The sequence below is a fragment of the Hymenobacter metallilatus genome (assembly GCF_003944705.1).
Lineage (GTDB): Bacteria > Bacteroidota > Bacteroidia > Cytophagales > Hymenobacteraceae > Hymenobacter > Hymenobacter metallilatus.
The window spans coordinates 57,172-112,339 of record NZ_RWIS01000008.1 but is presented as its reverse complement, the minus strand read 5'-3'; the positions used below and the strand labels follow the sequence as shown (position 1 = coordinate 112,339).

Annotated in this window: 58 protein-coding genes (2 of these 58 running past the window's edge); 23 read left to right on the top strand and 35 right to left on the bottom strand. The window is 59.4% G+C overall.

What is annotated here, in order from left to right; genetic code table 11:
• Both EI290_RS13085 and EI290_RS13080 read right to left on the bottom strand, forming a co-directional pair.
• A protein-coding gene (locus tag EI290_RS13085; protein ID WP_125430981.1) for an SDR family oxidoreductase crosses the window boundary here: on the bottom strand, positions 1-83 show its start. Its footprint begins 766 nt before the window's first position; 83 of the gene's 849 nt are visible here — the first part of the coding sequence; the start codon lies at positions 81-83; its stop codon lies beyond the left edge, outside the window.
• Positions 84-476: 393 nt separating this feature from the next.
• Positions 477-1,379, bottom strand: a complete 903-nt coding sequence (locus tag EI290_RS13080) for a helix-turn-helix domain-containing protein (RefSeq protein WP_125430979.1) — start codon at positions 1,377-1,379, stop codon at positions 477-479.
• A gap of 139 nt (positions 1,380-1,518) precedes the next feature.
• Between EI290_RS13080 and EI290_RS13075 the strand changes: the two genes are divergently transcribed.
• Together EI290_RS13075 and EI290_RS13070 are read left to right on the top strand one after the other, a co-directional pair.
• Entirely contained in the window at positions 1,519-1,935 is a 417-nt protein-coding gene (locus tag EI290_RS13075; RefSeq protein ID WP_125430977.1) for a helix-turn-helix domain-containing protein, read from the top strand.
• A gap of 71 nt (positions 1,936-2,006) precedes the next feature.
• The gene (locus EI290_RS13070; protein WP_125430974.1) at positions 2,007-2,768 is read left to right on the top strand and encodes an SDR family NAD(P)-dependent oxidoreductase; all 762 of its coding nucleotides are present in this window, start codon (positions 2,007-2,009) and stop codon (positions 2,766-2,768) included.
• A 97-nt stretch (positions 2,769-2,865) separates the two neighbouring features.
• Here EI290_RS13070 and EI290_RS13065 read toward each other — a convergent pair whose 3' ends face one another.
• From EI290_RS13065 to EI290_RS13050, 4 genes are all read right to left on the bottom strand, one after another.
• Positions 2,866-3,336, bottom strand: coding sequence for a hypothetical protein (locus EI290_RS13065; protein WP_125430972.1), 471 nt, complete (start codon positions 3,334-3,336; stop codon positions 2,866-2,868).
• Positions 3,337-3,483: 147 nt separating this feature from the next.
• Positions 3,484-3,951, bottom strand: a complete 468-nt coding sequence (locus EI290_RS13060; RefSeq protein ID WP_246008946.1) for a hypothetical protein — start codon at positions 3,949-3,951, stop codon at positions 3,484-3,486.
• 107 nt (positions 3,952-4,058) lie between these two features.
• Positions 4,059-4,637, bottom strand: coding sequence for a 2'-5' RNA ligase family protein (locus EI290_RS13055; RefSeq protein ID WP_125430970.1), 579 nt, complete (start codon positions 4,635-4,637; stop codon positions 4,059-4,061).
• A 24-nt stretch (positions 4,638-4,661) separates the two neighbouring features.
• Positions 4,662-5,216 (bottom strand): DinB family protein, encoded by a 555-nt coding sequence (locus EI290_RS13050; RefSeq protein WP_125430968.1) that lies wholly within the window; start codon positions 5,214-5,216, stop codon positions 4,662-4,664.
• Between the two features lie 130 nt (positions 5,217-5,346).
• Between EI290_RS13050 and EI290_RS13045 the strand changes: the two genes are divergently transcribed.
• Complete coding sequence (locus EI290_RS13045) at positions 5,347-7,494, top strand: AsmA family protein (protein ID WP_125430966.1); 2,148 nt, start codon at positions 5,347-5,349, stop codon at positions 7,492-7,494.
• A 16-nt stretch (positions 7,495-7,510) separates the two neighbouring features.
• On the opposite strand, the gene EI290_RS13040 is transcribed toward EI290_RS13045, so the two are convergent.
• Positions 7,511-7,915 (bottom strand): hypothetical protein, encoded by a 405-nt coding sequence (locus EI290_RS13040; protein ID WP_125430964.1) that lies wholly within the window; start codon positions 7,913-7,915, stop codon positions 7,511-7,513.
• A 230-nt stretch (positions 7,916-8,145) separates the two neighbouring features.
• Here EI290_RS13040 and EI290_RS13035 point away from each other — a divergent pair, with 230 nt between their 5' ends.
• The 4 genes from EI290_RS13035 (at position 8,146) to EI290_RS13020 (ending at position 16,269) form a co-directional block, all read left to right on the top strand.
• Positions 8,146-9,777 carry an amidase gene (locus tag EI290_RS13035; protein WP_125430962.1) on the top strand — a complete coding sequence of 544 codons (1,632 nt, stop codon included), beginning with the start codon at positions 8,146-8,148 and terminating at the stop codon, positions 9,775-9,777.
• 377 nt (positions 9,778-10,154) lie between these two features.
• Entirely contained in the window at positions 10,155-12,620 is a 2,466-nt protein-coding gene (locus tag EI290_RS13030) for a carbohydrate-binding protein (protein ID WP_185816982.1), read from the top strand.
• A gap of 65 nt (positions 12,621-12,685) precedes the next feature.
• Positions 12,686-14,218, top strand: coding sequence for a glycosyl hydrolase (locus EI290_RS13025; RefSeq protein WP_125430958.1), 1,533 nt, complete (start codon positions 12,686-12,688; stop codon positions 14,216-14,218).
• A gap of 44 nt (positions 14,219-14,262) precedes the next feature.
• On the top strand, positions 14,263-16,269 hold the full coding sequence (locus EI290_RS13020; protein ID WP_125430956.1) for a carbohydrate-binding protein: 2,007 nt from the start codon (positions 14,263-14,265) through the stop codon (positions 16,267-16,269).
• A 97-nt stretch (positions 16,270-16,366) separates the two neighbouring features.
• Here EI290_RS13020 and EI290_RS13015 read toward each other — a convergent pair whose 3' ends face one another.
• Together EI290_RS13015 and EI290_RS13010 are read right to left on the bottom strand one after the other, a co-directional pair.
• Positions 16,367-16,600 (bottom strand): hypothetical protein, encoded by a 234-nt coding sequence (locus EI290_RS13015; RefSeq protein ID WP_125430954.1) that lies wholly within the window; start codon positions 16,598-16,600, stop codon positions 16,367-16,369.
• 86 nt (positions 16,601-16,686) lie between these two features.
• The gene (locus tag EI290_RS13010) at positions 16,687-17,229 is read right to left on the bottom strand and encodes a hypothetical protein (RefSeq protein WP_125430952.1); all 543 of its coding nucleotides are present in this window, start codon (positions 17,227-17,229) and stop codon (positions 16,687-16,689) included.
• 119 nt (positions 17,230-17,348) lie between these two features.
• On the opposite strand from EI290_RS13010, the gene EI290_RS13005 reads away from it, so the two are divergent.
• Positions 17,349-17,948 (top strand): Uma2 family endonuclease, encoded by a 600-nt coding sequence (locus tag EI290_RS13005; protein WP_125430950.1) that lies wholly within the window; start codon positions 17,349-17,351, stop codon positions 17,946-17,948.
• 8 nt (positions 17,949-17,956) lie between these two features.
• Here the strand turns inward: EI290_RS13005 and EI290_RS13000 are convergent, their stop codons facing one another.
• Positions 17,957-18,406: a hypothetical protein gene (locus EI290_RS13000; RefSeq protein ID WP_125430948.1), complete on the bottom strand. Its 450-nt coding sequence runs from the start codon at positions 18,404-18,406 to the stop codon at positions 17,957-17,959.
• 60 nt (positions 18,407-18,466) lie between these two features.
• Positions 18,467-18,787: a hypothetical protein gene (locus EI290_RS12995; protein ID WP_125430946.1), complete on the bottom strand. Its 321-nt coding sequence runs from the start codon at positions 18,785-18,787 to the stop codon at positions 18,467-18,469.
• A gap of 116 nt (positions 18,788-18,903) precedes the next feature.
• On the opposite strand from EI290_RS12995, the gene EI290_RS12990 reads away from it, so the two are divergent.
• Together EI290_RS12990 and katG are read left to right on the top strand one after the other, a co-directional pair.
• Positions 18,904-20,814, top strand: a complete 1,911-nt coding sequence (locus EI290_RS12990; protein ID WP_125430944.1) for an ABC-F family ATP-binding cassette domain-containing protein — start codon at positions 18,904-18,906, stop codon at positions 20,812-20,814.
• Between the two features lie 393 nt (positions 20,815-21,207).
• Positions 21,208-23,418, top strand: coding sequence for a catalase/peroxidase HPI (katG, locus tag EI290_RS12985; RefSeq protein ID WP_246008954.1), 2,211 nt, complete (start codon positions 21,208-21,210; stop codon positions 23,416-23,418).
• Between the two features lie 227 nt (positions 23,419-23,645).
• On the opposite strand, the gene EI290_RS12980 is transcribed toward katG, so the two are convergent.
• From EI290_RS12980 to EI290_RS12970, 3 genes are all read right to left on the bottom strand, one after another.
• Positions 23,646-24,095: a DUF5063 domain-containing protein gene (locus tag EI290_RS12980; protein WP_125430939.1), complete on the bottom strand. Its 450-nt coding sequence runs from the start codon at positions 24,093-24,095 to the stop codon at positions 23,646-23,648.
• A 161-nt stretch (positions 24,096-24,256) separates the two neighbouring features.
• A complete protein-coding gene (locus EI290_RS12975) occupies positions 24,257-24,646 on the bottom strand; it encodes a hypothetical protein (RefSeq protein WP_125430936.1) in 390 nt (129 codons plus the stop codon).
• Positions 24,647-24,773: 127 nt separating this feature from the next.
• A complete protein-coding gene (locus tag EI290_RS12970; RefSeq protein WP_125430933.1) occupies positions 24,774-24,935 on the bottom strand; it encodes a tyrosine-type recombinase/integrase in 162 nt (53 codons plus the stop codon).
• A gap of 64 nt (positions 24,936-24,999) precedes the next feature.
• Here EI290_RS12970 and EI290_RS12965 point away from each other — a divergent pair, with 64 nt between their 5' ends.
• Positions 25,000-26,340 (top strand): type IX secretion system plug protein, encoded by a 1,341-nt coding sequence (locus tag EI290_RS12965; RefSeq protein WP_125430930.1) that lies wholly within the window; start codon positions 25,000-25,002, stop codon positions 26,338-26,340.
• 67 nt (positions 26,341-26,407) lie between these two features.
• Here the strand turns inward: EI290_RS12965 and EI290_RS12960 are convergent, their stop codons facing one another.
• Positions 26,408-27,352, bottom strand: a complete 945-nt coding sequence (locus EI290_RS12960; RefSeq protein WP_125430927.1) for a hypothetical protein — start codon at positions 27,350-27,352, stop codon at positions 26,408-26,410.
• Positions 27,353-27,597: 245 nt separating this feature from the next.
• Between EI290_RS12960 and EI290_RS12955 the strand changes: the two genes are divergently transcribed.
• Positions 27,598-28,881: a cation:proton antiporter gene (locus EI290_RS12955; protein WP_125430924.1), complete on the top strand. Its 1,284-nt coding sequence runs from the start codon at positions 27,598-27,600 to the stop codon at positions 28,879-28,881.
• Positions 28,882-29,010: 129 nt separating this feature from the next.
• Complete coding sequence (locus EI290_RS12950; RefSeq protein ID WP_246008945.1) at positions 29,011-30,453, top strand: M48 family metalloprotease; 1,443 nt, start codon at positions 29,011-29,013, stop codon at positions 30,451-30,453.
• Between the two features lie 7 nt (positions 30,454-30,460).
• On the opposite strand, the gene EI290_RS12945 is transcribed toward EI290_RS12950, so the two are convergent.
• From EI290_RS12945 to EI290_RS12930, 4 genes are all read right to left on the bottom strand, one after another.
• Complete coding sequence (locus EI290_RS12945) at positions 30,461-31,078, bottom strand: hypothetical protein (protein ID WP_125430918.1); 618 nt, start codon at positions 31,076-31,078, stop codon at positions 30,461-30,463.
• Positions 31,079-31,158: 80 nt separating this feature from the next.
• Positions 31,159-31,368, bottom strand: coding sequence for an alkylphosphonate utilization protein (locus EI290_RS12940; RefSeq protein WP_125430915.1), 210 nt, complete (start codon positions 31,366-31,368; stop codon positions 31,159-31,161).
• Between the two features lie 124 nt (positions 31,369-31,492).
• A complete protein-coding gene (gene ychF / locus EI290_RS12935) occupies positions 31,493-32,590 on the bottom strand; it encodes a redox-regulated ATPase YchF (protein WP_125430912.1) in 1,098 nt (365 codons plus the stop codon).
• A 405-nt stretch (positions 32,591-32,995) separates the two neighbouring features.
• On the bottom strand, positions 32,996-33,337 hold the full coding sequence (locus EI290_RS12930; protein WP_125430909.1) for a DUF3276 family protein: 342 nt from the start codon (positions 33,335-33,337) through the stop codon (positions 32,996-32,998).
• A 394-nt stretch (positions 33,338-33,731) separates the two neighbouring features.
• Between EI290_RS12930 and EI290_RS12925 the strand changes: the two genes are divergently transcribed.
• Positions 33,732-34,655, top strand: coding sequence for a DUF58 domain-containing protein (locus tag EI290_RS12925; RefSeq protein WP_125430906.1), 924 nt, complete (start codon positions 33,732-33,734; stop codon positions 34,653-34,655).
• 60 nt (positions 34,656-34,715) lie between these two features.
• Positions 34,716-34,925 carry a hypothetical protein gene (locus tag EI290_RS22240; protein WP_148103636.1) on the top strand — a complete coding sequence of 70 codons (210 nt, stop codon included), beginning with the start codon at positions 34,716-34,718 and terminating at the stop codon, positions 34,923-34,925.
• A gap of 149 nt (positions 34,926-35,074) precedes the next feature.
• On the opposite strand, the gene EI290_RS12920 is transcribed toward EI290_RS22240, so the two are convergent.
• The 3 genes from EI290_RS12920 to EI290_RS12910 form a co-directional block, all read right to left on the bottom strand.
• Complete coding sequence (locus EI290_RS12920) at positions 35,075-35,713, bottom strand: DNA-3-methyladenine glycosylase family protein (protein WP_125430903.1); 639 nt, start codon at positions 35,711-35,713, stop codon at positions 35,075-35,077.
• Positions 35,714-35,737: 24 nt separating this feature from the next.
• Entirely contained in the window at positions 35,738-36,397 is a 660-nt protein-coding gene (locus EI290_RS12915; RefSeq protein WP_125430900.1) for a metallophosphoesterase, read from the bottom strand.
• Between the two features lie 102 nt (positions 36,398-36,499).
• Positions 36,500-37,528 (bottom strand): threonine aldolase family protein, encoded by a 1,029-nt coding sequence (locus EI290_RS12910; RefSeq protein WP_125430897.1) that lies wholly within the window; start codon positions 37,526-37,528, stop codon positions 36,500-36,502.
• A gap of 96 nt (positions 37,529-37,624) precedes the next feature.
• Here EI290_RS12910 and EI290_RS22460 point away from each other — a divergent pair, with 96 nt between their 5' ends.
• Positions 37,625-37,795: a hypothetical protein gene (locus tag EI290_RS22460; RefSeq protein WP_185816981.1), complete on the top strand. Its 171-nt coding sequence runs from the start codon at positions 37,625-37,627 to the stop codon at positions 37,793-37,795.
• Between the two features lie 131 nt (positions 37,796-37,926).
• Here EI290_RS22460 and EI290_RS12905 read toward each other — a convergent pair whose 3' ends face one another.
• Positions 37,927-38,421, bottom strand: a complete 495-nt coding sequence (locus EI290_RS12905) for a metallophosphoesterase family protein (RefSeq protein WP_125430894.1) — start codon at positions 38,419-38,421, stop codon at positions 37,927-37,929.
• A 247-nt stretch (positions 38,422-38,668) separates the two neighbouring features.
• On the opposite strand from EI290_RS12905, the gene EI290_RS12900 reads away from it, so the two are divergent.
• The gene (locus EI290_RS12900) at positions 38,669-39,370 is read left to right on the top strand and encodes an NUDIX hydrolase (protein ID WP_125430891.1); all 702 of its coding nucleotides are present in this window, start codon (positions 38,669-38,671) and stop codon (positions 39,368-39,370) included.
• 26 nt (positions 39,371-39,396) lie between these two features.
• Positions 39,397-39,879: a hypothetical protein gene (locus EI290_RS12895; protein ID WP_125430888.1), complete on the top strand. Its 483-nt coding sequence runs from the start codon at positions 39,397-39,399 to the stop codon at positions 39,877-39,879.
• Positions 39,880-39,954: 75 nt separating this feature from the next.
• Here the strand turns inward: EI290_RS12895 and coaD are convergent, their stop codons facing one another.
• From coaD to EI290_RS12875, 4 genes are all read right to left on the bottom strand, one after another.
• The gene (gene coaD, locus EI290_RS12890) at positions 39,955-40,446 is read right to left on the bottom strand and encodes a pantetheine-phosphate adenylyltransferase (RefSeq protein WP_125430885.1); all 492 of its coding nucleotides are present in this window, start codon (positions 40,444-40,446) and stop codon (positions 39,955-39,957) included.
• Positions 40,447-40,584: 138 nt separating this feature from the next.
• Positions 40,585-41,469 carry a DUF3822 family protein gene (locus EI290_RS12885; protein WP_125430882.1) on the bottom strand — a complete coding sequence of 295 codons (885 nt, stop codon included), beginning with the start codon at positions 41,467-41,469 and terminating at the stop codon, positions 40,585-40,587.
• 89 nt (positions 41,470-41,558) lie between these two features.
• Entirely contained in the window at positions 41,559-42,065 is a 507-nt protein-coding gene (locus EI290_RS12880; RefSeq protein ID WP_125430879.1) for an NUDIX domain-containing protein, read from the bottom strand.
• Between the two features lie 53 nt (positions 42,066-42,118).
• Complete coding sequence (locus EI290_RS12875) at positions 42,119-42,733, bottom strand: DUF4126 domain-containing protein (RefSeq protein ID WP_125430876.1); 615 nt, start codon at positions 42,731-42,733, stop codon at positions 42,119-42,121.
• Between the two features lie 79 nt (positions 42,734-42,812).
• Here EI290_RS12875 and EI290_RS12870 point away from each other — a divergent pair, with 79 nt between their 5' ends.
• The 4 genes from EI290_RS12870 (at position 42,813) to EI290_RS12855 (ending at position 47,812) form a co-directional block, all read left to right on the top strand.
• Complete coding sequence (locus EI290_RS12870) at positions 42,813-43,232, top strand: PaaI family thioesterase (RefSeq protein WP_125430873.1); 420 nt, start codon at positions 42,813-42,815, stop codon at positions 43,230-43,232.
• 88 nt (positions 43,233-43,320) lie between these two features.
• Positions 43,321-45,537 carry an ATP-binding protein gene (locus EI290_RS12865; RefSeq protein ID WP_185816980.1) on the top strand — a complete coding sequence of 739 codons (2,217 nt, stop codon included), beginning with the start codon at positions 43,321-43,323 and terminating at the stop codon, positions 45,535-45,537.
• A 49-nt stretch (positions 45,538-45,586) separates the two neighbouring features.
• Positions 45,587-47,011 carry an ATP-dependent DNA helicase gene (locus EI290_RS12860; protein WP_125430867.1) on the top strand — a complete coding sequence of 475 codons (1,425 nt, stop codon included), beginning with the start codon at positions 45,587-45,589 and terminating at the stop codon, positions 47,009-47,011.
• Between the two features lie 255 nt (positions 47,012-47,266).
• On the top strand, positions 47,267-47,812 hold the full coding sequence (locus tag EI290_RS12855) for a DUF1573 domain-containing protein (protein WP_125430864.1): 546 nt from the start codon (positions 47,267-47,269) through the stop codon (positions 47,810-47,812).
• Positions 47,813-47,892: 80 nt separating this feature from the next.
• Here the strand turns inward: EI290_RS12855 and EI290_RS12850 are convergent, their stop codons facing one another.
• The 5 genes from EI290_RS12850 to EI290_RS12830 all read right to left on the bottom strand — a co-directional run bounded on the left by EI290_RS12850 (position 47,893) and on the right by EI290_RS12830 (position 52,417).
• Complete coding sequence (locus tag EI290_RS12850) at positions 47,893-48,270, bottom strand: DUF423 domain-containing protein (RefSeq protein WP_125430861.1); 378 nt, start codon at positions 48,268-48,270, stop codon at positions 47,893-47,895.
• A gap of 183 nt (positions 48,271-48,453) precedes the next feature.
• Positions 48,454-49,122, bottom strand: coding sequence for a YggS family pyridoxal phosphate-dependent enzyme (locus EI290_RS12845; RefSeq protein ID WP_125430858.1), 669 nt, complete (start codon positions 49,120-49,122; stop codon positions 48,454-48,456).
• A gap of 231 nt (positions 49,123-49,353) precedes the next feature.
• Positions 49,354-50,397 (bottom strand): vWA domain-containing protein, encoded by a 1,044-nt coding sequence (locus tag EI290_RS12840; protein ID WP_246008944.1) that lies wholly within the window; start codon positions 50,395-50,397, stop codon positions 49,354-49,356.
• 183 nt (positions 50,398-50,580) lie between these two features.
• Positions 50,581-51,486, bottom strand: coding sequence for a hypothetical protein (locus tag EI290_RS12835; RefSeq protein ID WP_125430855.1), 906 nt, complete (start codon positions 51,484-51,486; stop codon positions 50,581-50,583).
• 31 nt (positions 51,487-51,517) lie between these two features.
• Positions 51,518-52,417, bottom strand: a complete 900-nt coding sequence (locus tag EI290_RS12830; RefSeq protein ID WP_125430852.1) for a DUF58 domain-containing protein — start codon at positions 52,415-52,417, stop codon at positions 51,518-51,520.
• A 37-nt stretch (positions 52,418-52,454) separates the two neighbouring features.
• On the opposite strand from EI290_RS12830, the gene EI290_RS12825 reads away from it, so the two are divergent.
• Positions 52,455-52,841 (top strand): DUF4296 domain-containing protein, encoded by a 387-nt coding sequence (locus EI290_RS12825; RefSeq protein ID WP_185816979.1) that lies wholly within the window; start codon positions 52,455-52,457, stop codon positions 52,839-52,841.
• Positions 52,842-52,942: 101 nt separating this feature from the next.
• Here EI290_RS12825 and EI290_RS12820 read toward each other — a convergent pair whose 3' ends face one another.
• The 3 genes from EI290_RS12820 to EI290_RS12810 form a co-directional block, all read right to left on the bottom strand.
• A complete protein-coding gene (locus EI290_RS12820) occupies positions 52,943-53,275 on the bottom strand; it encodes a tRNA-binding protein (RefSeq protein ID WP_125430846.1) in 333 nt (110 codons plus the stop codon).
• Positions 53,276-53,489: 214 nt separating this feature from the next.
• Positions 53,490-54,047 carry a DUF922 domain-containing protein gene (locus tag EI290_RS12815; RefSeq protein WP_125430843.1) on the bottom strand — a complete coding sequence of 186 codons (558 nt, stop codon included), beginning with the start codon at positions 54,045-54,047 and terminating at the stop codon, positions 53,490-53,492.
• 73 nt (positions 54,048-54,120) lie between these two features.
• Positions 54,121-55,168, bottom strand: the 3' portion of a protein-coding gene (locus EI290_RS12810) for an MATE family efflux transporter (protein WP_125430840.1). Its footprint extends 326 nt past the window's final position; 1,048 of the gene's 1,374 nt are visible here — the last part of the coding sequence; its start codon lies beyond the right edge, outside the window — the gene reads right to left on this strand; the stop codon is at positions 54,121-54,123.

Here is a 55,168-nt window from a genome sequence, read left to right as displayed (position 1 = left end):
CCGAGGGCCAGTAGATGCTTTACCAAGGTCAGGCCCAGGCCCCTGGAGGCGCCGGTCACAAACCAGATGTTGTGAGAAATCATTCAGTTGCTTGTTTTCGTGATACGTCAGCGAATCGCTCAGGGCGAGGCTTGCAAATTGATACAGCATAGGAAAGGCAGTGTGCAGTGAAGTGGCTAGGTAGGCAGACGCGCACTAGGCCGTTTTATTGCAGCCGGTGCCCAGAAAAACGAAATCATAACATACCCCTCCCCTCCACGCCGCATCCGGCCGCTGTTAGGGTGTGAGGCGGGCCGGGGCCCCAGCAGCGTTTCGCGTCGGCGGAGGTTGATTGAGGCAGGCACGGGCCGGCCGGATACGGCGCGGCACAGACCGGTTCAGGCAGTTGCTCATGAGTAGAGTGTTATGGTACACTGCAAAACTAGAGCAGGGCAGAGGCCAGCGGCTTACCTCATTCAAACGGATACTTGCGAAAATCAAACAGTACGCACGGCGGTAGGCGTAGTGCCCGCTCGCTTGCGGAAGAAGTTGGTGAAGTGGGCCGGTTCCTCGAACCCCAGGCAGTAGCTGATTTCTGCCACATTCCAGGTTGTGTGCCTGAGCAGGGCGTGGGCCTCCTGTACCAGCCGCTCGGCAATGAGCTGGGTGGTAGTTTTGCCAGTTACTTCCTTCAGGGCGCGGTTAAGGTGGTTAACATGCACGGCCAGCTGCCCGGCAAAGGCCTGGGCGCTGCGCAGGCGTACCTGCTGGCCCGGCGTTTCAATGGGGAACTGCCGCTCCAGCAGCTCCGTGAACAGCGAGGCAATGCGGGTGGCGGCGTTACTTTCCTGGTAGAGCGTGGTGGCTGGTTGCAGCTTCAGGGCGCTGTGTACCAACTCAAACACGTAGTTCCGCAGTAAGTCGTATTTGAATGCATAATCCGAATCCAGTTCGGCAGCCATCTTCTCAAACAGCTGGGTGGTACTGGCCAGCTGGGCATCGGTGAGCGAGTAGAGCGGCTGTCCGCCCGGCCTGAACATGGGTAGCTCCAAGGCCCCGGCTACCGGATGCCGCTGCAAAAAGGCCTCCGTGAAAATGCAGAAGTACCCCGATTGGTCGTCGTCCAGCGGCTCCCAGTGGTAGGGTACCAGCGGGTTGGCAAAGAGCAGAGCATTGCCCCGGATTTCCACAGTTTTATCGGCGAAGTGGTAGTTACTGCGGCCCCGCACCAGCGTAATTTTGTAGAAGTCTTTGCGGCTATAGGGCAGGTGGCAGGCATTCGGCCCCACAAAGTCATCGAGCCGGAATACGTTGAAATGCCCGATATCCTGGCGCAGGTTATCGGGCAGCCAATGAATTTTTTGGCGGTAGAACTCTTCAAGGGTAGTAGGCTGGGGCATGGCGAGCAATTACAAAAATCAAACTATTCAGCCTGCCAGATGGTTTTTTTCCGCGGTTAGTTACACACGTTTAACCGCGCTACTTAAATAATAGCCGTAAGTAATCGTCTAGTTGGTTGTCACCCTGCTTTCTGATACGATGCCTGTTCCCTTACCCAAGAAAATTCTGGCCCGCCAGCACGAAATAACGGCCGACTTTACCCGCCTCGTGCACGCCCACGTAGATGATTTAGTGGCCGGCCGGGCCACGGAGGCGCTGGAAATCCGGGATTTTGCCGGGCAGCTCTGCATTCATCCTACTCATCTCAGCAACACCCTCAAGCTCACCACCGGCGAGGCCCCCTGTGCCATTTATGAGCGTAAGCTGGTAGCCGTGTCCAAGCAGCTGCTCAGCAACCCCCGGCAGTCGGTGGCGGAAATAGCCGCCCAGCTCACCTACGACCCTTCCAACTTCACCAAGTTCTTCAAGCGCTTCGTGGGCATTACGCCCCGGCAGTACCGGGAGGAGCTGTGGGCTGGGCAGCGGGCCGAAACTTCGGAAACTGTCACCAGTTAATCTGAACTACTCACCAGAAAGGATAGGCGACCAGACAGGACCTTTGCTTCATCAGTTAACCCCTTGAAACTATGAGCACCACCAAAATAGCCCTGGTAACGGGCGGCAGCCGCGGCCTGGGCAAAAACATGGCCCAACACCTGGCCCAGAAAGGCCTGGACGTGATTCTGACCTACCATAGCAAGCAGGATGAGGCCGAGGCCGTAGTAGCCGAGCTACAGGCCCAGGGCCGCCGCGCCGCTGCCCTGCAGCTCGACGCTTCCAACATCGGCAGCTTCGATGGTTTCTTTGAGCAGGTAAACGCCACGCTAAGCAGCACCTTTGCCACCGACCGGTTCGACTTTCTCATCAACAACGCCGGCACGGGGCTGTATCAGCCTTATGACCAGGTAACGGAGCAGCAGTTCGATGACATGCTGAACATTCACTTCAAAGGCCCGTTCTTTCTGACCCAGAAGGCGCTGCCACTGCTGAACGATGGAGGCGGCATTATCAATATTTCGTCGGGCCTGACGCGCATTATCTACCCCAACTCCTCCGCCTACGCCAGCATGAAGGCGGCCATGGAAACCCTGACCAAGTACCAGGCCAAGGAGTTGGCCGGCCGCCGCATCCGCGTGAACATTGTAGCTCCCGGTGCCATCGAAACCGATTTTGGCGGAGGCCGCACCCGCGACAACAAGGAAATCAACGCCCACATTGCCAGCCTCACGGCCCTGGGCCGGGTGGGGCTACCCACCGACATCGGGCCGGTAGTGGCTTTCCTCTGCACCGATGAAGCCGGCTGGATTGATGCCCAGCGCCTTGAAGTATCGGGCGGCCAGGGTATTTAGCCTAGCCTGCATCCGCCGCAAACCAACAGCCCGGCCACTTCCTGCTTACGGAAGCGGCCGGGCTGTTGGCGGTTAGCAGCAGTAAAAGGTGGAGCAGTTAGTATACCTGCACATTGAAGTGAACTCCGCCGTACTGGCCCATGCGGGCATCAATGGGGTAGGTGCCGCGCCGGATCTTAATGGCACTTGCCCCCAGCGCATCGGTTTCGGGCTGGGCCACAAAAAACTCATCCGCGGGCCGGATGGTGATGGCGCGCACGTTGGCATCGAAGGGGGTAAGGAACTGCACATCGAGGCGCTGCTGCCGGAGTGTGAGCCGCACCCGGGGCGTGCGGATGGCCGGGCCGCTGGTGCGCTCCGTCATGTCCGGCGTGGCCGCCACGGCGCAGGCCCCGTCGCCCCACAGGCACTGCTCATATTTGGCAAAGCCCCGCATGTAGGAGTCGGTGCTGGGGTCCTGTTGCGCGGCGTCGCTGGATTGCTGCTGCACTACGGCGGGGCGGGTGGGAGCAACGGACTGCTCGCAACCCACGAGCAACAGCAGGCTAAAGGGGAGAAGTTTGTTCACGTGTGTAGATGGTAAGGTGGGAAAAGAACAGCGGCAATATAGCTATTTGTCCATGACTGCATCACGGAATAATAAAAAAAGGTCAGCTCGCGGGCTGACCTTTTCTGCAAGGCGGCTAAATGGCGTAATTGCCCCGCCTCAACCAAATTACACGTGAAAAAGCGGGCGTTCCGGATTCCATATTCCCCAGGGAATCATAACCAATACCAGAATTAATGCAATTAAAAACCAGGTAAATGCCTTCTTGTGCTTGAGCACCGGATCAGTGGCTTTCTTGGACAACGTGCGGCCTACCTGGGCGGCTACTACTGCCAGTAGCATACCGGTGAGGTGCTCTACGGCGAAGAAACGGCTGGTGGGGTCCTTCATTACAGCGCTGCCGGCGGTTTCAAACGCCTTAATGCCTACCGGACTAATGAAATACAGGATAATACCCAGCAGCAGCTGCAGGTGCATGGAGCCCACAAAAGCGGCTCCCATGCCGTTGTCGGCCCCGGCAAAAGGCTTGCGACCCTGCCAGCCCGTAAAGGCCCGGAAAATGGCAATCAAACCAAAAACCAGGACGAGCCAGCGCGTCCAGGAGTGAACCAACAGTACGGTTTGGTACAGGTACATGAGCAGAAACGGTGAAAGGGTGAAGTGGAAGGGGGTAAAGGTAGCAGGGGTGGCGCATTGTTGCCGGCCTTTGGTGTTGGGCTGGGCCGGCAGCGCCCACCCATGGCTTAGCCGGCTGCCTCAAACAAGGAGGGAATGGGCTCGTGCTTGTGGCCTTCAAAGGCAAAAATTTTCTCGGGAACGAACCGCTCTTCCTCCTGCCGCAGAATAGCCAGGTTGTTAATGGACAGCTTCAGGTTGAAGGTTTGCTGATTGAGGTACTGCATCACGGGGCCCAACAGCTCGGGAGTGGTATCGTGCAGAGCCAGCGAAATGTGCGGCAGCCAGCAGTCGGGGCCACTGAATTTGTCGGTGCGCAGGCAGAGCGGAGCGGTAGCCCGCAAAATGCGCCGGTGCAGATGGTTGAGCGCATCGGAGCGCAGCACCGGAATATAAATAACCGGGTTAGGCCCCGGAAACACGCCCAGCCCGGTGGTATGGGCCACGAAGGGCTGGGTGTGGCGGGCCACATCCCGGATAACCTGCTTAAGGGCCGACAGCTTCCGGACGCCGGCCAGCTGGTAGGTAATGTGCGGATCAGGCGTGGCCTGCACATCATCCAGCCCAAACTCGGATTCCAGGCTTTTGATGAGCCGATTAATCCGGTCCGCGTTCTGGGAGTTCAGAAGAGAGGTAATTGCAAGCATCGGACGTATAACTGAAAACACGCGCTAGTGGTTGGCCTGGGCCCGCATGTGTGCGTTGAAGACTTCGCTCTGGCCCCGGGCAATGCTCAGGGTTTGCCACTCGGCCCCGCGCCATTCCCGGGCCAGCTGCACAATCTGACCAACGTGGTACGCATAGTGAGCTACCTGCCGCTGCAAAGCCAGCAGGACCGTATGCGCCTCGCCCCGGATGTACACGGTCCGTAGCAGGTCGGCGGGGGCCAAGTGGTCGAGCACATCAAAGAGAATCTGCCAGGCTGCCTCCCACTGCGCCGGCAGCGCTGCCGCCGTGGCCGGCTGCTCAAACTCCTGGTCCCGCTGGCGGGTAGGCTTCTCGCCGTCGGAGGTCAGGAAATCGGTAAAGCGGGAGCGGAGGTTGCCCACCATGTGCTGCACCAGCACGGCAACGCTGTTGCTCTGGGCCGAGGGAGTTGCCAGCCACTGCGCCGGAGTGAGCTGAGCCAGTGCCCGGTCGGCCAGGGTTTTGTAGCTCCGGAACGTGTGGCTGATGGAAGCCAGCACAGCCGCGGCGGGGTCGTTGGAGGAGGGAGGCAGCAGCATAGACAGGAAGCAGTATGAGCAGGAACGACGGGGGCTAAGGTAGGAGTTACGGGCGTATTCTGCTTGGAAAGGTGGGCCACCGCAAACCGGCCAGACAACCCTTGGCGCCAGCTCTTGCGTAAGCGGTGCCGTGCCCTCAACTCCTTCTCCTACGCTTACTGCCACCCCGGCTCCGCGGCGCCGCTGGGTGCCCTGGCTGGCGGCAGGGGCAATGCTGCTGCTGCTGGTGTGGGGCGGCCTCACCTGGTGGCTCGACCCCTGGCTGCAGCGTACGGTGGAGCAACGGGTTCTGGAAGCCAGCCAGGGCCGCTACCACCTGCGCATCGGGCGGCTGCGCACGCATCTGTGGCCGCTGGGTGCCGAGGCGCAGGCCGTGCGGGTGCGCACGGTAGCGGCCGCCCCCGACTCGCAGCGCCTGCCCAGGGTGGAGCTGGCCGTGGGCCGGATTCGGATAGCAGGGGTAGGGTGGACCGCGCTGCTGCGCCGCTCCGAGGTAATTGTTGACAGCCTTGTGCTGGAGTCAGTGGCTGTGCAGCTGAGGGGCCTGCCTGCCGGAGCTGGCACCAAGCCTTTGCACAAGCAGCTGCCGGTTGCAGGACTACGCATTGGCTGGTTTGCAGTCCGGCACCTGCGGGGCAGCTACGGCTCCCCGGCCCGGCCATGGGCGCAGGTTGCCGATGCCTCGCTGGCGCTGCAGGATGTACGCCTGAGCGCTGCCGGAGCCGCCGACTCCGGCCGAATTGGCTACGCCCGGCAAGCAGTGGCCCGGGTCCGTGGCCTGCTGGCGCGGGTGCCAGGCCATACCGTCCGGCTCGTGGGGCTGGAGGCTTCCACGGTGAAGCGCCGGCTGCTGGTTGATTCGCTGCTTATCCGGCCCCTTCAGCCCATTACGGACCGGCGCAGCCCCACCGTACGAATTCACTTGGCCTTGCCCCGGCTGCTCCTCTCGGGGCTGGATGGTGCCCGGCTGGCGCACCGGCATTTTCAGGCCGATACCTTACGCATCCTCTCGCCGCAGCTAGCCCTCACGCTGCCCGCCCGGAAGCCGCCCAGCCTGCACGAGGTACTGCAGCCCTACCTGCGGGTCTGCCGACTGCAGGCTTTGTTGGTTGTTGATGGCAGAGTGCGCGTAGCTGGTACCGAGCTGGCTCCGGCAGTGGCAGGAGTGCGGCTGCAGGGAGCTTCCGTGCAGGTGCTGCCTTATGCCGGCCGCCCGCAAGGTATGTACTACGCCCGGCAGTGGAAGCTGCAGACCGGTCGGGTCACCGCCACGCTCAATGCCCCGTACTACCACCTTTCGTGGCAGGGCCTGCAGGCCGATTCCCGCCGCGGCCACCTGCGGCTGGCTCAGGTGCTGGTGGTGCCCACCCTGTCGGTGGTGGAGCTGGCCCGCCGCAAAGGCCATCAGGCTGCCCACGTATCGGCCCGGCTGCCGGAGCTGCTGCTAACCGGGCTCGACTTTCCGGCGGCCATAAACCAGGGGGAGCTAAAGGCCACAACCCTGCTCATCCGGAATGCCCGCGTCAGCACCCGCAGCGACGGCCGCTTCCCGATGAACCCCGCCATTTCCCGGGTTACACCGGAGGCGCTGGGCCGCCTGCCGTTCCGTTTCGCCCTCCAACGGCTCCAAATCAATCGGGCTACGCTCACTATGCTCTACCGGGCTCCGCGCCAGGCCCAACCCGGAACCATGCAGATTACCCGGTTTGGGGGTACGCTGCGCAACCTCAGCAATGACCCGGCCCGCATGAGTGCCGCGCACCCCCTTACCGGTGAGGCTACCGGGTGGCTGCAGGGGCAGTGCCGGGCCCGCCTCGAGCTTCGGGCCAACCTGCTGGATTCCCGTGGCTACCATACCATAAGCGGTACGTTTGGGGCGGCCCCCCTGGCCATTCTCAACTCCATGACGGTGCCAACCCGCGGCCTGAAGTTCCGGAGCGGCCAAATCCGGCAGATTCGCTTCCGGATGAGCCTGAACAAAACAGAGGCCCGGGGCACCATGTGGGGTGAGTATACCAGCTTGAACCTGCAGCGCCTAAACCGCCAAAACCAGCCCGGAGTGCTGCACCGCATCGAAACCACGCTTATCAACGGCCTGGTTATTCGGGATGATAATCCCCGGCGGCCGGGCGGTGCCGTGGTGCCCGGCCGCATCCGCTCCGACCGGGAGCGGCGTTATTCGGTGTTTTCGCTCTGGCGGCAGGGCCTGGTAAGCGGCCTGCTCACGAGTGCCGGCGTGCCCGGGGCTATTGCCAAAAAGCTCAGCGAAGCCGAGTAGCCTGCCGTGCTGTGGCTCATGTGCCAACCCGCTGCCGCCGCAGCCAGTTGTAGGCCGTAGCCAGGTCATCGAAGGAGGCCACGGTGGGATTCTCAATGTACTGCACGATGGCATCGGTGGATTTGCGCTCCGGAAATTCCGGAGCATAAATCCACGCCAAGTAGCGCAGGCCGGCCGCATACATTTCCTGCAGCCAGTTAAGGCTCCAGCTGGTGAGGTAAACGGTGGTGTGGGTGATGTTGGAGTTGTCGTTGAGAATTTTGGCAGCCGGACGCCGACGCATAACTTCCAGGATCAGCAGACAGGCCTGGCGCGAGGACTCCTGGTTGTGAAAGCCCTGCCAGTTCACGTACAGCCAGTGGTTGTCGTGGTCGTAGCTTATGGTCAGATTATCATTTTCCAGGATAAGTTCAAGTTGCATAACAGGCACTGGTAGGTAGGGTAGCGTACAATATGCGGTACGCAGGCGTTAGAGCAAGGAAATAAAAGACAAACGACGTCCCCAAACGCTGCATACTGAACAGGTAAATATACTACCATAACGCAATAGGGTGTAGGAACATGTATACGGGTATATGGGCAGATAAATACGCGGACAACTATAGGTTAGATACATTTCCCGATTACCTTACCAGCCTAAATCCGTACTCCATGAACCGCCGAATCTTCCTGCGCAATGGCTCCCTCGCCGGGCTTGCTCTTTCCACTGTTTCCCTAAGCGCCTGCTCTACCAGTCCCGAGAAGCCAGCTTCGGCCGGCGCAGCGGACACTACCGCTGCTGATGCCGCTTTTGAGCTGCACGAGGCTTCCGTGGCAGATTTGCAGGAGAAAATGAAAAGCGGCCAGCTCACGGCCCGCCGCATCACGGAGCTGTACCTGCAGCGCATTGAGCAGCTCGATAAAGCCGGCCCCCGGCTGAATGCCGTGCTGGAAACCAACCCCGACGCTCTTCAGCTGGCCGACCAACTGGACGAGGAGCGCAAAAACGGTAAGCTGCGTGGCCCCCTGCACGGCATTCCGGTGCTGGTGAAGGACAACGTTGATACGGCCGACCAGCAGCAAACCACTGCCGGCTCCCTGGCCCTGGCTGGGCACAAGGCCCGGCAGGATGCGTTTATTGTGCAGAAGCTGCGGGCGGCCGGGGCCATTGTGCTGGGCAAAACCAACCTGAGCGAATGGGCCAACTTCCGCTCCACGCGCAGCACCAGCGGCTGGAGCAGCCGCGGCGGCCAGACCAAAAACCCCTACATCCTCGACCGTACGCCCAGCGGCTCCAGCTCGGGCTCGGGCGCGGCGGCAGCGGCCAACCTCTGTGCCCTGGCCATTGGTACCGAAACCGACGGCTCCATTGTGTCGCCGGCCTCATGCTGCGGGCTGGTGGGTCTGAAGCCTACGGTGGGGTTGTGGAGCCGGGCGGGCATCATTCCCATATCGGCTACCCAGGATACGGCCGGCCCCATGACGCGCACCGTCCGCGACGCGGCTTTGCTGCTGGGTGCTTTGGCCGGCGAGGATGCCCAGGATGCCGTTACCAAGGAAAGCACCGGCAGGATTCAGGCTGATTACACGAAATTTCTGGATGCCAACGGGCTGAAAGGCAAACGCCTGGGCGTGGAAAAAAACCACCTGAAGGGCTCTTCTGATGCCATACCGCTGCTAAAAGCCGCGCTGGAAGTGCTCAAAGCCCAGGGTGCCACCGTAGTGGAGGTAGAGGTGGAAAAACAGACCGACCCGCTGGGCGAGGCCGAGTACGACGTGCTCCTTTACGAGTTCAAAGACGGCGTGAACAAGTACCTGGCCACGGCCGGCGCGAGCGTGAAAACCCTCACCGACGTCATCCGCTTCAACGTCGAAAACAAACCCAAGGCGATGCCCTTCTTCCAGCAGGAAATTCTGGAAACCTCCGACAAGCTGGAAGGGCTGAGCAGCTCCAAGTATCAGGAAGCCCTGCGCAAATCGCACGACGGGGCCAAAGCCGCCCTGGACAGTGTACTGCGCAAAGAAAAGCTGGATGGCATTGTGGCCATCACCAATGCCCCCGCCCGCTGCATTGACCTGATTAACGGCGACTCGGGCGGCGGGCCGGGCTTTTCCTCCCCGGCAGCCATGGCAGGCTACCCCCACATTACGGTACCCATGGGGCAGGTCCATGGCTTGCCGGTGGGCCTCTCGTTCGTGGGAGGAGCCTACCAGGAAGGTCCCTTGCTGGCATTGGCCTACGCTTACGAGCAGGCCTCGAAAAAGCGCGTAGCGCCGGAGTTCAAAGCGCCCTTTGTTGGGTAGCGCCCCAGGCTGACGGATAGCTAGGGCAAGCAGTTGCACCAAAGGCACTCCGCCGCTGGAGTGCCTTTGGTGTTTCTACACAGGTTGGAAATCGGGGAAGTTTTTGCTGGGTTTTGGTTGTTTTTTAAGTGCGCAGCCCGCTGCGGCCCCTGCCACCCCGAAAGCAGGACCGAAGAAAAGGGAAGGTGTTTTTGTGAGTGTGCTGTAAGCGTGTAGGAGGGATACAGGCGAGGGGTAGGGCCGCGGATGCAGCCTTGGAAATATGTGGGTAAGCCCGCTTATTTGGCATCCAGCCTCCTGATATGGAGCCTGGTACCGGCCCGAGTGGCTGCATCAGTTGTCCTGCTGAATACCCCACCACAACCATCCTACACGTCATGAAAAAACTCTATTCCTACGGGATGGGGGCCGCCCTGCTATTAAGCGGACTGGCTGCCCCGGCCCAGAACCGCCCTGCCGCCCCGGCCTTCAGCCTGGGCAGCCGCCAGGCACTGGTGCGCCAGCTGCAGGCCCAGGTAGCCGCCGACATAGCCCAGCGGGCCGTGCCTACAGTGGAGCTGCGCGTGGCCGCCAGCCAGATTTTCAGCGGCAAAGTCAACCACCGCCAGGACCTGGGCAAAACCGGAGCACTGCTGGCCGGCGAGATTCAGGGCGTGCCCAACTCCTCGTTCGTGCTGCGCATGGATGACCAGGGCGTGGAAGGTAATATCGTGCTGAAAAACACCCGCCAGGCCTACACCTACACCGCCGACCGGCAGGGCAATGTGGTGGTGCAGCAAGTGGATATTCATAAAGTTATCTGCCTCGACTACGATAAGCCAGCGGGCTACCAGGAGCCGGCCGGGGCGGGCACGGCGGCCAACCGCGCCGCCGTGGTTTCGCTGCAAAGCTACCCCGGCGCCCGGGGCTGCATTCTGCTGGATGTGGACGGCTACGCCCTGCCGGCCGGCACCGGCTGGAACAACGGTAACGCCTACAACGCCCCTTCCGCCAACATGACGGATGCCAACGTGCAGGCCATGTGGGAGCTGGTGAGCGAGGATTTCCGGCCCTTCCACGTCAACGTCACCACCGACGAAAACGTGTTCAATTCTTACCCCAAAAACATGCGTATGCGCTGCGTGGTGTCGCCGGGCAGTGGCAGCACCATTGCACCCGGCGCGGGTGGGGTAGCCTACCTCACGTCCTTCCGCTACAATGACGATACGCCCTGCTGGGTATTCATGTCGGACCCCAAGTCGGGCGGGGAAGCGGCTTCTCACGAGGTGGGCCATACCCTGGGCCTGAGCCACGACGGCCGCCTCAACCCCAAGGAAGAATACACCACCAACAGCAATAACCCCAACACTGTCTGGGCTCCCATCATGGGCGCAGGCTACTACAAGCCCGTTACGCACTGGAGCCGGGGTGAGTACAGCTCCGCCAGCCAAACCGAAGACGACCTGGTCATTATGGCGGGAGCTACTTACAACCTAGGCTACCGCGCCGATGACCACAGCAACGCGGTTTCCGGGGCTACGGCCCTGGCCCGCAACGGTAACAGCCTCTCGGGTGGGGGCCTCATTGAGCGTACCGCCGACCAGGATTATTTCTCGTTTAGTACCGGTGGGGGCACCGTGAACCTGAGCGTGAACACCGTGGGCCGCTACGGCAACCTCGATATAGTAGCGCGCCTCTTCACGGGCAGTGGCGGGCTTATCGGTACTTTCTATACTGGCGGAGGAGGCAACCTGAACGTGTCGTTATCGGCCAACCTTGGGGCGGGTACTTATTACCTTCAGATTGATGGTACCAGCTCCGGCAACCCGGCCACCGACGGCTACTCCGACTACGGCTCCCTGGGTTCCTTCAGTATTTCGGGCTCGGCTCCGGCCGGTGGCGCGGCGGGTGAGGCCACCGTGTACAAGGACTGCAACTACACGGGCACGGCCGTGCCCCTGCCCGTGGGCGACTATTCCCTGGCCGCCCTGCAAAGCCGGGGCATCCTCAACGACGACATTTCCTCCCTGCGCGTGAACAGCGGCTACGAGGTAGTGCTCTACGAAAACGATACTTACTCGGGGGCCTCCCTCACGGTGGGTAGTGCCGGCAACAGCTGCCTGGTAAACAATGCTTTAGGTGCCAGCAACTGGAACGACAAGACCACGTCCCTGCGCGTGCGGACCGCTGCGGCGGCCTTTAGCCGGCAGTTGGAAGCCGAAGCGGCCAACGTGAACAACGGCATGACGGTGGAAGCCTGCACCGATGCGGGCGGGGGCCAGAACATGGGCTACGTGGATGCCGGCGACTATCTGGTGTGGAACAACATCAACTTCCCCACCACCGGCACCTACACCATTGAGTACCGCGTAGCCAGCGGGGCCAGCGGGGGCACCATCTCCGCGGATCTGAACGCCGGTGCCATCCAGTTCGGCAATACGGCCATTCCGGCCACCGGGGGCTGGCAGAGCTGGACCACCGTGTCCAAAACCGTTACCCTCAATGCCGGGACCTATAATTTCGGCATCTATGCCCAGAGCGGGGGCTGGAACCTCAACTGGGTGCGCATTACCCGAGCCGGCGCCGCTCGCATGGCTACCGCGGAAGCTACGACCAAAGAACAGGCCGATGCTACCGATGCGGTGGAAGTGTACCCGAACCCGGTTACCGACCGACTGCTGCTGCGTGCTGCACATAGCCTGACCGGCAGCCAGTACCAGATTCTGGACAGCTGGGGCCGGACGGTGCTCAGTGGTGCCGGGGCTACGCACGGCATTGATGTATCGGGGCTGCAACCAGGCATGTATGTGCTACGGCTGCTGTCGGCCGGTAATAAGCCAGTTACACGCCGTTTCCAGAAGTAGTACTCGCAACTTCCGGCGGGTAGGGCCGGGGGCCTTACCCGCCGTATTTTTTATCAGGTCAGGTCATGATATTACGTAGCAGATTCCGGGGGAGCAGAGGATGGGTGCTGGGTGGGTTGCTGATACTGCTGGCCTGGGCCGCCGCGGCTACCGCGCAAACCAAAAGTGCCAAGCGTGGCCTGGCCTATGGTTACCACTCCGCTGCCGATATGCAAGTGCTAGCACCCGGCATTAGCTGGTGGTACAACTGGGCTTCCCAGCCCGATGCCGGCGCAGCCGGAGTATATACCAGCCTAGGCGTTGACTATGTGCCCATGCAGTGGGGCCGCAACCTGGGCAACGGCCCGGTAACGGCCAACCAGCTGGCAGCCAGTATTCCTAACAGTTCCCGGTATTTACTGGGTTTTAATGAGCCGAATTTCCTGAGCCAGGCCAACCTCACGCCGTCCCAGGCCGCTGCGCTGTGGCCGGTACTGGAAGACGTAGCCCGGCGCAAAAATCTGGCCCTGGTGTCGCCGGCTGTGAACTACTGCGGCAACTGCGTAACAGAGAATGGCGTGACCTATTATTCGCCCACGCAGTATCTTGATGCTTTCTTCGCCGCCTGTCCCAACTGCCGCGTCGACTACATTGCGGTGCATACCTACGTGTGCGAGGAGCGGTGGCTGCGCGAGAAAATTGCGGAGCTGAAGCGCTACAACAAGCCCATCTGGCTTACGGAGTTTGCCTGTGGCGACCTGCCCCCTAGCCAGATTACGCTGCCCCTGCAGCAGAAGTACCTGCTGGACGCCGTAAACTATCTGGAAAAAGAGCCGGCCATCTTCCGGTATGCCTGGTTTTCGGGCCGCAACGGCGAAATTCCCTTCATCAACCTGCTGGGTAACTCCGGTCAGCTCACGGCCCTGGGCCAGCAGTATGTGAGCCTGCCGCAAGGGTGGGAGGCGGGCCGCATCCGGCCGGTTGGCCTGACGGCCTCCTCGCAGGAAACCAATGCCACCAGTGCTACCGCCGCCGCTGATGAAAATATCAACACCCGCTGGGGCAGCGTATTTGCCGACCCCCAGTACCTGACGCTGGATTTCGGTAGCCTGCACAATATCAGTCGGGTGCAAGTAAGCTGGGAGGCAGCCTACGCCAAAGATTACCACCTGCAGACTTCCCCGGATGGCCTCACCTGGACCAACATCCAGACGGTGCTGAACAGTGACGGGGGCGTGGACAACCTAACCGGTTTGAGTGCCCGGGGCCGCTACCTACGTCTTTACGCTACCCGCCGGGCCACTGCCTATGGCTATTCGCTCTGGGAAATAGAAGTGTTCGGCTCACCCGTAGGGGCCCCCACAGCCACGCACGCCCAGGCGGATACGGAGCCCCTGGGCCTCTATCCCAATCCTGCGGCCACGGAGCTACACTTCTCTCTGCCTCCTAATACCCGCTTGCGCAGCCTGGTGGTGCTGGATGCCCGGGGCCGCCTCGTGCTGACGGATTATGCCCCCGGTGCTACGCTGCACATTGCTGCGTTGCCTGCCGGACTCTATGTAGTGCGCGCCACTACCACCAGCCACCGCCAGCTCACGCAGCGCTTCTTGAAACGCTAACCCCTTTGCCCATTCCACCTCCACAACCCCGCTGCTGACCCCGTATGAAAACAAGTACTTTCCTCAAAAATGCTCTGGCAGCTCTGGTGTTGCTGCTGGCCTCGGTGCCTGCGGTGGCGCAGTTCCGTGTTATCGGTTATCTGCCCTCCTGGACCGGCGACGTGAGCACCCTGCAGTACGATAAGCTCACGCACATCAATTACGCCTTTCTGCTGCCCAACGCCGACGGCACCCTACGCCCCATCGAAAATCCAGCCAAGCTGCAGAGCCTGGTGGCCACGGCTCACAGCCGCGGGGTGAAGGTGCTGATTTCGGTGGGCGGCTGGATGAACAACGGCAACCCCACGGAGTTTGCCTCCATTGGCAATAACGCTACCTATACCCGCAACTTTGCCACTAACCTCGTCAGCTTTGCCAGCCAGTATAGCCTCGATGGGGTAGATATTGACTGGGAGCATCCTACCAACAGCACGGCCAACGGCTACGCCAACCTGATGCAGGAACTGGGCACCCAGCTGCACAGCCGGGGCAAGCTCCTGACCACGGCCGTAGCGGGCGGTACCTGGGCTGGCCCCAGCATTCTGGACCGAGCCCTCTCTGCCCTCGATTTTATAAACGTAATGGCCTATGACGACGCCGCGCCGGCCCATTCCACCTACGCCCTGGCTTCTCAGTCGCTCAGCTACTGGCGCGGGCGGGGGCTGCCAGCCGGCAAGCTGGTGCTGGGTGTGCCGTTCTACGGGCAGGCCGGCGGCGAAACCTATGCTTCCCTGGTTGCCCGCGGTGCCGACCCCTACGCCGACTTGTTCCAGGGCATCGGCTACAACGGCATCACCACTATCAAAAGCAAAACCAATCTGGCCTTCGACCAGGGCAGCGGCCTCATGATTTGGCAGTTGGGCGGGGATGCTGCCGGACCCTACTCCCTGCTCTCGGCCATTAACCAGGTAGTACTGCAGCGCAGCGGTACCGGGGGCACGGCTCAGGCCTTGCCGGGCAAGATAGAAGCGGAGAATTTTTCGGCCCAGCAAGGCACCGACAAAGAGCCCACTACTGATGCGGGTGGTGGCCAGAATGTGGATTGGTTTGAAACCGGCGACTGGCTTGAGTATGCCGTGAGCGTGGCCGCCGCCGGTACGTATAAAGTGGAGTTTCGGGTGGCATCGGCCAACGGCGGCGCTACCTTGCAGCTGCGCAACAGCAGTGGCACGGTGCTGGGCAGCATCAACGTGGGCAACACCGGCGGCTGGCAGAGCTGGCAGACCATCAGCACCACCGTAACGCTGCCGGCCGGCCAGCAGACGCTACGCCTGTATGCCTCCTCTTCCACTGGCTGTAACATCAACTGGCTCAATTTCACAAATGCGGCCGCCTCATTCAGCGTTACCTTTCAGGCCGAAAGCTACAGCAGCATGAGCGGTGTGCAGGTAGAGGCCACCACTGATGCCGGCGGAGGCCAAAACGTGGGCTACATTGATGCCGGCGACTGGATGGCCTACGGCAACCTCAGTATTCCGGGTACCGGCCAGTACCTCATCGAGTACCGCGTAGCCAGCCCCGGCGGCGGCACCGTATCCTCCGATCTGAATGCTGGCGCTATCCAGCTCGGAAATACTGCCATTCCGGCCACTGGGGGCTGGCAGAGCTGGACCACCGTGTCGCGCACCGTCACGCTCAACGCCGGCACGTACAGCTTCGGGGTGTATGCGCAAACGGGTGGCTGGAACCTCAACTGGGTACGCATCAGTCGGAGCACCGCTGCAGCCCGTACCGGCAGTACCCCGGCCTCAGTGGCTTTAGCGGATGCTGAGGCACAGCACACCGAGCAACTCAGTATGTTTCCGAATCCGGCCACTGACCGCATACTTATGCAGGGGCCTGAGCTGACTGGTAGCACCTATCAGGTGCTGGATGCGTACGGCACGGTGAGAAGTACCGGCACCATCAGCCGGCAGGAAATTGATCTGTCGGGGTTGCCGGCTGGCGTGTACACCGTGCGGATTGTAACGCCACAACAGCAGAAGATTACCCGGCAGCTCATCAAGCAATAGCGCCGCTGTACAGCGCATAAAACAGCGCCCCCAAAGGCCTTGATAGGTTTTCGGGGGCGCTTGTTTGTTTAAAAGCAGCAGTTGGGCAGAGTAGGTGCTACGCTGCGTCGGAGGATTCGGTTCGGGTGCTTCTCTCGTTGGAAGAGGAGGCACTGCCCGAGCCACCCTCGTCGCCGCTTTCGGCGTCGAGATTCAGCTCGTAGCCGCCGCTGCCGTAGGTGGGGCGGCCAGCGGTCTGGCCTACTGCGCTGCCGGCCTGTTTGCCCTGGGCGGCAGCGGCGGAACGGTCGTTGGTTTCGTCAGGAGTTACGGAAGGAGGGGTGGTGGCCATAGCTGAAAGGGTAGTATCGTACAACAGATACTGTCCTATACGGCCCGGTAGGCTCCCACAGTCGACTGGGCCCGCAAAATTTGCTGCTACGGAACGTACTGCTCCGTCAGGCTCACTACTTCGCCCTGCCGGGTTTCCACCACGAAGGGCGCGTATTTCAGTGAGGCGGGCGGCGTTGCCAGCACTTGCGCCGGAGCCAGTGGGCGTTGCGCCAGCCCGTTGCCACCGTTCTGCCAGAACCGAAACGTAGCTCCGGCCCGTAGCGGCAGGGTGCGCTCTTTCTTGTTTTCGTTCACGATGTAGTAGTCGTTGGGCACGGAGTACACCGTGTCACCGTTCTGCACTTCCGCTATGGCGTCGCCGCGTCGCTGGGCGGCGGCCACGGCATCGGGGCCTTTCAGAAACTGCACGTAGTCGAGCACGGCGTAGTAGCGGCCTTTCTGCTCGTAGAAGCGGCGCACGTAGGCGTGGCCCCGGCCCGTGTTGCCCACTTTCTCGGTGGTGGATTGCTCGCCTTCCAGCGCCGGCAGGTTCTGGTCCCGGGCTTCGGCCACGGAGCCTTCCTGCTCCGTGGAGCGGCAGGCAGCAAAGGTAAGAAGCAACGCAACGGGAAGCAGGCGGCGGTTCATGCGGTAGGAGTGGGGGAGAGGAGTTTGGGCCGCAAGATACAGGCTGAACCGGCCCGGACGGTGCCCGTATTGCCCCGGAGCCGACTATATTTACCTGAGTCACCCTTGCCCCCGCACCCATGGTCCCCATCACCGACGTGTCGCAGCTGGACCTTTCGCGCCGCTACACTTACGCCGATTACCTTACCTGGCAGCTAACCGAGTGGGTGGAGCTGATTCGGGGCCGGGTGCGCCTGATGAGTCCCGCCCCCAAGCGCCGCCACCAGGATATTTCCCGCAACATCAGCACGCCCATTGCCTGGTTTCTGCGCGGTCGGCAATGTAAAACCTACGTAGCTCCCTTCGATGTGCGCCTCACCCGCAGTACCCCCAACAACGACGCCAGCATCGAAACCGTGGTGCAGCCCGACGTGTGCGTTATCTGCGACCCGCAGAAGCTCGACGACCGGGGCTGCCTCGGGGCCCCCGACTGGATTATCGAAATCCTGAGTCCCGGCAACTTTACCCGCGACACCAAGGAGAAGTTCGACCTCTACGAGGAAGCCGGCGTGCGGGAATATTGGGTAGTAGAGCCCGGCCAGAAAAACATCATCGTGTATCTGCTCGATGAAGCCGGCCGCTACCAGCTGCGCGGGGAGTTCTACACGCCCGGCCTGGTGCCGGTAGCCACGCTGCCGGAGCTGCAGATGGAGTGGGCTGAAGTGTTTGAGGGAGTGTAGGAAACGGCCTACCTCCGTTGAAAATCCCAACTCTCCGCCACGCATTCGAATGTGTTGTCTTTTAGGAAAAACACAAAGTGGTGAAGCTGAGCAGCATCAGAAACAAGACCAATAATCATGGACTCATCAGGGAAATCAACCTGCCAATTAGTAAATAACTCGTAAAACTCTCCCCAGGGTAATTGCCGGCTATTGTAGCGGTGCTGCCCTTTGTAGTAGCCCTCATCGTTTAAAGTGGTGAAGGCGTATTTATGGCAATTCCGAAACGTCACATACGTCTTGTCGCCTTCCTGAAATTGCTCAAACTGGAAGGCATTCAGGTAAAACTCAAGTTGCACAGTTTGCCCCGTGACGGTCAGGTGGGGCTCCGGCGCATTTGGGTCAGCGTTCCAGTTGTGGTTAAGTTTCTTAAAATGAAATGATTGGAATTCGCGAGAAAGAATATCAAATACTTGCATCTTCAGGCTGTAGCTAATTATTAACCTTTATTTCGACAGGGCTGAGGAAACAGCAGACCGCTAGCCAACAAACCACAATGCCGCCCCAACAAACCAAACTGCCATAGCCGTGACAAACAAACCAAACTCGCTGGGACGGTAGCCACCCATAATATTCATCCGAAACAGAGCATAGGCTACTCCGCACGCCATCAGCATGGCTGCTAGGCAATACAGCCCGAAATAAAGTAGGGAAACGGGATGGTAATTGGCTGTAAAGCCTAGAAATAGGAGGCCGAAAAACAGTAGCCAAATTGTCACCTTCGAAATCAGAGTGGGTTTTGGGTAGTCCGGTGAGCGGCCGAGAGAAAAGAGGTCGAAAAGCAGTCCTAATAAATCCATCAGTAAGATAGAAGGGGTATATCCAGCAAGGTAGAGGCAAGGAAGTAGCCCGCGTAATCGTTCGGTTTCACTTTTTTAAACCCCTACCTTTGCGGCTTCAAGCCCCGCAAAGTAGGATGATTTCCATTACCGACCTCGATTTTCACTTCGGCTCCCGTACCCTCTACGATAAGGCCAACCTGCACATCAAACCCAAGGATAAGATTGGCCTGATCGGGCTGAACGGCCGGGGTAAATCCACGCTGCTGCGCATTCTGGTGGGCGAGTACAAGCCCGACGGCGGCAGCATCTCGATGAGCAAGGACGTGAGCCTGGGTTTTCTGAATCAGGATCTGCTCAGCTACGATTCGCACGAGTCCATTCTGGTGGTGGCCATGCAAGCCTTTGCCGAGGCGCTGGATATTCAGAAGAAGATTGACGAGGTATTGCTGGAGTTTGAAACCAACTACACCGACGACCTGGTAGAAAAGCTGGCGAACCTGCAGGAGCGGTTCGAGGCCCTGGGCGGCTACACCATGCAGGCCCGGGCCGAGGAAATCCTGGAAGGGCTGGGCTTTACCACCGAGGAGCTGCAGCGCCCCCTGAAGCTGTTTTCGGGCGGCTGGCGTATGCGCGTGATGCTGGCCAAAATCCTGCTCCAGCAGCCTTCCTTGCTGCTGCTCGACGAACCCACCAACCACTTGGACCTACCGAGTATCAAGTGGATTGAGAACTACCTGGCTGGCTACGAGGGTGCCGTTATCATCGTCAGCCACGACCGGGAGTTCCTGGACCGCACCACCAACACCACCGTGGAGGTAACCGGCGGCAAGCTGGTGCCCTACGCCGGCAACTACTCCTTCTACCTCGAAGAGAAGGAGGAGCGCAACGCTATTCAGAAAGGCGCGTTCGAGAATCAGCAGGCTCAGATCCGGCAGGCCGAGCGGTTTATTGAGCGGTTCAAGGCCAAGGCCAGCAAAGCCAAGCAGGCTCAGAGCCGGGTGAAGATGCTCGACAAGCTGGAGCGCATCGACGACGTAGCCCAGGACGACGCCCGCGTGAACATCAAGTTCAACTTCACCGTCACGCCTGGCCGCCACATCCTGCGCATGGAGCACGTAGGCAAGAAGTACGGCGAGAAGATCATCTTCCGTGACACCCACGTCCATATCGAGCGGGGCGACAAAATTGCCCTCATTGGGGCCAATGGCAAGGGCAAATCTACGCTGATGCGCCTGGTGGCCGGCTCCGAGGCGCCCACCACCGGCAACCACCAGCTGGGCCACAACGTGATTATGTCGTTCTACGCCCAGCACCAGCTGGAAAGCCTGCGCATCGAGAATGAGATTCTGCAGGAGATGGTGGAGGCGGGCTCCAAGCGCACCGAAATGGAGTTGCGCACGGTGCTGGGCTCCTTCCTGTTCACCGGCGACGACGTGTACAAGAAAATTAAGGTGCTTTCGGGCGGTGAGAAAAGCCGCGTGGCCCTGGCCAAAACCCTGATTTCGGAAGCCAACTTCCTGCTGCTCGACGAACCGACCAACCACTTGGATATGCAGTCGGTGAACATCCTGATTCAGGCCCTCGACCAGTACCAGGGCACCTACATCGTGATTAGCCACGACCGGTTCTTCGTGGAGAACGTGGCCAACAAAATCTGGTACATCGAGGATTACCAACTGAAGGAGTACCCTGGCACCTACAACGAGTACGAGCAGTGGCAGGAAGACCGGGAAAAAGCCGCCAAGAAGGCCGGTTTGCCCTCACCCTCGGCCCCGAAGCCGCTGCCTAAAGAAGAGAAGAAAGTGGACGCTTCGCCCGCCAAAACCCCTTCGCCCGATCAGAAAAAAGCCCTCAAAGAGCTGGCCGAAGTAGAAAAGAAGATTGATGAGCGGGAAAAAGAGCTGGCCCAGTACGAAGCCCAACTGGCCGACCCCCAGATCTACCAAAACGCCGCCCAGCTGAAAGACGCTACCCTCAAATTCGAGCAGGTCAAGAAAGAGCTGGCCCAGCTCAACGACCGGTGGGAAATGCTGGCTGAAATGTAGCCGGCTGATTCCCCGACTGCCAATAAAAAAGCCCCGTCAGACTATTCAGCGTCTGAGGGGGCTTTTTTGTGGTAGTTCGGAAATGAAGGTGTTCGTGCAGCGCGGCCGGAGTCTACTGGTAAAACCGCGCATATGCAGTTTTACAGTGGACTCCAGCAAACATTTGGAATGATATTTTGTCTTTCTACATAAGAATGATTCTTATCTGAAAGTCGTTTCCTACTTTTGAGCTCGACAATCAGCGGCCCTTGCAAAGGCTGACCTAAAAGTACCGTCAATAACCGTTGGTGGAACTCAGATTCTTCTCAGCGTTACGTTCAACCCATCCTAACCCAACCCATGGCGCACGAACAGAAAGGGCACGCCCCCGAAAACAACACCACCGAATACTTCATGAACGATACCTCCGTGGCCAAGTGCCCGTTCCTGGGGGGCGCACTGAAGCAGGCGGCCGGTGGTGGTACCCGCAACCGTGACTGGTGGCCCAACCAGCTTCGGCTCAATATCCTGCGGCAGCACTCTTCGCTCTCCGACCCAATGGACCCGGGCTTCGACTACGTGGAGGAGTTCAAAAAGCTTGACCTGAATGCCGTGAAGCAGGATCTGTTCGAGCTGATGACTACCTCGCAGGACTGGTGGCCCGCCGACTATGGCCACTACGGCCCGTTCTTTATCCGCATGGCCTGGCACTCGGCCGGTACCTACCGCATTGCCGATGGCCGCGGCGGCGCGGGCTCGGGCATGCAGCGCTTTGCCCCCCTCAACAGCTGGCCCGATAACGCCAACCTCGACAAGGCCCGCCTGCTGCTGTGGCCCATTAAGCAGAAATATGGCCGCCAGATTTCCTGGGCCGACCTGATGATTCTGGCCGGCAACTGCGCCCTGGAGTCGATGGGCTTTAAGCCCTTCGGTTACTCGGGTGGCCGCGCCGACGTGTGGGAGCCGCTGGATGAAATCTACTGGGGCTCGGAAAAGGAATGGCTGGGTGGCGACCTGCGCTACTCCGGCGACCGGCAGCTGGAAAAACCGCTGGCGGCCGTGCAGATGGGCCTCATCTACGTGAACCCTGAGGGCCCCAACGGCAACCCCGACCCCATGGGCTCGGCCCGGGACATCCGCGAAACCTTCGGCCGCATGGCCATGAACGACGAGGAAACCGTGGCCCTGATTGCCGGCGGCCACACCTTCGGCAAAACCCACGGCGCCGCCGACCCCGCCAAGTACATCAAACACGAGCCCGCCGCCGCTGGTATTGCGGAGCAGGGACTGGGCTGGCTGAACTCCTACGGCACCGGCAACGGCGCCGATACCATTACCAGCGGCTTAGAAGGTGCCTGGACCTCTACGCCCGCCCAGTGGAGCCACGATTACTTCAAGTATCTGTTTGAGTATGAGTGGGAGCTGACCAAGAGCCCCGCCGGGGCACACCAGTGGCGGCCCAAGAACAACGCCGGCGAAGGACTGATTCCGGACGCCCACGACCCGGCCAAGCGCCACGCTCCCTTCATGCTTACTTCGGATCTGGCCCTGCGCGTAGACCCCATCTACGAGAAGATTTCGCGCCGCTTCCTCGAAAACCCCGAGGAGTTTGCCGATGCTTTTAGCCGCGCTTGGTTTAAGCTCACCCACCGCGACATGGGTCCCATTTCGCGCTACGTAGGCCCCGAGGTACCCGCCGAGGAGCTGATCTGGCAGGACCCGCTGCCGAAAGCTGACTATGCCCCCATCGACGCGGCTGACGTGGCCGCGCTGAAGCAGCAGCTGGCCGATTCGGGCCTGACGGTGGCCGAGCTGGTGCGCACGGCCTGGGCATCGGCCTCCACGTTCCGCGGCTCCGATAAGCGCGGCGGAGCCAACGGGGCTCGCATCCGCCTAGTGCCCCAGAAGTACTGGACGGCCAATAACCCCGCCGAGCTGGACAAAGTGCTGGATAAGCTTACGGCCATTCAGCAGCAGTTCAACGCCAGCCAGACCGGTGGCAAGCAGGTTTCTCTGGCCGACCTGATTGTGCTGGGCGGTGGCGTTGGCATCGAGCTGGCGGCCCGCGCGGCTGGCCATTCGGTAGAGGTACCCTTCGCCCCTGGCCGCACGGATGCTACCCAGGAGCAGACCGACGTGCAGTCGTTCGAGGCCCTGGAACCCAGCGCCGACGGCTTCCGCAACTACCTGGCCCTGCACCACGAGGCCGTGGCCGAAGCCATGCTCATCGACCGCGCCCAGCTGCTCACTCTCACGGCTCCCGAAATGACGGTGCTGGTAGGCGGCCTGCGCGTGCTCGACGCCAACTACGACGGCTCGCGCCACGGCGTGTTCACCACCCGCCCCGGCCAGCTCACCAACGACTACTTCGTGAACCTACTGGACATGGGCACTACCTGGCGCGCCACCTCCGAGGCTGACGAACTGTTTGAAGGCCTGGACCGCAAAACCCGCGAAGTGAAGTGGACCGGCACCCGCGTGGACCTCATCTTCGGCTCGAACTCGGAGCTGCGCGCCATTGCTGAGGTGTATGGCACCCACGACGCGGGCGAGAAGTTCCTGCGCGACTTCGTGGCCGCCTGGACCAAGGTGATGAACCTGGACCGCTTCGACCTGCACCGCTAGAACCGGCGAACAGGTAGATAAATAGCAAACCGCCACGCTCGAAGCCATACGCTTAGGGCGGGGCGGTTTTGTGTGTTGTATTATTTGTGACGTTTCACGGCTTTGCGATGTGGTGGCATTCCGTGTTCCGTCAGTTTAAATGTAGAAACTAAAGTTCAATAGTAGCACAATCGTTCAGCACTTGTTCATCAGCCACCATATTGCAAAACCGATGTTATGTGCCGTGTTTATCCGTTCTGTTTCATATAATTCAACAGGTCTATGATATGCTGTTGTGTATGACTATAAAATATCAATTCGAAGAAACGGAGCCCGTCTGCGAGACTGTTGTTTTCTATTCTCCATTTGATTTCCCACATGTCGATTATGATGTCCGTCAAATCGTCAATTGCGTCACCAATATGATCTTCCTGTGAATTGTCTATGTCATTAATATCAGAAACTTTCTTGTAGAAACAGAATTCAGGAAAGTTGCTCGTTACGTTCTGTCTAATTGTGTCGATCTTTTTATTGAACTGGGGATAATCTTTGTCATCAAACTCAAAAGCAATATCAAAGTAATAGCTGTAAATCCTAACGAGATTTTTTTCTAATTCTCGATTTCTGCCTTCAGTTTTTAGGTTCGGCTGAAGTCCATATTTAATTACTTCATTAATGGCTGCAATTAGTTCTGTCATTGTGGGAGAGTGGTATGGCACATAACGGAGAAGAGCTTGCCGATGTACCGGCAATAGCCTTCCGTCAGCTTAAATTTATTACAATAGTTCAATAAGGTTATGTCGTTTAACATTTGTTCTTCAGCCGGTATATTGGCAAACTCATGTTATAGGCAGTACTGTCACGATTTCCACCCCTGCAAAATAAAACCTGAGACAATAACGGCCCCAGCATAAAATAGACTGTAAGTTCTTGCCATAGAACCGCCAATAAGTGAAAATGTTACAAATACTCCAATTATTGCAAGAATTACCAGGAGCCACTTCAATAAAACAGGAGAAAGCTTTCCCGTTAATGATGAATGTGCCAACCAAACTACCATAAAGGTTGGCGTCGAAAATGCTATTCCGAATGGGATAAACAAGAAAATGACACCAATATTCGCTGAGTTCTTAAAGTAGCTGGCGTCGTACAATGAACTTCCAAGTCCAAGTAAAACTGGACCAACAATCATTGTTGTAAGCAGCCAAAGCCTGAATGGATAAATTCTATTATTCGGAACGGTTGCCATTGTATTGCCTATAACATTCCTATTGCCGAAGGTGGCAAGAGTGGTTGAATTTCGGCAATATACGCTCTGTACGCAGTAATCTTTCGGCAACAGTATGGCCGTTAGGCTTATTGCTGAAACTCGGGCTTTATAACCCGAGGCTGTCGAGGGGAGACGCCGGCTGGCTGCGCTGGGCTACATGGGTGTAAATTTCGGTGGTCTTTATACTACTGTGCCCCAGTAAATCTTGGATAACGCGAATGTCGGTGCCAGCTTCCAGCAGATGGGTGGCGTAGGAGTGGCGTAGCATGGTGCCATCTTGGCATTTCTGGATAGTATGGTAAGATAGGAAGCTTCGCGCTACATTCGCCCTTATGCCTCGTTTCTCTCCGCTTCTGTTGCTGCTGGCTACGGCCTGCGTGCCGCTGGGTACGCCCATCACCGACCCCAACGCCGCCCGCCGGCCCGCCACGCCCGGCCAGCGGCCCCCTGAGTATTACGCCGATAAAACCCTGCGCTACGAGGACGCCACCTACGACCCCAACGTGCAGACGGTGCAGTGCTACGTGCCTACCGGCCAGGCCAATGAGGTATTTAGCCCGCCGGTGGTGGCCCTGAGTGGCGGGGCCATGCCGGTGCTGGAGTTTGATGTGCTGGGCGGGCAGGGGCAGCGCCTTACAGCCAAGCTGGTACACTGCGACCTGAACTGGCAGCCTTCGGTGTTAACGGATATGCAGTTCCTGAGTGAAATCAACGAGCAGAATATCACCAATTACCGGGCCTCTATCAACACCAAAGTGCCCTACTACCACTACCAGCTGCAGATGCCGCGGGTAAAGCTTTCGGGCAACTACCTGTGGCTGGTGCAGGGGCCGGGCGGCACGCCGCTGCTCAGCCGCCGGGTGCTGGTGTACGAGGAAGGGGGCGTGCAGATTGCCATGAAGCAGGGCATTCCCGTGGCCGGGCAGGAGCGCTACACGTTGCAGCAGGTAGATTTTGGCATTCGCTACAACATGAACCTGCTCAACCCGGCCCAGGAGGTGAAGGTAATTCTGCGCCAGAATTTCCGCTGGGACAATGCCCACTACAACCTGCGCCCCACCTTCGTGCGCGACGCCGAGCGGCAGCTGGATTATCAGTATTTCAACTTCGAAAACGCCTTTCCGGCCCTGAGCGAGTTCCGGTTTTTCGACCTGCGCACGTTCCGGAGCCTGGGCGTAGGCGTGGCCCGCCTCGATGCCGAAGCCTCGCCCCGCACCGCCCTGCTCCAGCCCGAGGCTACCCGCAACGGCCAGCGCTACTCCCAATACGACGACATTAACGGGCAGCGTGTGATTGAAAGCCGCGAATACGGCAACGGCGACACTTACGGCGAGTACCTCGATGTAACCTTCCAGCTCCGCAGCGAGCAGCCGGCCCCCGGCCCCGTGTACGTGCTGGGCGCCCTCACCGACTGGCAGTTGAAAGATGAGTTTAAGCTTACCTACGATGCCCAGAACCAGCAGTATACGGGCCATGCTCTGCTGAAGCAAGGTTACTACAACTACCTCTACGCCACTCAAACTGCCCAGGGGCCCAACAGCGTGTACTGGGAAGGCAGCCACCAGGAAACCGAAAACCAGTACGATCTGCTGGTATACTACCGTCCGCCCGGCACCCGCACCGACCTGCTCATCGGCTACCAGCGACTGGACGTGAATCAGCGCCAGCCGTAACTCCCGAAGCAGACACGGCACCCCTGTATCAGGGGTGCCGTGTCTGCTTCGGGGCAGTAGAGAGGCACTACGGATGATTTTGCTTCACCACCGCATTATTCTCGCGCCCGTCCTGCACTACGGTGCTCGATTCGTTGAAGCCACCCTGGTAGGTAGCGGCGTTGTTGAGAATACCGGCCTGCTGCTGAATAGCCAGGCCCTGGTTATTGTCCTGGTCGATGTAGGCCCGGTGCTCATATCCGCTGCTTTGGGTTTGATAGGCGCGGTTCTGGCTCCCATCCTGCTCAACCACAGCTTCACTCATGGAGCTGCGCTGCCGCTGCTCGGCAAGGTTGCGGTTACCCGTTTGGGCAGCCCGGGCTACGTTATCGAAAGCTTCCTGCAGCTGCGTGAGGCTGTTGTCGTTGCCGGTTTGGGTGCCGGTGGCCCGGTTGCCTACGTCCCGCTGCCGTTGCAGGGCAGTGTTGCGGTTGCCGCTTGCCGTAGCTGAGGCATCCAGGCCCGAGCCCAACTGGTCCTGCGTGGTTTGGTTGTTGTTGCCTGTCTGTTGAATATCGGCTCTGAGTACACGGCCCCGCTGCTGCTGCGTGGCTGCGTTGCTGTTGCCGGTTTGGGCTGCGCTGGCCGCGGCTGTGCCGTCCTGGGTCTGGGTAATGGCGTTGCGGTTACCGGTCTGTACGGCAATAGCCCGACCACCCGTCCAGGGGCCCAATTGGGTTTGCGTTTGGGTTACGGTGTTGCGTGTGCCCGACTGCAGCGAGCCGGCCTCGTAGTTGGAACCGTTTTGGGTTTGGGCCGCCACATTGAGCGTACCGGCCTGCGCTGCGCCGGCCGTATGGCTGGTTCCCGTCTGCCGGACGCTGATTTTGTTCTGGTCACCGGTCTGGTAATCGAGGGCGCGGTTGTTGTCGCCCACTTGCTGCACCGTAGTCAGGTTGTTTTGGGCGTGTACGGTGGTAATCGGCAGCAAGCCAACGGCGGCACACAGTACGGGAAAGAGTAGCTTTTTCATACAGGAATTGATTGGAGTTGGATAAGTGTGTTAGTTAAGAATTTATATTTATAATACAAAAATATAAGTAAATATTTATAAAAATATACCAATGATACTTAGCCATTGACTTGGTGAGGGCCTGGCAAGTGCCTTTCTGTAAAAAATACGTTACTACCTAACAGTACTGACCGATGCTAGTGGTAGGGGTTGGCTGCCTATGGTTGAGTTACGTAAGCACAGGCTCTCACTCCGTTTCTTTCTGCATGTCGCATTACAACCTGATTCTGGTGGTACTGGGGGTGGCTATTCTGGCTGTGGCCTGGCTGCCTTCCCTGCTCAAGCAATACCCGCTGTCTTATCCCATCCTGTTCGTTGGCTTGGGTATGCTGGTGTTCGGGCTGCCACTGGGCCTGCCCAACCCCGATCCGGTTGAGCACTCCACCTTCACCATGCACCTGACCGAAATTTGTGTAACGGTAGCCCTGACGGGTACAGGGCTCAAAATCGACCGTCGGTTTTCGCTCTGGCGCTGGCGGGCCCCCCTGCAGCTGGTGCTGGTGCTCATGGTAATTACCATTGCCGTATTTGCAGTAGTGGCCTGGAAGCTGGGCGGATTGCTGCCAGCTTCGGCGGTGCTGCTGGCCGCCACGCTGGCCCCCACCGACCCTGTGCTGGCCGGCGACGTGCAGGTGGGTAAGCCCGGGGAAGGTGGCGAAGACAATGTGCGTTTTTCCCTCACCGGGGAGGCCGGGCTGAACGACGGACTGGCTTTTCCATTTGTGCACTTGGCCCTGGTGCTGGTAGCCACTACTTCTCTGCAGCTGGGGCAGGAGCTGGTACACTGGGCCTGGCTGGATGTGGGGTACCGTACCGGCATGGGCATACTGGGTGGCTGGCTGGCGGGCTGGGTACTGGCCTTGCTCATATTTGATCTGCCTCACCGCATTCGTATCAGCCCGGAGGCGTACGGTTTTGTGGCCCTGGCTGTCACGCTCACGGCCTACGGCCTTACCGAGCTGGTGCATGGCTACGGGTTTCTGGCTGTGTTTGTGGCCGCTCTAACCTTGCGCGCCCACGAGCGAAGCCACGAGTACCATACCGAGATGCACGAGTTTACCGACCAGCTGGAGCGGCTGCTTATTGTAGTAATCCTGATCCTGTTCGGCGGGGCCATTGTGCGCGGTCTGCTCGGGCCGCTTACCTGGAGTGGGGCGGCGCTGGGCCTGTTTCTGCTGCTGATTTTGCGGCCCCTGGGCGGAATTCTCACCCTGGGGCGTAGCCGCGTAACCTGGCCCGAGCGGCTGGTAATTTCCTTCTTTGGCATCCGGGGTATCGGCTCGTTTTTCTACTTGGCTTTCGCGTTGCACGAGGCCTCCTTCGCCGAGGGCCGAACCCTGTGGGCCATTACGGGTTTCACGGTGCTGGCTTCCATTGTGCTGCACGGAGTACTGGCTACCCCCGTCATGGACTGGCTGGACCGCCGCCACGGCCGGCCTACGGCGGTGGAGCTGGAAAAGCAGCACCAGCAGGAGCAACCCGCTTCCTGATTCGGCGGTGGATAAGCTGATTTGGCAAGGAATTGGGATAAAGATGATGATGCACCTGTAACCTTTCCTCCGATCAGGCTCGTTGCAGGCGTATCCCGCCCACCTAACTGTACTTTTCCCATGCAACCTATGCTCTCTTTTGCGCTGCGCTCCGGCGCCACTTTGGCCCTGCTACTCCCTCTTAGTGGTGCGCACCTTTCCGCCAGCCGGCCCGCGTATCTGCCCGCGCTACCCGTGCAGGGCGCCCAGCCCGACCCCCAGGTGGTAGCCCAGTTTGGCCTGCTCGATAACGCCAAGCTGCAATCCTACATTGATGAGAAAGGCATGCAAATGGGGCGCATTTCCGACCGGCCCGCTGATGTGAAAGGCTTTACCATCGTCGATTCGCCGATTATCAATGCCTTTGCCACCCCCGACGGTCACGTGTACTTCACCCGCGGCATTATGGCCCATTTCAACAACGAGGCCCAGTTCAGCGGGGTACTGGGCCACGAAATCGGGCACATTACGGCCCGCCACGGCCAGAAGCAGCAGACGCGCTCCACCATTGCCAACGGGGCCCTCATTCTGGGTTCCATCCTGTCCAAGCGGGTCGCTTCCATTGCCCAGCCCGCCTCGCAGGTGGTGGGGCTGGGCCTGCTCAAGTACGGCCGCGACGATGAAAACGAATCGGACAAGCTGGGCGTGAAATACTCCAGCAAAATCGGCTACGACCCGGCGTCCATGGCCGACTTTTTCCTGACCCTGCAGCGCACCGAGCAAAGCAGCGGCGCAGCTACGCTGCCCACCTTTCTGTCCTCGCACCCCAACTCCGCCGACCGGTACACCAACGTGAAAAAGCTGGCCCAACAGGCCGAGCAGCAAGCCGGCCGCCAGCTCGCCGTGAATCGGGACCAGTACCTGCGCCTGATTGACGGCCTGCCCTACGGCGACAACCCCCGCGAAGGTTATGTGGAAAGCAGCGTGTTCTATCATCCCGACCTGAAATTCCAGTTCCCGCTCCCCCAGGGCTGGAAAAGCCAGAACTCGCCCAGCCAGTTTCAAATGGCCGAACCCAATGGTAAAGCCGTAATTATTCTGTTGCCGGGCGGCAACAAAGGCCTGCAGGAAACCGCTCAGGCGCTGGCCCAGCAGCTAAACCTGCAAAGCCCCCAGGCCAGCCAAACCACCATTAACGGCTTTCCAGCCATTGCCATCCAGGGCGACCAAGTGGGCCAGAATCAACAGACTGGCCAGCAGGGCATCACGGCCCGCACGCTCAGCTACCTCATTCAGGATGGGCAAAACATTTACGCCTTTGTGGGCCTGACTTCGCCTGCCGATTTTGAAACCTATGCTCCCCAGTTTCAGCGCACGGCCCAGGGCTACCGCCGCCTCACCGATGCCAGCAAGCTCAACCGCCAGCCCGAGCGGATCCGCATCCGTACGGCCAAAGCCGGCCAGACGCTGGCCTCGGCGCTAGCCGCCAACGGTGTGCCCAGTAAGCGGTACGAGGAGCTGGCCATTGTCAATGGCATGAAAACCACCGATAAGATGACGGCTGGAATGCTGTTTAAAGTGGTAGGGAAGTAGTCTAATTTTATTTCTTCCAATGAAAGAGCCGGGACAATATTCCTGGCTCTTTTTGTTTCAGAACAGCTGGATTATATGGTGACGATTTTCTGTGTGAAAAATTAATAGCAAGCGACTCTCCTCCGGAGGAGTAGAGTAAAATTCGAATTGCCTCCTGATGAATACAGGAAAAATAGCCGCCAATTGTTTCGATTTCTGTTCGATGTATAACCGAATACTGTGGCAGCTGTGGGTAATTCGTAGGAATTATTCCTAAAGATTTTCCTGCGCTAATCCACTCTGTAAAGTTTGAATAAGCAACTGATTCAGATGCAGCCTTACTTATAATATTTGTTACTGGGTCTGCAGCGACAATATAGGAAGTATTCAGTGGTTCAGTTATTTCTATTGCCAAATAAGGCCAATCATCTAGTTGATGGCAGAAATCCTTATTCCAGTGAGAGTCTAATTGAATAATCAGCACCAATCTATCTACTTCCGGTATGAACGCATAGCTCCATATAGAATCATGTAGCGTGATTTGCTGTAATAAATGAGGAAAGGATGTACTGGCTGCTTTGTTCCAAATGGATATTCCATTGATTAAGGTTTCCGTTAGCCATTTGGGTAAAGTACCGTTTTGCATGATGAAAATAACTAAAAACGCCCCAGCCGATTTGTTCGGTTGGGGCGCTTAAGTTACTGGTTGCTGCTTAAGAAACGGCGTTAGGCTTTCTTCACAAACTCGGTTTTGATGACGAGTAGGCTACCACCGGCCCGGCCTTCAATTTCGGTAGCCGAGTTGGTGAGGCGGATGTTTTTGACCACGGTGCCGCGCTTCAGAGCTTGGGCCATGCCTTTTACCTTCAGGTCTTTGGTGATGGTCACCGCGTCGCCCTCCGCGAGCAGGTTGCCGTTGCTGTCTTTTACGTCCATGAGGTTAGCGAGGAGCTGGTAGCATGTGTTGGATAAGACCGGGCAACGATACGCGAAGCAAAGGCTTCGCGCTACAATCGTCCACGAAATCCGTGTAATCCGAAAAATCCGTCTAAATCCGTGATCAGACGTTGAAGCGGAAGTGCATGATGTCACCGTCCTGCACCACGTACTCCTTGCCTTCTACGGCCATTTTGCCGGCCTCCTTAATTTTTACCTCGGTTTTGTACTCCTGGTAGTCGGCCAGCTTAATTACTTCGGCCCGGATAAAGCCTTTCTCGAAGTCGGAGTGGATAACGCCGGCGGCCTGGGGGGCTTTGTCGCCTTTGTGAATGGTCCAGGCGCGTACTTCCTGCACCCCGGCCGTGAAGTAGGTAATGAGGTTGAGCAGAGAGTAGGAGGCCCGGATCAGGCGGTTCAGGCCCGATTCGGTGAGGCCGTACTCGGCCAGGAACATTTCCTTCTCCTCCGGGTCTTCCATCTCGGCAATCTGCGACTCAATAGCAGCCGATACCAGCACTACATCGGCCCCTTCCTGGGCTACGTGGGCCTGCAGGGCGGCGGTGTGGGCGTTGCCGGTAGTGGCGCTGGCCTCATCCACGTTGGCCACGTAAATCACGGGCTTCACGGTGAGCAGCTGCAAATCCGCTACGGCTTCCAGCTCCTCGGGCGTGGCCTGCACGGCGCGGGCGTTCTGGCCGGCCTCCAGGGCAGCCTTGAACTTCTGCAGAGCCGCCACTTCCTTTTTGGCTACAGCGTCGCCGTTCTTCGCGGAGCGCTCCGATTTTGCCAGCTTTTTATCGATACTCTCCAGATCTTTAATCTGCAGCTCGGTATCAATTACGTCCTTGTCGAATACGGGGTCAACGCCGCCGGCCACATGCACGATGTTGGGGTCGTCGAAGCAGCGGATAACGTGGATAATGGCATCTACCTCCCGAATATTGGCCAGGAACTTGTTGCCCAGGCCTTCGCCCTTGGAAGCCCCTTTCACCAGCCCGGCAATATCCACAAACTCAATGATGGTGGGCAGCACGCGCTTGGGGTTTACCAGCTGCTCCAGAATCTGGAGGCGCTCATCGGGCACGGTAATCACGCCCACGTTCGGCTCAATGGTGCAGAACGGGTAGTTGGCCGACTCGGCCTTGGCGTTGGAAAGAGCGTTGAAGAGCGTGGATTTGCCCACGTTGGGCAGGCCCACGATACCGCAGCGGAGACCCATATGACGGTGAAATAGTGAAGTAGTGAGATGGTAAACTGCACCAGCGGCGCAATTCGTGGCGCAAAGGTACGGGGCTTTTTCCAAGGAAGCATGGGCAGGCCGTAGCGCGCAGCTCCGCTTCGCGCACGAGCAAAGCGAGTAACAGACGGATGACGCGGTACCAGGGTACTCGCTCGTGCTCCGTAGCGCGAAGCTGCGCGCTACGGAGCACGAGCGGAGCGGGTATCCAATCCTGCACCATGCGCGTGGGAACTCGCCGGCGGCTCGTGCGCGAAGCGGAGCTGCGCGCTACCAACGCACGACGGCGCGCCAGGGCCGAAGCCGGGCGCGCCGTGCGGTGGGAAGTGAGTAAGGAAATGCTTGAGTACGTAGGACGTGTTTCGCTAGACTTCCGGGGTGTAGAGGTTAATAATTGTCGTCGGTGCGGGTGTAGCCGCCTTCCCGCTCGTCGTAAGCAGGGCGGGGGCGGTCCAGCTCGGCTACTTCCTCGGGAGTCAGTAGCTCCTCGCGTACGTAATCCACGGCATCCTGCAGAGCATCTACAAACTTGAGAAAGTCTTCCTTGTAAAGGAAAATCTTGTGTTTCTCGTACGAAAAGGTATCATCGTCGCGCAGGCGGCGTTTGCTTTCCGTAATGGTCAGATAGTAGTCCTGGCCGCGGGTAGCTTTCACGTCAAAAAAGTACGTGCGCTTGCCGGCTTTAATGCGCTGGGAGTAAATTTCTTCCTGGTCGTGACGGTCTTCCACAGGTCCTTCTAGTAAAGTTTTGTTATTCCAAGATGATTGAAGTTCCTCGCAAAATACGTGTTTTTCTGTAGATAGTAAAATTTTAAGGCCGGTATTTTCCTATTCCGGGACCATTGCCAGATCAGAAGAGGTTATCCTTATGAAAACCTGAAAATCAGCCCGGCTCTTGTAAGCCTATATATAGTATTAAGGCAAGATTATTTGTGCCAGTTGATAGATAGAAAATACTGAATGATTGTAGCTGGCTGACCTGGAAAGGCATGGTGCAGGCGGTATTTCGGGGGTATTCGCCGCTTAGGCACCCAGCAACATGCCAGACTTGCTACTCGGATTGGGGTGGTAGCAGCCGGGCACCAAATCCATTGTACCTTGCTTGTGTACCGTCTTTATTGCCATGGCCCAACCGCTTGACCTTGCCGCTGTTCGTTCCTTCGAGAATCTGGAATTTCTGGCCCGCCAGCTGGTAGAAGGGTTCATTACGGGCTTGCACCAGTCACCCTACCACGGGTTTTCAGTGGAGTTTTCGGAACACCGCCTCTACAATCCCGGCGAAAGTACCCGCCACCTCGACTGGAAAGTGTTTGCCCGCACCGATAAGCTGTTTGTGAAGCGCTATGAGGAAGAAACCAACCTGCGCTGCCACTTGCTGCTGGACGTGAGCCCCAGCATGTACTACCCGGCCCCCAGCTACGATAAGCTGCGGTTCTCGGTGCTGTGCGCGGCAGCCCTTACTACGCTGCTGCAAAAGCAGCGCGACGCGGTAGGCCTCGTCACGTTTGCCGAGCAAGTGGAGCTGCAAACGCCCGTGCGCTCTACCAGCACCCACCGTCACACTTTGCTGCTTACCCTGCAACAGCTGCTGGAGCGGCCCGCTGCGGCCCAGCGTGCCCGCACCAACGTAGCCAGTGTTATTCATACTATTGCTCAGCAAATTCCGAAACGCTCGTTGGTACTACTGTTTTCGGATATGCTGGGCCGCGGCCCCGAGGAGCAGACCGAAGCCCTGGCGGCTTTGCAGCACCTGCGCCATCAACACCATGAGGTACTGCTGTTTCATGTAATGGACCGTGCCACCGAGGCCGATTTCAACTTTCAGGACCGGCCTTATTTGTTCGAGGATCTGGAAACCGGTCAAACAGTGAAGCTGCAGCCCAGCCAGGTGCGGGAGCAGTACCAGGCCGCCATGCGCCGGTATGAGCAGGAACTGGCCTTACGCTGCGGGCAATATAAAATCGACTTCGTGCCTGTGGATATCCGGGAGCCGTTTGACCGGGTATTGTATGCGTATCTGGTGAAGCGGGGCAAAGTGCGCGGGTAGGGGCTACCTTCGTGTTGCAGCCCGGGGTTCTGGGGGCCAATTCGCTTATTTTGTTGCTGTATGTCGCTGGCTGATCTTCTGTTTCCCCTTCTGTTTGTCTGTCCACTTTCAGCGGTTATTACCGTGTACATTGCGCATATGTATGGCCGCCGGTTTTGGCCCTGGCTGCTGTTCGGGTTCTTTGTGCCCTTCGTATCCACATTCATTGCCATTGGCCTGGGCATACGGGAGGCCCGCCGCCGCGAAGCCAACGGCGAAACCAACGACTAAACCCGGAATAGAGAAACGGTACTTCCTGCCGGACTCCAGCCCCCAGCCCTGAAATGATAGATGCCTGCTCCCTGCTAGTGGCGCAGGCATCTATCATTTCAGGGCTGGGGGCTGGAGTCCGGTTGCGCTGCCAATGGCAGGGGCTGCCGCTACTCAGCGGGCAAGTTATCCAACGACTGCCAGAGGTATTTGCTGGCAAGCGTACGGTAGGGCCGCCAGGGTTCGGCCAGTTCCGTCATTCGCTTGAGCAGGGCGCGGCCGGTTTCCGGCAGGTTGTAGTGCCGGCGCATGGCGTTCTGAATGCCCAGGTCGCCCTCCGGAAACACATCCGGCTGATTCAGCGGAAACATCTGTAGCATCTGAGCCGTCCAGCGGCCTACCCCTTTAATCTGGGTAAGGTGGCGCGTAAACTCATCGTCGGAGAGCTGGCTCAGGTGGGCATGGTCGAGTTGGTCGCGCTGGGCAAACTCGGCAATAGCGCGGAGGTAGCCAGCTTTCTGCCGCGAAATACCCGCCGCCCGCAGGTCTTCATCCGTGAGCAGAAGCAGGGCCGCTGGCTCCGGATAGCCGTCGGGGGGAAATAAGGCCTGCACCTTGCGCCAGATGGCGGCTGCCGCTTTGGTTGAAATCTGCTGGCCTACAATAGCCCGCAGCAACGCCAGATACAGGTCTTCGTGTGCGGCTGGCTCAATGGGGCGGCCTCGGTCAATCAGGGCCGCCAGCACTGGGTCGGCGGCACGCAAATGCTGCAAAGCATCGGGGTGATGGGAGAGAGGGAAGGATGTCATTGAAAAAAGCAGCTGGGGATAAGGTTACACCGGGGCAATATCCAGGCGGGAAGTGGGCACTGCAAACTCCGTCAGCAACTCGCCGGCTGCCGTGAGGCGCACGGCCGTAAGATAAAGCCCCAGATAGGCTCCGGTATCCACGTAGAGCGTGTTGGAAGTGGCATCAAAGCTGGTTTGCCCATCGGTAGTGGGCGTGTGCCCCACCACCTGGCGACGACCCAGGTTGCGCAGGGGGCCTCGCCGCCACAGCACGCCCTGGGGGTTATCGGGGTCGAGGGGGGTGGCAGTATCCGCAAATCCAGCATGACTGACGACAACCTGCTCGTTCTCCCAGAACAGGGGCCGCTGGCTTAGCCAGGCCAGATGCGGCTGTAGTACATTCAGCCGGGCCTGATACTGCTGCACCGTGGCGCGGCCGCCCCACTCCAGCCACGGCAGATTGGGCCCCTGGGGACCGTAGTGTTTTAGCATTTCCAGCTCGTGGTTGCCCCGCAGAAATACCGTGCGGCCCGGATGGGCCGCTTCCAGTTCCCGGGCCAGTTGCACGCACTCCGGGGCAAAGCGGCCCCGGTCAATCAGGTCGCCGGTTTGCACCAGCAACTCCGTGGCCGGTTGCCAGTGCGTGAGCAATTCCCGCAGCGTGTGGTAGCAGCCATGCACATCACCAACAATAAATAAATTCATGAAGCAATTCGACAATGCGGAAGCGTATAGAATAAGGGAATGCGCCGGGCCGGGAATGGCCTGTTGCCTGGCCCAGCGCACTGGTAAGGGGTTCAGCTGGCGCTAGAGCGCCGCCAGAGCCGCGTTCAGGCGCTCCAGCATGGCATCGTCTACGTCCAGGTGCAGGACAAAGCGAATCATCTGGGGCCCAAATGAGGACGCCTTGATGCCGTGCCCCTCCAGATGAGCCAGGAACTGCTCGGCGGGCATCGTCTCCTGGAGCCGGAAGATAACAAGGTTGGTCTCCACCGGCAGCACTTCGGCTACGTACCGTTGTGCGGCCAGCGTCTGGCCTACTTGCCGGGCGCGGCGGTGGTCGTCGGCCAGGCGCTCCACGTGGTGGTGTAGGGCGTACAGGCCGGCCGCGGCCAGGTAGCCGGCCTGGCGCATTCCCCCGCCCATTACCTTACGAATCCGCTTGGTTTTCTGGATGAACGCGCGGCTGCCCAGCAACACCGAGCCTACCGGCGCGCCCAGGCCTTTGCTCAGGCACACTGAAATGGTATCAAACAAACGCCCGTACTCGCGGGCATCCTGGCCGGTAGCCACCAGAGCGTTGAATACCCGCGCCCCATCCAGGTGCAGCGGAATCTGGTGGCGCTGAGCAATTTCGGCAATGGCTGCAATTTCGGCCAGCTCGTAGCAACTGCCACCCCCGCGGTTGTGAGTGTTTTCCAGGGAAATCAGGCTGGTAGTGGGGTAATGCACATTCACGGGCCGAATGGCCGCCTCCACCTGCGCAGCCGTGAGGCGGCCCCGGTTGCCGGGCAGCAGGGCCACCGAAGCCCCTGAATGGAAGGCAATACCCCCTACTTCCCAGAGGTAGATGTGCGAGGTCTGCTCACAGATTACCTCACTCAGCGGCTCGGTGTGGGCCTTAATGGCAATCTGGTTGGTCATGGTGCCGCTGGGACAAAACAGGCCGGCTTCCAGCCCGAACCGGTCGGCGGCTTCCTGCTCCAGGGCGCGCACTGTCGGGTCTTCTTCGTACACGTCGTCGCCCACGCGGGCCTGCAACATGGCCTCCAGCATGGCCGGAGTAGGGCGGGTTACGGTGTCGGAGCGCAGGTCGATAAGAGAATCAGAGGTCATAAACGGAAAGGGAAAAATGGGAAAGGTTTCCCGGTTTCAAATTTAGTCGTTACTTTTGCCCCTCATTTACAGAAAGACTTAAACCGACCCGGAAAAATGAGCGTTACCCGTCTGAAGCGGAAGCACCGCAAGAACATTGCCCGCGCTAACAACAAGCAGCGCATCATCAAGCAACTGCTCCTCACCCCCGTACTGAAAAACGTGGACCTCGAAGAGCTGAAGTCTCGCTTCACCAAAAGCGAAGCTAAAACCGAAGCCGCTGCTTAAGCAAGCTTCCCGCTGACTTGCCCGTCCCGGTGTCGGTGGGTCCTAAGTCAGAAATCACAAAGCGCTTTTCCCGGCAACGGGGGAAGCGCTTTTTTGTGGCCTCGTGGCAGGCCGTAGAGCTGAAGCCCTACTCACTTCGGCCCCAACTCCACGGCCTGCAGATTTTGTACCCTGCCCCCGGCTACGTCAAACCGCAGCATCGTCCGTACCTTATGGAAGCCGTGACGGCCGGCGGCCCCGGGGTTGAGGTGCAGCAGGCCCAGGCGTGCATCCGGCATTACTTTCAGGATATGGGAGTGGCCGCTGATAAACAAGCCCGGTTGCCGCTCCAGCACCAGGGCCCGGCCGGCGGGGCTGTAGTGGCCGGGATAACCGCCAATGTGCGTTATGAGCACGCGCAGGCCTTCCAGCTCGAAATCCTGCACCAAAGGCTGAGTCAGGCGTACGTCGCGGCCATCAATGTTGCCGTACACGCCGCGCAGGGGAGCTACTGTTTCCAACCTGGCAATAACCTCCGCCGTGCCGAAGTCACCGGCGTGCCAGATTTCGTCGCACCCCTGCAAATGGTGCAATATCCGGTCGTCGAGGTAGCTGTGCGTATCCGAAAGCAGCCCTATTTTTTTCATGGCGCGAAGGTAATGGCCAGTTGCTGAACGTGGTGCTGGAGGGGTAGCCGGCCGCGGTCCGCTGCCATAGGGCCGGTTCTTCGGGGCTGACCAGCACCGGGTTGCCAGGTGGGTTCTGCCGGGGTAGCAACTGAACCGCGCGCATCCCGTATCTTGCCCGGCCCCGGGCGCTTTCGTTTCCGGGGAAATATGCTGTGTTTTGCAGCACCCCGCCTGTAGTCCTTTTTGCCCTCCAGATTACCCCGCGATGAACGTCTTCATCAACGATATTCCGCTGATTATCAAAAAGAACAGCGAAAAAGTGTTCAAGCACAAGTATGACCTGATTCTAAATCCGGAGGACGAGTTTATCTCCAAGGATTTGATTGGGGATGTGCTGGTGCGTGACGTGACGGACGTGTTTGTGGACCGGCTGCTGCGCCTGATGGAGGTGAAAAAGCTCAAAAAGCTGACCTCTCTGACGCTGCTGGCCCGCAAGAAAAAACGCCTGATTCTGCACCTGAAGGACCAGTTCAAAATTGTAAAAGCCGCCGGAGGCCTGGTGGTAAAAGACGGTCAGGTACTGATGATTTTCCGCCTGGGCAAATGGGATTTGCCGAAGGGCAAGCTCAAGAAAGAAGAAGACCCGGCCCTGGGGGCGTTGCGCGAGGTGGAGGAAGAGTGCAATATTCAGGTAGAATTGGGCGACAAGCTGCCCAGCACCTGGCACTCGTATGCATACAACGGCAACAAAATTCTGAAAAAAACGAACTGGTATATCATGCGTTGCCTCGACGACTCCCTGATGAAGCCTCAGGCCGAGGAATACATTGAGGAAGTACGCTGGATGTCGCCGCAGGAAGCCCTGAAAGTGCTCGATGAGTCGTACGCCAGCATTGCCCTGGTTGTGCGGCACTACCTGCGCGAAATTGCCGGGCAGGCACCCGCCAGCCAGGAATCTGCCAAATAATTTTTCGCCTTCATCCCATTTCGCCCATGCGTTTGTTCCGCTACTTCTCCTTTGCGTTGTTGGTATCTGGCGTTGCCGCCTGCAGTGGTTCCCAGTCGGCCTCGGAGTCCACGGGGCCGGTTACGGGGAGCGTAGAAGCCTCGCGCGCGGCGGCGGTGGACGTGCCAACGCTGGTGGGGCGCAACATTGATCAGGTACGTCGCACCCTGGGGCCGCCCCGCGAAACCCGCGACCAGAAGATAGGCCTCGAACCTACGGCCGACCAGATGAAGTCTACCCACGGTGAAGACTGGATCAATACGTTTGAGCGGAATGGCACCACAGTGGTGGCTACCTTCAATGCGCGCACCCGCAAAGTGCGCGACCTGGTAGTGGTGGGTACGGATGAGGACGAGCTGCTGCGCAATGCCAACCTCAGCCTCACGGCCCCCGGTTACATGGTGCTGCCCGTGGCTAACCCCAAAAACAACCGCGAAATTGTAGGAATGCGGGTAGTAGCCCGAAAGTAGGGAAGATAAAGCTAGTTGGTAGTAGGATAATGGAGTGAGGTAGTAGGATGAAGGATGCCGTTAAACGACTGTCCCTCATCCTACTACCTCACTCCATTGTCCTTCATCCTCTTTCGGGAGGTGGAACGGTACAAAATCGTCCACGTTGCCTCCGAAGCGGTGAATCTCGCGGATAATGGTGCTGCTGATGGCTGCCAATGCCGGCGAAGTAATCAGAAACACCGTTTCCAGCTCCGGATTAACGTGCCGGTTGGCTTGGGCAATAGTGTTTTCATACTCAAAATCGGTGGTGTTGCGCAGGCCGCGGAGTAAAAACCGGGCACCCACCTCGCGGGCAAAATCGGCAGTCAACCCCTTGTACGACCGCACCGAAACGTTGGGCTCCTGCTGAAATACCGATTCTATCATCAGCTGCATCTGCTCTACGGGCAGGTAGCGCTGCTTGCTGCTGTTATTACCGATGGCAATGATGACCTGATCAAACAACTCCGCGCCACGACGCACTACATCTAAATGTCCGTTCGTGAAAGGATCGAAGGAGCCGGGAAACAGGGCAATGCGCTTCATGTAGAGAGATGAATGAGGAGGTATGAGAGGAACTAGTGGAACCAAAGTGGCGCGGCCTGCTAAGCAGCGGCTAAAATTCGATGTTCAGGCTCGTTGTTAGCGCAGGTTGGTGAAGGTAAGCAAGCCCGCTCTCGTACTTCATTCGCACAGGTGTAGTGCATACAGCTCAAAGTAGCGGTACTCAAACAAATCGTTGAGCCGGTAGCTGTAGCCTAAATCGAAGGGGCGGTTGCCGAAGCGCAGGTTACGGATGTACTTGCGTAAGATGGTAAACAGCTCCGAGTCATGCATCAGGTCGCCCCACACCATTACCAGGTCCTGGTCGGGGTTGAGCTGCAGCTCCTGCATTACCAGAATGGTGTAATAAATAAGGTCCTCGGGCGTACTGAACGGGAAAATATTCAGGAATTCGGGCTGCTTGCCCCGTAAAGCCACGATGGTTACTTCCTGGTGGCCGATGCTGAGGTAGATCCGCCGGGCCGTGCCCTGCTCGCTTTGATGGGTAATGCCCTGGAGCAGGGCGCTGGACTGATGCACGAGCCGGCCCGTAGGGTATTGCCGCTCAAACCAGGCGCTCAGACGAGCATCGGCGGCAAACAAACTGGTGATATCCAAGCCAGGATGCGTGTAGGAGTGCACCGTTTCCTGCTGCGGATTGAGGGCATGGTGCAGGCGCAGGTAGGCAGCCTCGTCGCCGGCCCGAAACAAGGGGGCCGGCAGCAGCGTGAAGGCCCGGTTCTGCACGGCCAGCCGCACCCGGTTCCAGCCGGCCAGGCGCAGCAAATCGTGCTGCTCGGCACCAAGGGCGTGCAGCTGAGCGGCCAAGGATATGTCGGCCTCGGGCGCGGCGTACTCATCCAGGGCCACAAACTTGTTGCGGCGCACATCGGCTACGCCCAGGCGCAGGCCCGCCGGGCCTGCCGAGAGGTAGAGATTATAGGCCGCGGGGTTCTCCAGGTCCAGTGTTTCGTCGCGCAGGCGGTGCAAGGCAACCGGTGGCACCGTGACAGTAGCAGTGGACATAGGCACAAAACAGCAGTAAGCAGGGGAGAAGGTAGAAGCCGGAGCAGCACAGCGCGGTAATTCCGGACGCTAAAGGTACGAATGCCAGCCTACTGAAACCGTACCTGTGGGATGAACACATCATCGGTACTGATGATGTCGCGGAGTACAGGATGCACCTGAGACGGCAGCAACTGACCTAGCGCCCGGGGCTTCACGAACTCCAGGTGCGTCAGCAGTTGCGTGTCGGGGCCGTGCTCCGGGTCGTGGCCCAGGCGAGGTACGGCCCCGGGAGTGCTCAACTGCACTTCGAAAAACAGCTCCAGGGCCTGCAGGCCGGGGCTGCTGAACTCGTGCAGGTGCAGGAAGCGGCCGACTGTTACGGTTAGGCCGGTTTCTTCTTTGAACTCGCGCTCCAGGCAATGCTGCAGGGTTTCGCCAAACTGCCAGCCGCCGCCCGGCGGCGACCAGAACGGCAGGTTGTGGGGCAGTAAGCCCCGGTGCGCAGTCAGGAGCAGGGCCCCATCCTGCACCAGCAGGCCGCACACCCGCACGCGGGCTACTCCGGCGTAGGCCTGCAACAGCGGGTCCGAAACGGAAGCGTCAGAAGAATGCATAACAGAGAAAAAAATCAGGAGGCCAAAGCTACGTGCTTCCCCGCAAACGCCGGTTAGCTGGGCGTAGTGCGCAGGCTGGCCAGATGGGCCTGTCGCCGGGCCGCCCGGCGCTGCCGCCAGCGCCGCAGGTGGCTCAGCATCCAGACAACGGTGCCCAGGGCCAGCGCAGCTACCAGTACCGGCACCAGCAGCCCCAGCACCGAGCCCACTATGGCCAGCAGATTTTCCAGGGTAGCCAGCACGGGGTTGCCCAGGCCCGCCGTAGTGGCCGTGGAGCCCGCCCGCAGCAGGGAAGTGCCCGTTTGGATGATGCCGGCCGTGCCCCCGCCCACCAGAATGCCCAGTCCCCAGCGCAGCATGGGCGGCAGCTCAGGCAGGGCGGAAGTCATGAGAATGGTGCCGGCAATAAACGAGGCCGGCCCGGTAAGGGTATCCAGCACGTTATCGACTACCGGAATGTAGTAGCCCAGAATTTCGGCTACCGTGGCCGTACCCAGGGCTGCTACGGCCGGCCAAGTGCCCAGCCAGGCGAACCCCGAGGCCGGCGTAAGGTAGCCGGTACGGTAGGCCAGCGAGGCAGCCAGCAGCGGCACAAATACCCGAAAGCCACTGCACGCGGCCAGAGCCAGGCCCAGGGCGCCAGCCAGCAGATAGTCAAGGTGTTGCATAAGAAGGCGAAAGTGGGCAGAAACTGCATAACCCCTGCCAACAGGAGCTACTCGCTAAAATATACAACTTTGCAGCCCCATGACCACCGACTCTCTCGAAACCCGCATCCGCCGCAAGCTCACCCGCCAGCATTTTATGCACCATATTGGCGCCGACCTCACCTCTATTACCGAAGGCCGGGTGGAGGCTGAGTTGCAGCTGCAGCAACAGCACCAGCAGCATACGGGCTTTGCGCACGGCGGCCTGGTGGCTACCATGGCCGACCTGGTAGCGGGCTTTGCCGCCGTTACGCTGGTGCCTGAGGGCACGGGTGTGGTAACGGTGGAGCTGAAAACCAGCTACCTGCACCCGGGAGTGGGGCAGCGGCTGCGGGCCGTGGGTTGGGTGCTGAAAGCCGGACGCCGCCTGCACTTCTGCGAAGCAGAGGTGTGGTGCGATGCGCTGCTTATTGCCAAAGCCACTGCCACCATGGCCGTAGTCGAGCCGGTTGGCGGATGAATTAGTTAGTATGCATGTATCGGATTATGACGATTTATTCTCACCTTGAAATGGCAGAATGGCTCCCGGCCGGTTCCTACTACCCGTTATGAAATGGATTATTATACTATTGCTACTCGTGCTGAGCAGGCCCCTGCTGGCGCAGAAGCAGTACTGGAATGCCGACTATGATTCGCTGTACTACACGCTGAAGCAGCAGTCCGCCGACACGGCCCGCGTCCGGACACTGGTGCATTTGCTGCGCGTGACGGAGCTTTCGGAGCCCACTCGCCGCGTTCAGGCCACCGAGCTGGTGGCCGAGCTGCTGCGGCTGAATGCCCGCACCCGACAGCTGCCTACTGAAGCTCCGTACCAGGAGCTGCAGGCCGGCCTGCGGCTGTGGCAGCAGGAGCAGTATACCGGGGCCCTGGCCGCCATGCAGCAGGCCATTGAGCTGTTCGATGAAGCCGGTCAGCCGGTTCCCGCTTTGCTGATTGACCTGGCCCCCATCTACAACAAGCTACGGGACTCTGACCGGCGCTTTGCCTACTTCAGCCGCAAGCTGCAGCAGTACCGGGTGCATGGGCCCCGAGAAAACGAGGCCGCCTGCTACGTGGTGCTGGGGGGCACCTACCGGCACCGCGGCGACTACAACCAGGCTATCAGCCACTACCTGCACGCCGCCGATTTGCTGCGGCACTTCAACCGTCGTTTGTTTAGTAATGAGCTGATGGTAGCAGGTAGCACGTACGCCGAGTGGGGCAATACGCGCAAGGCGCTGTATTATCTGCAACAGGCATCCATCTGGAATGATAAATCGAAGATAGCCGGGCTGCAGCGCTTCTACTCCGAGCATGCCGTTGCCAACCTTTACCTGCAGCTGCAGAACCTGCCGGCCGCGGCCCGCTTTATCGACAAAGCCCTGCAAACTGCCCGGGCCGACTCCCTGAACTCGGGAATTTATACTGCCTATGCCCTAATTCTGCAGAGCCAGCTGCTGATAGCCCGACAGCAGCCCGCTGCGGCACTACCGCTGCTGCGCCGGGCCCAGCAGCTGTCCGACTCCCTGCAGATGGACATTACCGGGCGGCCCGGGGAGTTTGCCCTGGATGCCACCTGGGCCCGATATTATACCGCTTTAGGTAACTATCCGCCGGCCGAAAAACACTGGCAAAAAGCCTATGCGCTGGCCACGGCGGCTAACTTTCAGATGCTTCGCCCTAAATACCTGCGGGAGCTGGTACGGTTTGAGGCTGCCCACGGTACGCCTGCCAAAGCCCAGCAGTACAGCCTGGCCTACCTCGCGCTGCAGGATACGCTCAACAAGATGCAGGGCGGCAACCTGCTGGCCCAATACGAGGGCGAACGGATAGAGCAAAAGCAAAACGAGCAAATTGCCAGGCTCCGCCAGGAAAAGGAGTTGCAGGCCCTGCGGCTTCGGCAGCGTAATCAGCTGCTGGCGGTAGCTCTGCTGGCCTTAGTGCTTATTTCGGGACTGGGCGTGATGGTATACCGGCAGCTGCAAACCAACCGCCGCACGCTGGCCCAGCTGCGCCAGACTCAGAACCAGCTGGTGCAGTCAGAGAAGTGGGCGTTTGTGGGCGAGGTGTCGGCGGGTATTGCCCATGAGCTGCAGAATCCACTCAATTTCATGAAACGCTTTGCTGAGGTAAGTACTTCCCTGGTCGATAACATGGACCACAAAACGGGTACTCCGGCACTGGAGCAGGAGATATTGCTGGGACTGCGCCAGAATCTGCAGGAAATCAGCCAGCACGGCATCCGGGCCTCGGCCATCATCAAGGATATGCTGGAGCACGCCCGCACTGGTACCGGTCAGCGCATCACCACCGACCTGAATGCCCTGGTGCTGGAGTACCTGCAGCTGGCCCGGCAAAGCCAGGAGTTTCGGGAAAGCGCGGCGGTAGTAGGGGTAGAAACCAGTCTCTCGCCCGATTTGCCCCCTGTGCCCGTAGTGCCACCCGATATGGGTCGGGTGCTGCTGAACCTGTTCACGAATGCGTTCTATGCCGTAACCCAGCGCCAGCAGTCCGGAGAGCCTAACTACGAGCCCATGGTACGGGTGGATAGTAGCCTGGTGCCCGGGGCCGTGCAGGTGCGCGTGCACGACAACGGCACCGGCATGCCCGAGGAGGTGCGCAACAAAGTGTTTGAGGCCTTCTTCACCACTAAGCCCTTAGGCGAAGGTACTGGCCTGGGCCTGTCCCTGTCCCACGATATTGTGAAGGGCCACGGCGGAACCATCAGCGTGGCCTCGGAAGAGGGCCGGGGTACTCAGTTCACCATCACGCTGCCTACAAAGTGAGGTAAGTGGGAATTCTGTACGCACCCGCTTCCCCTCGTACCTTTGCGGTATGCTCTCCGTCAGAACCCCTTCCGTCCGCGACTATTTTCCGTATGAGCCTACCCAGGACCAGGCTACGCTGTTTCAGCAGCTGGATGGGTTTCTGAAAGACCAGCTGCCGGGGCGCAAGGCGTTTGTGCTGCGCGGCTACGCGGGTACCGGCAAAACCACCGTAGTAAGCGCCCTGGTGCAGTGGCTGCACCAAATGGGCCGCAAATACACCCTGATGGCTCCTACCGGTCGGGCCGCCAAGGTAATGAGCACTTATTCGGGGGTGGCGGCCAGCACCATCCACAAGAAAATCTACCGCCAGACCAGCGGCTCGCCGGCCCAGGGCCTCTCGTTCCAGCGCCAGCCCAACCGCGCCCAGGATACGCTGTTCATCGTGGATGAGGCCTCCATGATTTCCGACGAAAAGGCGTTCGGGGAAAACGGCCTGCTCGACGACCTGATGAACTACGTGTTCGAGAAGCCCTCGAACCGGCTGCTGCTCATCGGCGACACGGCCCAGCTGCCGCCGGTAGGGCAGCTGCTCAGCCCGGCGCTGGATGCCGAACTGCTGCGCCACCGCTTTCGGGCCGAGGTGGGCTCGGTGGAGTTGCGCCAGGTAATGCGCCAAGCTGAGTCGTCGGGGATTCTGATGAACGCCACGGTGCTGCGGGAGGAGCTGCGGGAGGAACACCCGCACATTCAGTTCTTCACCAAAGGCTACCCCGATATTTTCTCCATGAGCGGCGACAAGCTGGAAGACGGCCTGCGCTGGGCCTACAAGAATTTCGGCCACGAAAACAGCACCATCATCTGCCGCTCCAACAAGAACGCCAACCAGTACAATCAGTACATCCGGCGCATTCTGTTTGAGGCCGAGGACGAAATAGAGTCGGGCGACTACCTGATGGTGGTGCGCAACAACTACTACTGGCTGCCCAAGGATTCGGACATCGGGTTTCTGGCCAACGGCGACTTTGTGCAGGTAGTCAAAATCATCCGGCGCACCGAGGAGTTCGGGTTTCGCTTTGCCGACGCCCGCGTGCGGCTGGTAGACTACCCCGATGAGCCCGACATGGAGATAAAGCTGCTGCTGGATACCCTGCACACCGAAAGTCCCGCCTTGCCCGCCGACCGGAGCAAGGCCCTCTACGATGCCGTGAGTGCCGATTATGCCCACCTCGAAACCAAGAGGGACCGCACGGCGGCTTTGCGAAAGGACCCGTTCCTGAATGCCTTGCAGGTGAAATTTGCCTACGCCCTTACCTGCCACAAAGCCCAGGGCGGGCAGTGGCAGGCCGTATTCGTCGACCACGGCTTTCTGAAAGAAGATATGGTGAACAGCGAGTTTGCCCGCTGGCTCTACACGGCCGTTACCCGCTCCTCCGAAAAGCTGTTCCTGCTTAACTTCAACAAGAATTTGCTGGGCGACGCGGCCGAGGAATAGGCGGACATTCCGAGTGAAGTGAGGAATCTGAGTTAATCGTGCGGGTGGTCAACTCAGATTCCTCACGCTGCTCGGAATGACACCATGCCAATCAGAATGATGGCTCCGGTAAAAAACAGAACCCAAACCGGCCGCCCTGATGTTATGCTTAGCGCAGGCTTCACCGGCTCGGGTAAAAACTGGCACGTAACTTGGCTGGGCGGCTGAAACGCCTATTTTTGCTTACCTTCCACACGCATCTTACGCATTCATCCCATGAAAAAAGCGCTTATTCTGGCCCTTTCGCTGTCGGTGATGGGCCTGGCGGCTCAGGCCCAAACGGCCGCCGTACAACCAGCCAACGCTCAAACTAAAGTAGCTGGCCCGCAAATCCAGTTCGAGGAAATGAAGTATGACTTCGGCTCCGTACATACCGGTGATGTGGTAGAGCATACGTTCAAATTCAAGAACGTAGGCACTCAGCCGCTCATCATCTCTAACATTGGCGTAAGCTGCGGCTGCACCACTCCGGAATGGACGCGCGACCCGGTGATGCCCGGCAAATCAGGCTCTATTACCGCCAAATTCAACTCGTCCGGTAAGTTCGGGATGCAGAACAAAGTACTCACCGTGGAGTCTAACTCTGTAGGCGGCAATGCTATGGTATCGTTGGTGGGTGATGTGAAAGAGGCTGGTGCCACCGTATCGGCCGCTCCGGCTCCCGCTGCTTCCGACGTGGCCGCCCCCGCCGACACGAAAGATGCCAAGCAAAAGGTAAAAGCCGGCGACAATAAAATTAAAGCCAAGAAAAAGGCCTCCTAGCAGCCACTGCAGGCTGTAGATACACAAAAAAGCGGCTTGCCAGACCTGGCAAGCCGCTTTTTTGTGCCTGAAAGGCAACTCTACAGCTGCCGTGCCGCCAGCAGCAGCACAATCCAGCCGGCAATAAGCAGTACACCCCCGATGGGTGTAACGGCCCCCAGCTTGGTAATGCCCGTGAGACACAGCACATACAGCGAGCCGCTGAACACTACTACCCCGCCCAGCCATAGCCAGGCCACCGTACCCAGGTTGCGCAGCTCGGGCTTAATATGCAGCAGAATACCCAGTGCCAGCAGGGCCAGCGCGTGGTAAAACTGATAGCGCACGGCGGTTTCGAAGGTTTCGAAGCGGCTACTGGCCTCCAGCATCTTGCGCAGCCCGTGGGCCCCAAACGCCCCAATGCCCACGCCCAATGCACCCAGTAAGGCGGCCAGTTGAATAATCAGTCGTGCAGTCATTTTTAGTTGTTGGTTGTCGGTTGCTCGTTGTCAGTTGCAGTCATTTTTAGTTTTTCGTTGTTAGTTGCTCGTTGTCAGTTGCAGTCCTTCTTAGTTTTTCGTTGTTGGTTGTCAGTTGTCGGCACGAAGGCAACAGGAGCCCTGCTGCTGATAACTGACAACGAGCAACTGACAACTAAAAATTTATCTGGCCCCAAAAATAGCGCTGCCTACCCGGATGAGCGTACTGCCTTCCCCCAGGGCTAGGGGATAATCGGAGCTCATGCCCATGGATACTTCCCGGAAGCTTTCCTCATGAGCGAAATACAGGGCTTTTAGCTTATCAAAGTAGCCGCGCAGCATTCGAAACTCGCGGCGCAGCTGGTCTTCATCGGTAGTGAAAGTGGCTATGCCCATTACCCCGCTGAGGCGCACATGGCGGAGGTTGCGAAACTCCTCAGAACGCAGAATTTCCTCGGCCTCGGGCAGAGTGAGGCCGGTTTTGGTTTCCTCATCGGCAATATGAAACTGCAGCAGGCCCGCAATTTCGCGGTTGTATTTTGCGGCCTGCCGCTCAACCTCCAGTAGCAGCTTAAGGCTGTCGATGCTCTGGATAGTATGCACGAACGGAGCAATGTATTTTACCTTATTGGTTTGCAGATGCCCAATTAGGTGCCACTCCACATCGGCGGGCAGCTCGGGCTGCTTGGCCGTCATTTCCTGCACCCGGTTCTCTCCGAAAATGCGGGCTCCGGCCGCGTAAGCCACCTGCAGGCGCTCAACGGGGTGCGTTTTGGTAACCACCACCAGCCGGGCGCTGGTACCGCGGAGTTGCTCCTGAATGCGGTGAATGGAGTCGGCAATAGAATGCATAGGCTGAAAAGAGGGGTGCACCGGCCAAAAATACGGCAGATTTTCAGCCGCTCCGCACCGGTTGTTCAGCTTCTAACAACCTTCCCTGCCAATCGGCTGCCAATTCTTACCACAAATTGAGGCTAAACCACAAGCCCGCCGAAACCGGTTTTTTCAGCTGATGCCCGAGAAACATCCTTGTCCCACTTCCAGAAATCCGGGGAATCCGGACAGGTCGCCTAAATCCATGAGTTAGTCTTCCAGGGCATTCGTCAGGAAGGTATTTTTCAGGGCCAGCCACAGCAGCCACAGGCCAATGCACCAGAACAGGTAAATGCGGTAGTAATCCTGGGTGTTGCGGTAGCGGGTCTGCTTGATTTCGGACTTCTCGTAGCGGTTAATCTGGTTGAAGGTCTGGCGCAGGCCGGCGTTGTCGGTGGCCCGGAAAAAACGGCCTTCACCGGCCTGGGCAATCTGGCGCATGGTGGTTTCGTCGAGGCGGGTTTCCACGTAGCGGGGGCGGCCGGCTTCATCGGTTCCGTAGGGTACAATGCCATCCTGCCCCAGCCCGATGGTATACAGCTTCAGGCCGTAGGCGTGGGCCAGCTGGGCGGAGGTAAGCGGATCGAGGGAGCCGGCTGTATTTTCGCCATCGGAAATCAGGATGCACACTTTGGTGCGGGAGCGGGAGTCGCGCAGGCGGTTGGTAGCCACGCCCAGGGCCGTACCAATGGCGGTACCATCGTTCGGAATCATGCCCAGGCGCAGGCTCTGCAGGTCGTCGCGCAGCAGGTCGTAGTCGGTGGTGAGGGGGGCCAGGGAGTAGGCGTCGCCGGCAAACACCACCAGCCCGATTCGGTCGCCCTGGCGGCCATCTATAAACTCCCGGGCTATGCGTTTGGCGGCATCCAGGCGGTTGGGACGCAGGTCCTGCAGCTCCATGGACCCCGATACATCAATAACCAACAGAATATCAATGCCCTCCCCAGTTTGTACCACCCGTTCGTCGGTACGCTGGGGACGAGCCAGGGCTACCAAGCCAAAGCACAGGCTCAGGGCCAGCACCACATCTGGCACAAACCGCAGCACGGTGCTCCAGTCGCGGGGGAGCTGGCCGGCCACAAAGGCTACCCCCAGCCGGGAGCGGCGGCGGCGGGCCAGGGCCCAACGCACCACAAACAGCAGGGGCACCAGAGGCAGCAACAGCAACAGGCGCGGCTGCTCCCAGCTGTAGCTGGCCAGGGTGCTGTAGCGCACACTATCCAGCAGAGAGGTCAGGGCATCGGGCCAGGGCATGAACGGCAGAGAGGTAAGAAGTCAAAAGTAAACAGGAAACGTGGTTCTGACTTCCTGTTGCTGCTTCGTGGGCGCACAAAGCGGAGAGTCTGACACCGAGCCATACCGCTCATGCAAATGGGTATATCCACCGGCAGATCAGGCAGGGTGCTCCTGCCTGATCCGCAATAGGGTGCTTACGGCTTAGCTGACACCGTATATTTTCTGGAACTGCCGCTCGGCAAAGGTGCGCAGCAGCACAAAGGCCAGGTCGGTTTCAGTTTCATCTTCCGAAAACTGGTTGCCATACACCACCCGGTCGGCCAGCCGCAGGGCCAGGCCTACATCGGCATCGTTCTGGTAGTGGGCCACAATTTCGCGGGTAGTCAGGCTGCTGATGTTGTTTTCCTCCAGCGCAGAGAGGTAGTTTTTCCAGAGCGTAATGGCGCGCTCCATATTGGTAAGGGAGCGGGACAAGGTGAAGCGCTCCACATGACGGGCGTACTGAGCCAGGAAATACGCATGATTCTTCCGCAACCGGTAGCGGCGGTAGCGGCGGCGCAGGCTGCGCCGGAAGCCCAGCACCAAGCTGCCCGCAACCAGCAGTACCAGCGCCAGCCCAGCCAGCCAATACGGATAATTGAACCGGTCGACCACGGGCAGTAGCTGCAGGTTGGGGCGTAGGGCGGGTGGGGCCTGTACATCGGTTTGAGGGGGTACGGTGCGCACCAGCCGCACCCGGGCCGGGGTAGTTGCCAGTAGCAGCGTATCGCGGCCCCGTAGCAGGGTTACCGGCAGGCTAAGCGTTTGCACCGAATCGAGGCGGAACGTGCGCAGGCGGTACACGGCGCGGTCGAGGCTGCGGCCCTGGCGGGTGCGGGTGGCGTAGTACCGCCGGCCTACGTACTCGAAGGGAGCAAAATCGGCCGCCGAATCGGGGAAGATGACGGCCAGGCCGGGCGCATGGCGGTAGGTTAGCTCATACTGCACAATTTCGCCCACCCGCACTCCGGCCCGCTGAAACGCGCCGCGCGGCAGGCTGTCGGGCGCGGTGGGCTGAGCCAGGGCCAGAACTGGTAGCAGTAAAACAATGTTAATCAGCAGATACACCAGACGTGTATTCTGAGGGCGCCAGCTTGCATTACCCACGGCCACCGCGCTGATTACGCCGCCGGAACAGGCTCACCAACTGCGGAACGAAGTCGGTATCGGTGGCAATGGAAAGGTACTCAGTGCGGTGGCGGCGGCAGATCTGGCCAATCTGCTCCCGGTTTTGCTCATAGGTAGCCCGGTACCGGGCCCGGAACGCCGCCGAGGAGGTATTTACCCACACCGTGCGGCCCGATTCCTGGTCGTGCAGCGGAATAATGCCCAGGGGCGGAAACTCCCGCTCCCGCTGGTCCAGCAGCTGCAGCACCACCAAATCGTGCTTACGGGCCAGCATCGTCAGCTCCCGTTCGTAATCCGCATCAATGAAGTCCGAAATCAGCAGCACAATGGTGCGGCGCCGGAGCAGGCCCAGGGCCTGCTTAATACCGGCGGCCACGGCCGTGCTGCGGCTGCGGGGCTCCAGGGCAAACAGGCGCTTAATGAGGCCATAGGCATGGCGCGTGCCCTTGCCGGGGGCCTGGTACAGCTCTTTCTGGTCGGAAAAAGCCAGAATGCCCAGCTGGGCATCCTGGCGGGCGGCGGCCAGGGCCAGCACCCCGCAAATTTCGCGGCCCACATCCAGCTTACGCCGCCCTTCGGCCCCTACCTGCTGGGAGGCACTCACGTCCAGCAGCAGCAGCACCTGCTGTTCCCGCTCTTCCTTATAGGTTTTGACGAAAGTGCCGTGACCTTTGCTGGACACGGCCCAGTCAATGGCCCGCACCTCGTCGCCGTACTGGTAGAGGCGCACATCATCAAACTCCAGCCCGGTGCCTTTAAACACCGAATGAAAATCACCCTGCAGCTGGGCATCCACTGCCTTCAGGATGCGTATTTCCATCTGGCGGAGCTTGCGTACAAGTTGCTGGAAAGGCGAATCGGCAGGTTTCATTTCGACTAAACTACGGCTTCCTCCTAACTTTGCTACCGTGAAACGATATTCATTCCGAGTGGGGCGCTGGTTTGGGGCGCTGGCGCTGCTGGTTACCGCCTGCCAGAAGCCCGAAGAAGTGCCCGTACCGGCCCAGCTCATTCCCCGCGACAAGATGGTGAGCCTGCTGGTGGAGCTGCATCTGCTGGAGGCCCGCACCGATGCCGCCGTACTCCCCCAGGACTCGGCCCGGGCCCTGTTCCGGCAGCAGCAGAAAAATGTGTACTGGCGCTATGAGGTCACCGACTCCATTTTTGTGCAGAGCTACCGCTACTACGCCGTGCACGACAAAGACCTGGACGAAATCTACTCCATCGTGGTCGACAGCCTGGCCCTGCGCGAGGCCAAGCTCACCCCGCCCGGCAGCCCGCCCCCGCATCCGTAAGGGTAACTGAGTAGCGGAGTAACTGAGTACTTGTTCTGGAGCCAGTGCCATTGGTGCCGGCAGAACAAGTGTTCAGTTACTCCGCTACTCAGTTACTCTCACTACGCCAGGCGGCTGCCGTTGGGCACGGGGCCGGCCAAGGCCGTCAGCACAATGTGGCCGTCGGCGTCGGGTAGGCCGGTTACCAGCACTTCCGACATAAATGGGCCAATCTGCTTGGGCGGAAAGTTGACTACGCACAGCACCTGCCGGCCCAGCAGGTCGGCGGGCGTATAGTGGTGGGTTATCTGGGCGCTGGTCTTTTTCAGCCCGATTTCCGGCCCCAAATCAATGAGCAGCTGATAGGCCGGCCGCCGGGCCTGCGGAAACTCCCGCGCTTCCAGAATCGTCCCGGCCCGGATATCTACTCGTTCGAATTCGGCCCAGGTGAGCATGGTAACAAGAGAAGGACGTGATGAGGTAAATGGTGACAGGCTGGTACTGTACAGACCTGGGAACGGAAGCGCCGCGTACCGGTACCAGAAATAACGAGCGAGTTATTCATGCGCCGCTATACAGCGCTGCACCTTACAAGCCGTGCGTTTCTGCAAACATACGGCCGCGCTCCGGCTGGCCGTTTTTATCACTATTAACTCCATTACCTCATTATTATTTCAAAGCAAATGCCTCCAGCTGCACGAGGCGCTGCTGCACCTGCTGCTCCCAGGCCTGCTGGCGGGCGGCGTTGAGGCCGTGGTTGGATTCCTGGTCGTAGCGGGCTTCTTCGCGCTGCCAGGTCAGGAAGGCCATTTTGGTGAGGTTGCTGAAGGCTGGCTGCAGCTTCTCGCAGTCCAGCTTCACCAAACTGAGCTTTTGGCGCAGCAGGCGGGCGTGCAGCTCCGTCAGGTCGAAATGCACCTGCTCGTGCCGCAGCAACGCAGCCGAGGCCTGAGCCGGGTGCCGCACCCACGACTCGGAGGGCCGGAACACGGCCGTCACCTGCGCCGAAAACTGGTAGTCGACGCAGCCTACTTTGGCATCAATGGTCGAGGAAGTAAGGGCTTCCAGCCGGTCGGTGTTGGGTCGGGCCTTGAAATCTGCCCAGGTGAGCGGGCGGCGGGCGTTCCACTCCAGCGTAGGAGCTACCACCGGTGCCTGCGCTGTAGGCTGTTGAGTGAGAGTGGCAAGCAGACTGAGCAGCCAGAGCGGAGCAAAGGAGAAAAGCATTCGGGGGCTACGTGAAAGCAGAAGATACAATGCGGCCGACAACAACCAGGCCACCCTAGAAGCCGGCGCGTGATTAACGCACGGCCAGGGCCGGTTCGTTCACCAAAGTAGTTCGGAGGGCCCGCCGGCCCCAAAAGCGTACCAGTAATAAGCCGGCCACCAAGGTAAGGCCCGTCAGCAGGCCCACCCACACGCCCGGCGCACCCCAGCCCAACCGGAAGCCCAGCACGTAGCCCAGCGGCAGGGCCACGGCCCAGTAGGCCAGCAGCGCCACCACGGACGGCACTTTCACGTCTTCCAGCCCCCGCAACGCCCCCAGGCCCACCACCTGCAACCCATCCGATACCTGGAAGGCCGCCGCAATGAGGAGTAAGTCGGTGGCCTGCCGCACCACGGCCGGGTCGTGGTTGTAGTAGGGCGGAATGTGGTGGCGGGCCAGCACCAGTACCAGTCCCATCAGGCTCATGAAGGCAAAGGTGACGAGGTAGGCCATCAGGCCGGCCTGCCGGGCCCCGGGGCCATCCTGCGCGCCCACGTACTTACCCACCCGAATGGTGGCCGCCGCCGCAATGCCGCTGGCCGCCATGTAGGTAACCGAGGCCACGTTGATGGCAATCTGGTGGGCGGCCTGTTGCGTAATGCCCAGCCACCCCATCATAAGGCCGGCGAAGCTGAAAGCGCCCATTTCAAAGGTCATCTGTACCCCAATGGGCGCGCCCAGGCCCAGCAGGCGGCGCAGGCCGGCGGCATCGGGCCGCAGGCGTGGGGTGGCGGCCTCCCGATAGGGGCGCAGGCGCACGGCCACCAGCACGTACGCGGCCATCAGCACGGCCATCAGCACCCGGGCCGCCAGGGTGGCCCAGGCGGCGCCCATCATGCCCAGCTCCGGCAGGCCCAGCTTCCCGAATACCAGCCCGTAGCACAGCACCGCATTCAGCACGTTGGCCTGCACCGACAGCAGCATGGCCTGGCGGGTAAGTCCCAGGCCTTCGGCAAACTGCTTGAAGCCCTGAAACACCATCAGAGGCAGAAACGACAGGAACATCACGCGCACCCAGGGCGTGGCCAGCGCCACCACCGGAGCGGGCTGGTTAAGGTAGGGTAGCAGGAGCGGAATCAGC

Coding starts and splice junctions, on each gene's coding strand:
- EI290_RS13055 (WP_125430970.1), bottom strand. CDS start 4,637: ATGCTTGCAATTACCTCTCTTCTGAACTCCCAGAACGCGGACCGGATT.
- EI290_RS13035 (WP_125430962.1), top strand. CDS start 8,146: ATGAACCGCCGAATCTTCCTGCGCAATGGCTCCCTCGCCGGGCTTGCT.
- EI290_RS12925 (WP_125430906.1), top strand. CDS start 33,732: ATGGCCCAACCGCTTGACCTTGCCGCTGTTCGTTCCTTCGAGAATCTG.
- EI290_RS12860 (WP_125430867.1), top strand. CDS start 45,587: ATGCTCTCCGTCAGAACCCCTTCCGTCCGCGACTATTTTCCGTATGAG.
- EI290_RS12955 (WP_125430924.1), top strand. CDS start 27,598: ATGTCGCATTACAACCTGATTCTGGTGGTACTGGGGGTGGCTATTCTG.
- EI290_RS13075 (WP_125430977.1), top strand. CDS start 1,519: ATGCCTGTTCCCTTACCCAAGAAAATTCTGGCCCGCCAGCACGAAATA.
- katG (WP_246008954.1), top strand. CDS start 21,208: ATGAACGATACCTCCGTGGCCAAGTGCCCGTTCCTGGGGGGCGCACTG.
- EI290_RS12990 (WP_125430944.1), top strand. CDS start 18,904: ATGATTTCCATTACCGACCTCGATTTTCACTTCGGCTCCCGTACCCTC.
- EI290_RS12850 (WP_125430861.1), bottom strand. CDS start 48,270: ATGACTGCACGACTGATTATTCAACTGGCCGCCTTACTGGGTGCATTG.
- EI290_RS13080 (WP_125430979.1), bottom strand. CDS start 1,379: ATGCCCCAGCCTACTACCCTTGAAGAGTTCTACCGCCAAAAAATTCAT.
- EI290_RS13000 (WP_125430948.1), bottom strand. CDS start 18,406: ATGCAAGTATTTGATATTCTTTCTCGCGAATTCCAATCATTTCATTTT.
- EI290_RS13010 (WP_125430952.1), bottom strand. CDS start 17,229: ATGAACCGCCGCCTGCTTCCCGTTGCGTTGCTTCTTACCTTTGCTGCC.
- EI290_RS12875 (WP_125430876.1), bottom strand. CDS start 42,733: ATGCAACACCTTGACTATCTGCTGGCTGGCGCCCTGGGCCTGGCTCTG.
- EI290_RS12840 (WP_246008944.1), bottom strand. CDS start 50,397: ATGCCCTGGCCCGATGCCCTGACCTCTCTGCTGGATAGTGTGCGCTAC.
- EI290_RS13025 (WP_125430958.1), top strand. CDS start 12,686: ATGATATTACGTAGCAGATTCCGGGGGAGCAGAGGATGGGTGCTGGGT.
- EI290_RS13030 (WP_185816982.1), top strand. CDS start 10,155: ATGAAAAAACTCTATTCCTACGGGATGGGGGCCGCCCTGCTATTAAGC.
- EI290_RS12880 (WP_125430879.1), bottom strand. CDS start 42,065: ATGCATTCTTCTGACGCTTCCGTTTCGGACCCGCTGTTGCAGGCCTAC.
- EI290_RS22460 (WP_185816981.1), top strand. CDS start 37,625: ATGAGCGTTACCCGTCTGAAGCGGAAGCACCGCAAGAACATTGCCCGC.
- EI290_RS12920 (WP_125430903.1), bottom strand. CDS start 35,713: ATGACATCCTTCCCTCTCTCCCATCACCCCGATGCTTTGCAGCATTTG.
- EI290_RS12950 (WP_246008945.1), top strand. CDS start 29,011: ATGCTCTCTTTTGCGCTGCGCTCCGGCGCCACTTTGGCCCTGCTACTC.
- EI290_RS12975 (WP_125430936.1), bottom strand. CDS start 24,646: ATGGCAACCGTTCCGAATAATAGAATTTATCCATTCAGGCTTTGGCTG.
- EI290_RS12870 (WP_125430873.1), top strand. CDS start 42,813: ATGACCACCGACTCTCTCGAAACCCGCATCCGCCGCAAGCTCACCCGC.
- coaD (WP_125430885.1), bottom strand. CDS start 40,446: ATGAAGCGCATTGCCCTGTTTCCCGGCTCCTTCGATCCTTTCACGAAC.
- EI290_RS12910 (WP_125430897.1), bottom strand. CDS start 37,528: ATGACCTCTGATTCTCTTATCGACCTGCGCTCCGACACCGTAACCCGC.
- EI290_RS13070 (WP_125430974.1), top strand. CDS start 2,007: ATGAGCACCACCAAAATAGCCCTGGTAACGGGCGGCAGCCGCGGCCTG.
- EI290_RS13040 (WP_125430964.1), bottom strand. CDS start 7,915: ATGCAACTTGAACTTATCCTGGAAAATGATAATCTGACCATAAGCTAC.
- EI290_RS12895 (WP_125430888.1), top strand. CDS start 39,397: ATGCGTTTGTTCCGCTACTTCTCCTTTGCGTTGTTGGTATCTGGCGTT.
- EI290_RS12865 (WP_185816980.1), top strand. CDS start 43,321: ATGAAATGGATTATTATACTATTGCTACTCGTGCTGAGCAGGCCCCTG.
- EI290_RS12830 (WP_125430852.1), bottom strand. CDS start 52,417: ATGAAACCTGCCGATTCGCCTTTCCAGCAACTTGTACGCAAGCTCCGC.
- EI290_RS13015 (WP_125430954.1), bottom strand. CDS start 16,600: ATGGCCACCACCCCTCCTTCCGTAACTCCTGACGAAACCAACGACCGT.
- EI290_RS12965 (WP_125430930.1), top strand. CDS start 25,000: ATGCCTCGTTTCTCTCCGCTTCTGTTGCTGCTGGCTACGGCCTGCGTG.
- EI290_RS12900 (WP_125430891.1), top strand. CDS start 38,669: ATGAACGTCTTCATCAACGATATTCCGCTGATTATCAAAAAGAACAGC.
- EI290_RS12960 (WP_125430927.1), bottom strand. CDS start 27,352: ATGAAAAAGCTACTCTTTCCCGTACTGTGTGCCGCCGTTGGCTTGCTG.
- EI290_RS12905 (WP_125430894.1), bottom strand. CDS start 38,421: ATGAAAAAAATAGGGCTGCTTTCGGATACGCACAGCTACCTCGACGAC.
- EI290_RS12855 (WP_125430864.1), top strand. CDS start 47,267: ATGAAAAAAGCGCTTATTCTGGCCCTTTCGCTGTCGGTGATGGGCCTG.
- EI290_RS12940 (WP_125430915.1), bottom strand. CDS start 31,368: ATGGACGTAAAAGACAGCAACGGCAACCTGCTCGCGGAGGGCGACGCG.
- EI290_RS13060 (WP_246008946.1), bottom strand. CDS start 3,951: ATGTACCTGTACCAAACCGTACTGTTGGTTCACTCCTGGACGCGCTGG.
- EI290_RS12915 (WP_125430900.1), bottom strand. CDS start 36,397: ATGAATTTATTTATTGTTGGTGATGTGCATGGCTGCTACCACACGCTG.
- EI290_RS12970 (WP_125430933.1), bottom strand. CDS start 24,935: ATGCTACGCCACTCCTACGCCACCCATCTGCTGGAAGCTGGCACCGAC.
- EI290_RS13005 (WP_125430950.1), top strand. CDS start 17,349: ATGGTCCCCATCACCGACGTGTCGCAGCTGGACCTTTCGCGCCGCTAC.
- EI290_RS12980 (WP_125430939.1), bottom strand. CDS start 24,095: ATGACAGAACTAATTGCAGCCATTAATGAAGTAATTAAATATGGACTT.
- EI290_RS12995 (WP_125430946.1), bottom strand. CDS start 18,787: ATGGATTTATTAGGACTGCTTTTCGACCTCTTTTCTCTCGGCCGCTCA.
- EI290_RS13050 (WP_125430968.1), bottom strand. CDS start 5,216: ATGCTGCTGCCTCCCTCCTCCAACGACCCCGCCGCGGCTGTGCTGGCT.
- EI290_RS12885 (WP_125430882.1), bottom strand. CDS start 41,469: ATGTCCACTGCTACTGTCACGGTGCCACCGGTTGCCTTGCACCGCCTG.
- EI290_RS12820 (WP_125430846.1), bottom strand. CDS start 53,275: ATGCTCACCTGGGCCGAATTCGAACGAGTAGATATCCGGGCCGGGACG.
- EI290_RS13020 (WP_125430956.1), top strand. CDS start 14,263: ATGAAAACAAGTACTTTCCTCAAAAATGCTCTGGCAGCTCTGGTGTTG.
- EI290_RS12845 (WP_125430858.1), bottom strand. CDS start 49,122: ATGCATTCTATTGCCGACTCCATTCACCGCATTCAGGAGCAACTCCGC.
- EI290_RS12945 (WP_125430918.1), bottom strand. CDS start 31,078: ATGCAAAACGGTACTTTACCCAAATGGCTAACGGAAACCTTAATCAAT.
- EI290_RS22240 (WP_148103636.1), top strand. CDS start 34,716: ATGTCGCTGGCTGATCTTCTGTTTCCCCTTCTGTTTGTCTGTCCACTT.
- ychF (WP_125430912.1), bottom strand. CDS start 32,590: ATGGGTCTCCGCTGCGGTATCGTGGGCCTGCCCAACGTGGGCAAATCC.
- EI290_RS12815 (WP_125430843.1), bottom strand. CDS start 54,047: ATGCTTTTCTCCTTTGCTCCGCTCTGGCTGCTCAGTCTGCTTGCCACT.